The following is a 57671-nucleotide window of genomic DNA, read 5'->3' as shown; positions in this document are numbered from 1 at the left end:
GACGGCACCGGCGCGGCGCCGGGACCGGCCGACCGGACCCGCTACCGGCTCAGCGAGGTCGAGGGCGCGCTGGCCGCCGGACTGCTCACCGTGGACGCCGCCACCGGCGACCCGGTCTTCCGGCACCCGCTGGTCCGCTCGGCGCTGTTGCAGTCCGCCACCCCGAACGAGCGGCGCGCCGCCCACACGGAGCTGGCCCGGCTGCACCACGCGGACGTCGAACGCCACGCCGCCCATCTCGCGGCCGCCACCGTCGACCCCGACGAGGCGGTCGCCGCCGTCCTGGAGCGGGCCGCCCGTTCCGCCACGGCACGGGGCGGGGCTGCGTCCGCCGTCGCGCTGCTGACCCGTGCCGCCGAACTGAGCCCCGGCTCCGCACCGCGCTCCCGCCGCCTCGGCGACGCGGCCTTCGTGGCGGCGCAGTCCGCGCTCCTCGACCAGGCGCAGGAGCTGCGGGAGGTCTCCGACCGGCTGGCCGGCGCCCACCAGTCGCCCACCGCGGTGATCACCTCGGCCTACGCGGCGCTCTACCGGGACGGCGACGTCCGGTCCGCGCACCGCCGGGTCGCCGCCGCGCTCGGGTCACTGCCCTCGGACGGCGACCCGGAGATCCGGACCCGGCTGCTCAACCTGCTGCTCGCCATCAGCCTGTTCGCCGCCGATCCGACCCTCTGGACGGTCACCGACGCCCTGGTGGACGCCGGCCCGGCCGCGTCGGCCACCTCGCTCTACCGTGACGCGTTCGGTGATCTCGCCCGGCGCGGGGCGGGCGCGCGCGAACAGGTCCAGGACGCGTTCGCCCGGCTCGGCGAGGAACAGCCGTGGGACGTCATGCGGCTCGGGGTCGCGGCGTACTACCTCGACGCGCTCGGCGACCAGCGTCTGCTGGTGCGCAGGGTCGCCGACCGGGAGGCGGACAGCGGGGCGGTCACCAACGCGATGACCTTGCTGCAACTGGTCATGCTCGACCAGATCAACAGCGGCGAATGGGACGCCGCGGAGCGCACCGGCAAGCGCGGCCTGGATCTCACCGCCACCCACGGCTACGCCCTGTTCGCGCACCAGTACCACGGCTTCCTCGGACTGATCGCCGCCTGGCGGGGCGACACCGAGGGCGCCGCGGCGGCGTTGAACCGCCTCGACCGGTGGGCCCGGCCGCGCGGTGTCGGCCACCTCACCCAGCTCGCCGAGGCCATCGGCGCCGCCGCGCACCTCACCGCCGGCGACTTCGAAGGGGCGTACGCCTATGCGGGCGGCCTCACCGCGCCCGGCACGTTCACGCCCTACTCGCAGCAGGCCCTGCGGACCCTGCTGGACCTGGTGGAGTCGGCCGTGCACACCGGCCGCACCGAACAGGCGCGCGAGCATGCCACGGCCGCCCGCGACCAGGGACTGCCCGCGATCTCGCCGCACCTCGGCTTTCTCACCGCCGCCGCCCTGGCGATGACCGAGGACGACACGCGGGCACGGGAGGCGTTCGAGCGGGCGGTGGCCCACCCGGCCGGGGCGGAGTTCCCCTTCGAGCTGGCCAGGGTGCGGCTCGCCCAGGGCATGTGGCTGCGCCGGGCCCGGGAGCGGGCGGCAGCCCGCACCTGTTTCGAACAGGCGGCCGAGATCTTCGACCGGCTCGGCGCGGCGCCCTGGGCCCGGCGGACCCGGGGCGAACTGCGCGCAGCCGGAGCCGCCACGGGCCGCGGCGCGCACGGCGCGGCCACGGCGCTCACCGCGCAGGAGCGGCAGATCGCCGAACTCGCCGCGAGCGGACTGAGCAACAAGGAGATCGGCGCGCGGCTCTTCCTCTCGCCGCGCACGGTCGGGGCACACCTCTACCGGGTGTTCCCGAAGCTCGGGATCTCCTCCCGGGCCTCGCTGCGGGATGCCCTGGCGGGGAACTCCGCAGAGGCTGAATGAGTCCCGGCCGGGACACTCGCCCCCGGGCTCCACAATCACTCACCGATCACGGCGACGCGTCGGCCGGTCACCGCGTTCGCCGGTCGGCCACCGCTTCGGCGGGCGACCGTGCCGGCCGGTCGGTGACCGCCGCGGTCGTCAGCCGGTCACCACAGTCATTCGACCGATGCGGCGCCCATGACCGCCGAGGGAGTCTGGATCCGTCGCTCCGCCCCCGGACGCGGCCCCGAGGAGTCCAGGAGATGGCCATGTCCGACTCGCGCACCCCCGTCGTTCTCATCCACGGCCTCTGGCTGCACGCCACCTCGTGGCAGCCCTGGGCCGACCTGGCCGAGGAGCACGGATACGCGCCGCTGGCCCCCGGCTGGCCCGGTGAGGCCGCCACGGTCGCCGAGGCCCGGCGTCACCCCGAGGCCGTCGCGGGACTCGGCATCGACGAGGTGACCGAGCACTACGTCGGGATCATCCGCGCCCTGGACCGTCCGCCGGTGCTCGTCGGGCACTCCTTCGGGGGCCTGATCGCGCAGAAGCTGCTCGGCGCGGGCCTGGGCCGAGCAGCGATCGCCATCGATCCCGCCCAGATCAGGGGCGTCAGGGTGCTGCCCCCGGCGCAGCTGCGCGCGGGCTTCCCCGTCCTGGGCAACCCCGCCAACCGGCGCCGCGCGGTCTCCCTGACCGCCGGGCAGTTCCGCTACGGCTTCGGCAACGCGCTGGAGCGGAGCGAGTCCGACGACCTCTACGAGCGCCTCACCATCCCCTCGCCGGGACGACCGCTGTTCCAGGCGGCGTTCGCCAACTTCGCGCGACGCTCCCCGGCGGCGGTGGCCACCGGCAACGCGGACCGCGGACCGCTGCTGCTGATCTCCGGCCAGGCCGACCACACCGTCCCGGACGTGGTGACCCGCTCGGCGTACAAGCTGTACGGCGACTCGTCGGCGGTCACCGAGCTCAAGCAGTTCCCCGACCGCGGCCACTCCCTGGTCGTCGACCACGGCTGGCGCACGGTGGCCGACCACGCCCTGCGGTGGCTGGCCTGCCGGGGGATCCCGGGCCGGGACACCTTCCACCTCTGACCACTCCGGGGCGGCCCACAGGCCGCCCCGGCACGAGAACCCCCGTCCCACACCCACAGCACGTCGGAAGCCCCTTGAACCGGGCGTCACAGCACAGGAGTTGAAGAGAATGAGCACGGAACTTCAGGGCCGCACCGCCATCGTCACCGGTGCCAGCAAGGGCATCGGGCTGGCCGTCGTGCAAGCGCTGGCCGGGGCCGGCGCGAGGGTCATCGCCGGTTCGCGTACCACGACGGAGGCGCTGGACACGCTGGTCAAGGAGGGCTCGGTCACCTGGGTGCCCGTCGATCTCGCCGAACCCGGGGCGGCGGAACAGCTGGTCGCGGCCGCCGGTGACCGGGTGGACATCCTCGTCAACAACGTCGGTGCCGCCCCCGCCCGCACCGGCGGCTTCCTCTCGGTCACCGATGAGGACTGGCGGCGCACCGTCGACCTGAACCTGCTGACCGCCGTACGGGTGACCCGGGCCGCCCTGCCGGTGATGCTGGCCGCCGGCCACGGCTCCGTGGTGACGGTCGCGTCGGTCAACGCCACCCTGCCCGACCCGTTGGTGATCGACTACAGCGCGGGCAAGGCGGCGCTGGTCGCCTTCTCCAAGGCGCTGTCGAAGGAGGTCGGCCCGAAGGGCGTCCGGGTCAACACCGTCAGCCCGGGTCCGGTGGAGACCGAGCTGTGGCTCGGCGGCGGGGGAGTGGCCGAGACCGTCTCGGCCGCCGCCGGGATCACGCCGGACGACGTGATCGCCCAGGTGTCCGGTGCCACCGTCACCGGCCGCTTCTCCCGGTCGTCCGAGGTCGCCGAAGTGGTGCTCTTCCTCGCCGGTGACCGCGCCCCCAACATCACGGGCAGCGACTTCGTGATCGACGGCGGCTTCATCCCCACGCGCTGACCCCGCGCCCCTGTCTCCACTGAGTAAGGCCCACGACGCCCTGACCCGCGGGTCAGGGCGCCCGGCCGTGGCGGTGGAGGCGACCGGCTCCGACGGCACGCACACAGCCACGGCCACCGCGACGCGCGGCGGGGCCCCTGGGCGGCGGTCCCAGCCACCTGGGCGGCGGCTCCGGCCACCTGGGTGGCGGCTCCGGCCGCCCCGGCGACGCACCCGCCGCCCGACGGGCTCAGCGTTCCAGCAGCATCCGCTGCAGTTCCCTGGCGGCCCGCGGCGGCGCCACGTCGCTGCGGTGCGCGAGCGCGATCGTCCGGTGCAGTCCGGGCGGGGCCAGCGGGGTGACCCGCAGGCCCCGCCCGGACCGCGTCGCGACCATGCGCGGGACGACGGCCAGGCCGAGACCCGAGCGGACGAATCCCAGTACGGCGTCCATCTCGCCGCCCTCCACCGCGAAGTCCGGCTCGAAGCCCTCGGCGCGGCAGGCGGCCACCGTCAGCTCCCGCAGGTCGTAGCCGTGCCGGAACATGACCATGCGGGCGCCCTCCAGGTCGGGGATCCGGACCGTACGGCCCCCGCCGGGCGCGGGTGACTCCGGCGAGGACACCACCACCAGATCCTCGCGCAGCAGCTCCACCGTGGTCAGCGCGGGCGAAGGAGTGGGCAGCGGGAGCACGACCAGGGCGAGGTCGAGGGCACCGCGGGCCAGCTCCCGGACGAGGTCGTGGGAGCCGCCCTCCTCGATCAGCAGCCGGATGCCGGGATAGCGGTCGTGGAAGGCGCGCAGCACGTCGGGCAGCAGACCGGTGCACACGCTCGGGGTGGCGCCCAGACGGACCCGCCCGCTGCGCAACTGCGCCAGCTCCTGCACCTCGTGCCGGGCCGTGTCCGCGTCGGCGAGGATGCGGCGGGCCAGCGGCAACAGTGCCTCGCCCGCGTCGGTCAGCGTGATGTTGCCGCGCGCCCGCAGGAAGAGGTCCGCCCCCAACTCCCTTTCCAGCGACCTGATCTGCTGGGAAAGGGACGGCTGGGCGACGTGGACCAGCTCGGCGGCCCGGGTGAAGTGCCGGGTCTCGGCGACCGCCACGAAGTACTGGAGCTGCTGGAACTGCACCCCACCACGATAGGCCACCCCTATCGAAACGAGCCACACCATGTCTTGGACCGATCGGCTCCTCACGGCCTAGCGTGCTGGGTCATGGCACTGGCAACGCGGACGGACCGACGACCGTCCATGACCCGCACCGTGTGGGACAGCTCTCTCGGCAAGAAGACCGTGATGGCGGTGAGCGGCCTGATCATGCTGCTCTACCTGGTCGTCCACATGCTCGGCAACCTGAAGATCTTCTTCGGCTCGGGCGACTTCAACCACTACGCGCACTGGCTGCGCACCATCGGCGAGCCCTTCCTGCACTACGAGTGGGCCCTGTGGATCATCCGCGTGGTCCTGGTCGTCGCCGTCGTCGCGCACGCCACCGCCGCCTACCAGCTGAGCCGCCGCGACATCAGGGCACGCCCCAGCCGGTACGTCCACAGCAAGCCCCGGTCGAGCTACGCCACGCGCACCATGCGCTGGGGCGGGATCATCCTCGGCCTCTTCATCGTCTGGCACCTCCTCGACCTGACGACCGGCACCGTGCACTCCGGCGGGTTCCAGTCCGGACACCCATACCAGAACGTCGTCGACACCTTCTCGACCTGGTACGGCGACGTGATCTACATCGTCGCCATGCTCGCGCTCGGCCTGCACATCCGGCACGGCTTCTGGAGCGCGGCACAGACCCTGGGCGCCGGCAGCCGCACCCGCGACCGCGCCCTCAAGACCATCGCCAACGTCCTCGCGCTGGTGCTGACCGCGGGCTTCATCACCGTACCCGTGGCCGTGATGACCGGAGTGGTGAGCTGAACATGACCCCATCGTCCGCATACGCCGACTACACGACCGGTGAGCCGGTCGCCGACGGCAAGGCCCCGCAAGGTCCGGTCAACGAGCGCTGGGACACCCGCCGCTTCGAGGCCAGGCTGGTCAACCCCGCCAACCGCCGCAAGCACCGGGTGATCGTCGTCGGCACCGGCCTCGCCGGCGGCGCCGCCGGCGCCACGCTCGCCGAACAGGGCTACCACGTCGTCCAGTTCTGCTACCAGGACTCACCCCGCCGGGCCCACTCGATCGCCGCCCAGGGCGGCATCAACGCGGCCAAGAACTACCGCAACGACGGCGACTCCGTGCACCGGCTGTTCTACGACACCGTCAAGGGCGGGGACTTCAGGGCCCGGGAGTCCAACGTCCACCGGCTCGCGCAGATCTCCGTCGAGATCATCGACCAGTGCGTCGCCCAGGGCGTGCCCTTCGCCCGTGAGTACGGCGGCCTCCTCGACACCCGCTCCTTCGGTGGCGTCCAGGTCTCCCGCACCTTCTACGCCCGCGGCCAGACCGGCCAGCAACTGCTGCTCGGCGCCTACCAGGCACTGTCCCGCCAGATCGCCGCGGGCACCGTCGAGATGCACCCGCGCACCGAGATGCTCGACCTGATCGTGGTCGACGGCCGCGCGCGCGGGATCGTGGCCCGCGACCTGGTCACGGGCCGTGTCGACACGTACTACGCGGACGCGGTGGTCCTGGCCAGCGGCGGATACGGGAACGTCTTCTACCTCTCGACGAACGCCATGAACTCCAACGCCACCGCGATCTGGCGGGCCCACCGGCGCGGTGCCTACTTCGCCAACCCCTGTTTCACCCAGATCCACCCCACCTGCATCCCGCGCACCGGCGAGCACCAGTCCAAGCTGACGCTGATGAGCGAGTCGCTCCGCAACGACGGCCGCATCTGGGTCCCGAAGGCGGCCGGCGACACCCGCCCGCCGAACGAGATCCCCGAGGACGAGCGCGACTACTACCTGGAGCGCATCTACCCCTCCTTCGGCAACCTGGTGCCCCGCGACATCGCCTCCCGCGCCGCGAAGAACGTGTGCGACGAGGGCAGGGGAGTGGGCCCCGGCGGCCAGGGCGTCTACCTGGACTTCGCCGACGCCATCCGGCGCATGGGCAAGGCGAAGGTCGAGGAGAAGTACGGCAACCTCTTCGACATGTACGCCCGGATCACCGCCGAGGACCCGTACACCGTCCCGATGCGGATCTACCCGGCCGTGCACTACACGATGGGCGGACTCTGGGTCGACTACGACCTCCAGACCACCGTCCCCGGGCTGTTCGCGATCGGCGAGGCCAACTTCTCCGACCACGGAGCCAACCGCCTCGGCGCCTCGGCGCTGATGCAGGGCCTGGCCGACGGCTACTTCGTCCTGCCGTCCACGATCAACGACTACCTCGCCCGCAACCCGCACCACGAGGAGGTCACCGACGAACACCCCGCCGTGCAGGAGGTGCTGGCGGAGACCGAGGACCGGCTGCGGCTGCTCCTCGCCGTCGACGGCGACCGCACCCCCGACTCCTTCCATCGCGAACTCGGCGAACTCATGTGGGAGTTCTGCGGCATGGCCCGTACCGAGACCGGACTGCGCAAGGCCCTGGAACGCATCCCGCAGATCCGCGAGGAGTTCTGGCGGCGCATCAAGGTTCCCGGCACGGGCGAGGAGTTCAACCAGTCGCTGGAGAAGGCCAATCGCATCGTCGACTACCTGGAGCTCGCCGAGCTCATGTGCCTCGACGCACTGCACCGGGCGGAGTCCTGCGGCGGCCACTTCCGCGAGGAGTCCCAGACCCCGGACGGCGAGGCGGAGCGGCGGGACGAGGAGTTCTCGTACGCGGCCGCCTGGGAGTTCACCGACACCGGTGCCGCACCCGTCCTGCACAAGGAAGACCTCGTCTTCGAGTACGTCCACCCCACCCAGCGGAGCTACGCATGAAGCTCACCCTGCGCGTCTGGCGCCAGCAGAACGCCGACGCCGACGGAGCGATGTCCACGTACGAGGTGGACGACATCTCGGCCGACATGTCCTTCCTGGAGATGCTCGACACCCTCAACGAGGAACTCATCCTCAAGGGCGAGGACCCCGTCGCCTTCGACCACGACTGCCGCGAGGGCATCTGCGGCGCGTGCTCGCTCGTCATCAACGGTGACGCGCACGGCCCCGAACGCACCACGTCCTGCCAACTGCACATGCGCTCCTTCCAGGACGGCGACACGATCGACGTAGAGCCGTGGCGCGCCGCCGCCTTCCCCGTCGTCAAGGACCTGGTGGTCGACCGGTCAGCCTTCGACCGGATCATCCAGGCCGGCGGATACATCACCGCCCCGACCGGGGCCGCGCCCGAGGCCCACGCCACGCCCGTGCCGAAGCCGGACGCCGACTTCGCCTTCGAGCACGCCGAGTGCATCGGCTGCGGGGCGTGCGTGGCGGCCTGCCCGAACGGCGCGGCGATGCTGTTCACGTCCGCGAAGATCAACCACCTGAACGTCCTGCCGCAGGGCGCACCCGAACGCGAGACACGGGTGCTCGACATGGTGGCGCAGATGGACGAGGAGGGCTTCGGCGGGTGCACCCTGGCCGGGGAGTGCGCCACCGCCTGCCCCAAGGGCATCCCGCTGGTCTCCATCACCAGCATGAACAAGGAGTGGCTGCGCGCCACCCGCAAGACCGGACGGCGCTGACACCGGGGCCACTTGTTCACAGAGCGTTCGCCGTAACGGTGCGGACGGGCGGGGCCGGGAGTGGTGCTCATCCCCGGCCCCGTCTCGCACCCGGGGGCAGCCCCTGGCATTCAACATCCCCACATCCCGGCTCCTGGCACAGGTCACGCGCACGCCAACCGGTATCGGAAGAACAGGAGCGCGCGGACCGCACCGAAACGGTCCGCCGCCGCACCGCCGAACCGGCCCGTGACCAGGAGAGTGCCATGACCGGCGTTTCCACCCTCGACAGCCCCCCGCAGCCGCTGGCCCCCACCCGCTACACCGTCTCCCTCGCCCGCTCCGAGGAGGACGTCCGGGCCGCCCAGCGGCTGCGCCACGACGTCTTCGCGGGCGAGATGGGCGCCCTGCTGACCACTTCGCAGCCGGGCCTCGACATCGACTCCTTCGACGCCTACTGCGACCACCTGCTGGTCCGCGACACGCAGACGGACCAGGTCGTCGGCACCTACCGGCTGCTGCCGCCGGACCGGGCCGCGGTCGCCGGCCGCCTCTACTCGGAGAGCGAGTTCGACCTCGGCCCGCTCGACGCGATCCGCCCCGGACTCGTCGAGGTCGGTCGTTCCTGTGTGCATCCCGACCACCGCGACGGCGCGGTCATCGGCCTCATCTGGGCCGGCATCGCCCGGTACATGGTCGACGGCGGCCACGAGTGGCTCGCGGGCTGCTGCTCGATCCCGCTCGCCGACGGCGGCGCGCTCGCGGCGGGCACCTGGGACCGGGTGCGGGCCAAGTACCTCGCACCCCAGGAGTACCGGGTGCGGCCGCGGCTGCCCTGGTCCGCCGAGGGCGTCGCCCGACCGTCCCGCACCGAGCTGCCCCCGCTGCTGCGGGGCTATCTCCGGCTCGGCGCCTGGGTCTGCGCCGAACCCGCGCACGACCCGGACTTCGGGGTCGCGGACCTGTACGTGCTGCTGTCGATGCGGCGGGTCGACCCGCGCTATCTGCGGCACTTCCTCTCGCTCGTACCGGCCTGATGACGCTCACCGACGCCGGGGTGCGGAGCGTCTGGCTGCCCAGTGCGCCCTGCACCCCGGGGACCTGCGTGGAACGCACCGGATCCGTCGCGGCCGTACCACGGGCAGTGCTGCGGCTCACCGCGGTCGTCGCCCTGCTCGTCGTCGGCGTCGCGTTCTGCCCGGTCGGCGGACGGATCCCGTCCCGGGTGGTGCGGACCTGGGCCCGCGGTGTCGCCAGGGCGGCGGGCGTCCGGGTCCGGATCACCGGCGCCGCCGCACCCAGCGGCGGTCTGCTGATGGTCGCCAACCACATCTCGTGGCTGGACATCCCCCTGCTCGCCGCCGTCCGGCCGGCCAGGATGCTCGCCAAGTCCGAGATCCGGCAGTGGCCGGTCGCGGGTCCCCTGGCCGCGCGCGGTGGTGTCCTGTTCATCGAACGCGACCGGTTGCGCGCCCTGCCCGGCACGGTCGCGCACATCGCCGGGCTGCTGCGCGACGGTGCCGCCGTCGTGGCCTTCCCCGAGGGCAGCACCTGGTGCGGCAGGGCGCAGGGGCCCTTCAGGCGGGCCGTCTTCCAGGCCGCGCTGGACGCCGGGGTCCCGGTCCAGCCGGTGCGTCTGCACTACCGGTTCGCCCGGGGGGCGGCGAGCACCGCGCCCGCCTTCGTCGGGGACGACTCGCTGCTCGCCTCGCTGTGGCGGGTGGTCTCGGCGCGCGGGCTCGTCGCTGACGTCGAGGTGCGGCCCGCGCTCACACCGGGCAGCCATGCCGACCGGCGGGAACTGGCCAGGGCGGCACAGGGGGACCCGCGCCCCGGAGCGGCCCTCGCCCCGACGCCGCTCCATGTCTGACGCACCGTCATGGACCAGGGTGAGCGCCCCGGCAGGCACCAGGGGGCGTGCGGTCGGGCAAGGAACCCCGGGGACGGGCCCCTGAGCGATGCGCCCGTCCCCCGCGAGGTGGTCGCCCCCCGCCGGCTGAGCCGTCCGGGGCCGCCGCCGTCCCGTACGGCCGGAAGGGGCGGGAGCCTCGCGCGGTGCCCGGCCGTGGGCCGGGCCGGCGGCGGGTCAGGGGATCCGCACGGTCACGGACTTCCCGGGTTCCAGGGCGATCTGGCGACGGAACCCGCCGGCGCGCAGTTCGGTGCGTGTGCCGCCGACGCTGCGGATCGTGGCCGTCGTCGCCTTGCCGTTCCGCCAGGAGAAGTCCACCTCGAAGCCGCCCCGGACACCGATTCCGCGGACCGAACCCTTCTTCGACCATGCCTGCGGCAACGCCGGCAGCAGCTCGACGACTCCCGGCCGTGAGTAGAGGACCATCTCCAAGGCCGCGGTGGGGCCACCGAGGTTCGCGTCGATCTGGAAGATCGTGTAGCTGCCCTGGCTGTACATGTCGAACCAGTTGGCCGAGGTGCCGTTGCCGTTGTTCATCGACGGCCGCAGGACGGTGAGATAGAGCTGGTACGCCTTCTCGGCGTCCTTCAGCCGCGACCAGCACAGCGACCGCCAGGCGCAGGCCCAGCCGAAGCTGTCCATGCCTCGCGCGGTGAGCAGCTCGCGTACGCCGTCGATGAGTTCGGGAGGGCTGGTGTCGGCGGCGATCCGGTCGCCGGGGTAGAACCCGATGAGGGGCGACAGATGGCGGTGTGTGGTCTCACCCAGGTTGTCCGGGCTCATCCACTCCTCGAGCCAGCCGCTCTTCGGGCTGACCCGGGGGAGGTAGAGCTTGTCCCGCATCCCGTCGAGTTCTGAGGCGAGCTGCCCGTCGCGGTCCAGGACGCGGGCCGCGGTGGTGAACTCGCCGAAGAGCTCCCACGCCAGTTCCTGCGCGTACGTGTTGCCCTTGCCGTCCGGTCCGTGCTCCGGCGACCATGCGGTGTCGTCGACGAGGACCTCGCGCGAGGAACCGTCCGGGTCGGTGACCGTGGTCGTGAGGAGCCGTGACCTCCAGAACTCCGCGGCTCCCTTGAGCACGGGGTAGATGGTCTCCAGGTACGCGCGGTCCTGGGTGTACTCGTAGTGGCGCCACAGTGAGTTGCAGAGCCAGGCGTTGCCGGAGGGGTGCCAGGCCCAGCCGCTGCCGCCGTGGACGTTGGTCGAGAAGGCGATGGCCCAGCCCGCGATCTTCCCGGTGCTGTTGCGGAATCGATTGTCGGGGTTGTTGTAGAGCCGGTGGGTGACGTCCGTCCAGACGGGCAGTTGGGACCGGCAGTACCGGGCGAGGGCCTGGGCGTTCTCGCCCAGCCCGGCCGGGTCGGCCAGCCAGTAGTTCATCTGGACGTTGATGTCCGTGTGGTAATCGGCGTACCAGTCCGGGTTGTTGTTGTGGATCCACAGACCCTGGAGGTTCATGGGCAGCCAGTCCCTGGAACCGGTGATGGTCAGGTAGCGGCCGTACTGGACGTAGGCCGCCTCCAGTTCCGGGTCCGGGGTGGAGGCGTCGGTGTGTCTGACGGCGATGCGTGACCAGGAGTCCAGCGACCGTTGCACCACGGAGGATGTGCCCAGGTCGAGGGAGAAGCGGTCGTAGAGGCGCCGGTAGTCGGCCACGTGAGTGGCGAGCAGGGTGGTGCCGGGGACCTTCGCCGCGGCGGAGACCTTGCCGCGGGCCACGGCGAGCGGGTCGGTGGCCGGCGCGCGGAAGTCCTTGCCGGCGTCGGGCGAGTAGTCGGTGCCCGCGCACACGACGATCAGAAGCTCACGGCACCCGGAGAAGGACAGCTTGTCGCCGTCCGCGCGGATGGTGCCCGTGGTGCTGACCGCGCTCACCGAAGCCGCGTACCGCAGACCGTTCTTGAGGGTGCCGGCGAACGAGAGCTGGCGGTCGCCGTACGAGGTGGACTCGCCGTGGGTGCCCGCCAGGGAAACGGAGCCGGTGTGGGTCCCGCCTCCGGTGAGTCTGATGACGACGACATCGTCCGGATGGCTGGCGTATGCCTCCCGGCGGTAGGAGACGCCCTGGTGTCGGTAGGTCGCGGACACGACACCGTTGCTCAGGTCCAGTCTGCGTCTGTAGTCGCTGGTCGTCCGGGCCGTGTGGTCCGGCAGCGTGACGCGGAGCTTGGCCAGCAGGCCGAAGCTGCCGAAGTCGTCGGGCCCATAGGGCAGTTGGCCGTCGTCGGTGGGCGTGTCATTGCGTCCGCCGGTCCAGAACGAGCCGTCGGTGAGGTAGAGGAAGTCGTCCGCCGGGTCGCAGCCGACCAGGGCGCCCAGCCGGCCGTTGCCCAGGGGCAGGGCCTCCTGGATGATGCGTGACTCGGCGGCGGGGGTGCGGTACCAGAGGGTGGTCGCCTCGGCTTCCGGAACGAGCGTCACCCGGTCCGGGCGCTCGGGAGCGGCGTGCGCGGCGAACGGCGGCAGGCCGCCGAAGACCGCGAGACCGCCGCCGGCGGCCCCGGTGAGGCGAAGGAAGTCACGACGAGAGGAAGAGGGCACGGCACAGGGTCCCTTCAGCGGGAGGCGCGCAATATTAATTCATAAAATATGAGCCACGCCTTTGCTGCGTCAACGGGTGTGCGCGCCATTGCTCCTATCTATCAGTGAGGATTCGGGTTCAGAGGGGGAACTTATCCGCGTATAGCGCGACCACTCATCCGATGAAAGTGGTCGACCAGAGCACTACTGACTCCGACCGGGGCGGCCCAAGTGGTGTCCCCCGCGCTCGGACGGGACGGTGAGCGCGCGGGCGAGGTACGGAGCCGTCGTGCTCCCCGCCGCTCTCGCGACCTCGGCGGGCGGCCCCACCGCCACGATCCGGCCGCCTGCCTCCCCACCGCCCGGCCCCAGGTCGATCACCCAGTCCGCGCCCGCGACCACCGCCATGGTGTGTTCGACGACCACGACGGTGTGCCCCGCGTCGACCAGTCCGTGCAACTGGCGCATCAGCACCTCGACATCGGCCGGATGCAGCCCGGCCGTCGGTTCGTCGAGGAGATAGAGCGTGTGCCCCCGCCGGACCCGCTGCAGTTCGCCGGCCAGTTTGATGCGCTGGGCCTCGCCGCCGGACAGCTCCGTGGCGGGCTGGCCGAGCCGGAGGTAGCCGAGCCCCACGTCGAGGAGCGTGGTGAGGCTGCGGACCACGGCGGGGGTGCCCTCGAAGAACTCCGCCGCGGTCTCCACCGTCATGTCCAGAACCTGCGCGATGTTCCGCCCGCGGTGGGTCACTTCGAGCGTCTCGGGGTTGTAGCGCGCCCCGCCGCAGTCCGGGCACGGCGCGTAGGTGCTGGGCAGGAAGAGCAGTTCGACACTCACGAACCCCTCGCCCTGGCAGGTCTCACAGCGACCGCCGGTGACGTTGAAGGAGAAGCGCCCGACCCCGTAGTTCCGCTCGCGCGCCGCCCCGGTCCCGGCGAACACCTTGCGTACGACGTCGAAGAGGCCCGTGTACGTGGCCAGATTGGAGCGCGGGGTGCGCCCGATGGGCCGCTGGTCGACCGAGACGAGCCGTCCGACCCCCTCCAGTTCCTCCGTCACCTCGCCGATGAGCGTGGACTTGCCGGAGCCGGACACGCCCGTGACGGCGGTGAACACGCCGAGCGGGATCTCGGCGGTCACTCCCCGCAGGTTGTGCCGGTGCACCGGCCCCACCTTCAACTGGCCCTGCGGTGTGCGCACTTCACGCTCCGGTGGGGGCGAGTGGCTGAACAGGAAGCGGGCGGTGGCCGACTCCTCGACCCCGGCGAGCTCCGCCACCGGACCGCTGTGCAGCACCAGGCCGCCGTGCTCACCCGCCCGCGGACCGACGTCGACGAGCCAGTCCGCGGCGCGCACGACATCGAGGTGGTGTTCCACCACGAACACCGAGTTGCCGGCCGACTTCAGCCGCTCCAGGACCGTGAGCAGGGCCTCCGTGTCGGCCGGGTGCAGACCGGCGGACGGCTCGTCGAGGACGTAGACGACACCGAACAGTCCGGACCGCAACTGCGTTGCCAGCCGCAGCCGTTGTAGCTCTCCGGCGGAGAGGGTGGGGGTGGCACGGTCGAGGCTGAGATATCCGAGGCCGAGCTCGGCGACGGGGGCGATACGCGCCCTGAGGTCGTCCGTGAGCACCCGGGCCGTCTCCCCCTCCGGGCGTAGCGTTCCCGCCAGCTCGGTCAGCGGCAGCGCGGCCAGTTCGGCGATCGTCCGCCCGGCGAAGGTCACCGCGAGCGCCTCGGGGCGCAGTCGGCCGCCACCGCACACCGGGCACGGGGCGCTCCTGAGGAACCGCTCGGCCCTGGCCCGCAGCGTCGCGCTCTTCGAGTCGGAGAAGGTCTTCATGACATAGCGCCGGGCACTCATGTACGTGCCCTGATAAGGGCGTTGGATGCGCTCCGCCTCCCGCACCGGATGCACGGTGACGACCGGCTGCTCGTCCGTGAACAGGATCCATTCCCGCTCAGCGGCGGGCAGTTCGCGCCACGGACGGTCCACGTCGTGACCCAGTGCGTCGAGCACGTCGCGCAGGTTCTTGCCCTGCCACGCGCCGGGCCACGCGGCGATCGCGCCCTCGCGGATCGACAGCGAGGGATCCGGTACCAGCGACTCCTCGCTCGTGCCGTGGACCCGGCCGAGGCCGTGGCACTCAGGGCAGGCTCCGGCCGCCGTGTTCGGCGAGAAGGCGTCCGAGTCGAGACGTTCCGCGCCGGCCGGATAGTCCCCGGCGCGTGAGAACAGCATCCGCAGGGAGTTGGAGAGGTGGGTGACCGTGCCGACGGACGAGCGAGAGGTGGGCGCCGAACGCCGCTGCTGGAGCGAGACCGCGGGCGGCAGTCCGGTGATGTCCCCCACCTTCGGCGCCCCGACCTGGTGGATCAGCCGCCGCGCGTACGGCGCGACCGACTCGAAGTAGCGCCGCTGGGCCTCCGCGTAGATCGTCCCGAACGCCAGCGAGGACTTGCCGGAACCCGAGACGCCGGTGAAGACGGCGAGGACGTCCCGCGGAATGTCGACGTCCACACCGCGCAGGTTGTGCTCACGGGCGTTGCGCACACGGACGTACGGATCGTGGGGGCCGTGCGGATCGGACATCGACGGGACTCCTGAGGCGGTCTGCGACCTGGGCGCGAAGGGGGAGTGGTGAACGGACAGGGTGAACGGACGGAGGCGAAGGGCAGGGGGCAAATCACACCATTCTAGGCCGGGGTGAGTCCCGCGACCCGGGCGAGCCCGCGGAAGGAGTCCAGCAGGGCCCGCCGGTCGTAGGTGCTCGTCGTGACGAGCACCTCCTGCGCGCCCGTCTCCCTGATCACCGTCGCCAGCTCCTCGGCCACCTGCTCCTCGGTTCCCGCGAGCTGACCGGTGAGGCCGGACTCGTAGAGGTCCCGCTCCTTGCCGGTCATCACCCTGCCCTCGACGCGCTCGGCGGGCGGAAGCGGCGGGAAGGTGCCGTGCGTGCGGGAGTGCGCCATCGACCAGGCCTCGGGGATCAGCAGCCTGTGCGCGTCCTGCGACGTCGCCGCGACCGCGACCGTGCCGGAGACGACGACGTACGGCTCGCGCGCCCAGTCGGAGGGACGGAACGCCGCACGGTAGCGATCGATGCCGCGCCGCATCCTGTCCCGGTTCCTGAGGTCGCCGATGACGAGCGGGAGGCCCGCCCGTGCCGCGATGTCCGCGCCCTCGCCCAGGGCGAGCACGAAGGGCGGGACCGTCAGGCCCTCCGTGGGGCGCGCGTGCACCCCGGTCGGGGACGTGCCGCGGAACCAGCCCAGCAACTCGTCGAGCTGAGCCGCGAAATCGGCCGACTCGGCGGCGTCCTTGTCCCGCCCAAGCGCCCTGCGCACCCCGGCCGTGAACCCGACGGAGCGGCCGAGACCCATGTCGATCCGGCCGGGGAAGAGAGCCTCCAGGACACCGAACTGCTCGGCCACGACCAGGGGCTGGTGATTCGGCAGCATCACTCCGCCGGTGCCGACCCGGATGGTCCTGGTGGCGGCGGCGACCGCGGCGGCCAGCACCGTCGGGGCGGACCCGGCGACGCCGGGCACACCGTGATGCTCCGAGACCCAGAACCGGTGGTAGCCGAGCCGCTCGAGCTCCTGGGCCAGGCGCACGGTGTCGCGCAGCGCTTCGGCGGCGTCGTGCCCCTCGCGGGTGCGGGAGCGGTCGAGGACGGAGAAGCGCACGCCCGCCCCCGTGGGACCCTCCGCCCCCGAGGCGCGGCGCGGCGCCGCTCCGGGCCGTGCGCCACCACCCCGGAGGGGACGGGCCCCGCCCCGGTCCGGGTCTCGCTCTTCTCGGTCGTCACTGTGCCCACTCTCCACTGCGGTTTCCATGATCCGCCCGCTCTCCGTGACGGGCAAGGCAAGGGTGATCTCCGCGAGGCGCCCGGGGGCGTGAACCCTCGCGGCTTCTGGTCCAACACCGGGGCCGCCGCGGTGTTTCCGGGGCCTTACCGACGGTAACAACACGGGTGTCGCAGAACACCAGCGGCGTCTCCCGCACCTCACGTACCCCCTACGGAAGGCAGCCCATGGAGAATTCAGTGTCCCCCACCGTGATCAGCAGACGCCGGGCCCTGACGGCGGCCGGCGGTGTCCTGGCCGGTGCCGCCCTCGCGGCGCACACGGCGCCCGCCTTCGCGGCGGGGTCGTCGGACGCGGACGCGATCGTCGTCGGCGGCGGGCTCGCCGGTCTGGTCGCGACGGCCGAACTCGCCGCCGCGGGGCGCAAGGTACTGCTGCTGGACCAGGAACCCGAGACCAACCTCGGCGGACAGGCTTTCTGGTCCTTCGGGGGTCTCTTCCTGGTCGACTCCGACGAACAGCGTCTGATGGGCGTCAAGGACTCCCGGGAGCTGGCCTGGCAGGACTGGCTGGGAGCGGCCGGTTTCGACCGCGGCGTCGGGGATCCGGCCGGCCAGGACCACTGGGCCCGCAAATGGGCCGAGGCCTACGTGGACTTCGCCGCGGGGGAGAAGCGGTCCTGGCTGTACGGGCTGGGCGTGCGGTGGTTCCCGATCGTGGGCTGGGCCGAGCGCGGCGGCGGGCTCGCGGACGGGCACGGGAACTCGGTACCGCGCTTCCATGTCACCTGGGGAACGGGTCCGGCCGTGGTCGAGCCGTTCGAGAAGCGGGTACGGGCGGCGGTCGCGGACGGGAAGGTGACCTTCAGGTTCCGGCACCGCGTGGACGAGATCGTGCGCACCGGCGGCGTCGTGACGGGTGTCCGGGGCGCGGTCCTCGAACCGAGCACCGCTGCGCGCGGCAAGGCCAGTTCGCGCACGGTGGTCGGGGACTTCGAACTCCGCGCGCCGGTCGTGATCGTCACCTCGGGAGGTATCGGCGCCAACCACGACCTCGTGCGGCAGAACTGGCCGGCCAGGCTCGGCACCCCGCCCAAGTTCATGGTCACCGGTGTGCCGGCCCATGTCGACGGCCGGATGCTCGGGATCACCGAGGCGGCGGGCGGGCGCATCGTCAACCCCGACCGGATGTGGCACTACACGGAGGGTCTCAGGAACTACGACCCGATCTGGGCCAACCACGGCATCCGCATCCTGCCGGGACCGTCGTCGATGTGGTTCGACGCCACCGGCAAGCGCTTCTCCGCCCCCGACCTCCCCGGATACGACACCCTCCACACCCTCAAGTCGATCACCGACACGGGCTACGACTACTCCTGGTTCGTGACGACCCAGAAGATCATCGCCAAGGAGTTCGCGCTCTCCGGCTCGGAGCAGAACCCGGACCTCACCAACAAGGACATCTGGATGCTGCTCTCGCGCATCTGGCAGACCCCCGAGCCGATCGAGAAGTTCAAGAAGAACGGGGTCGACTTCGTCGTCGCCCCCACGCTCTCCGAACTGGTCACCGGCATGAACAAGCTGACCGGCGACGGACTGATCGATCTCGCCGACCTCAAGCGGCAGATCGACGCCCGTGACCGGGAGATCGACAATCCGTACACCAAGGACGTCCAGGTCATGGGGATCCGCAACGCGCTCGCCTACACCGGGGACTCGCTCAGCCGCACCGCGCCGATCCACAAGATCCTGGACGCCGGCGCCGGACCGCTGATCGCCGTCCGGCTCAACATCCTCACCCGCAAGACTTTGGGCGGTCTGCAGACGGACCTCTCCGGCCGCGTCCTGGACGCCACCGGTACCGCGATCCCGGGTCTCTACGCGGCCGGAGAGGTCGCGGGCTTCGGCGGCGGGGGAGTGCACGGATACCGGTCGCTGGAAGGCACGTTCCTGGGTGGCTGCCTGTTCTCCGGGCGACAGGCGGGACGGGCCGCGGCCGCCGCGATCTGACCCCGGCGTACGGACCGTCGGCGCCGACCCGCCGCCGGTCCGTACGCCGACCCGCTTCCGGTCCGTACGCCGACCCGCCGCCGGTCCGTACGTCGACCCGCCGCCGGTCCGTCCGTCGGTCCGTGCGCCGGTTCGGCACGGGCCTGTTCGGCGGTCTCTACGCCACTCGGCACCTGGGTCCCGTCCGGTGGTCGCTACGGCGCTGTGTACGTGGGTGCGTCCGGTGGTCACTGCGGCGGTCTGCACGTGGGTCCGTCACGTGGTCGCTGCGGCGGTCCGTGGGCGGGGGTCGTCCGGCGGTCTGCACGCCGGTCTGCGCCGGACTGTCCGGTGATCCCTACGCCGGTCCGCAAACGGTCCGGTCCGCTCCGGCGACCTCGTGACCGGGGGCGCGGGGGCGCCGGGGTTTGCGCGGAGCGCGAGTCGCTGCGTCCATGCGGCCGATCCGCGATGGGTCTGCGACTAAGCGAACCGCGATCGGGAAATGGGATTCCGGAGCCCTTGCCGCCGGCTCGCACGGACGCGGAGGCAGGAACGGCTCCAACCCCACGAAACGCAGGAGTGCGCATGCAGTACGTGAAGCTCGGTTCGACGGGCCTGGACGTGTCCCGGATCTGCCTCGGCTGCATGAGCTTCGGGGTGCCCGGCAGGGGAACCCACGAGTGGACCCTCGACGACGAGGCGTCCCGCCCCCTGATCCGCCGGGCGCTGGAGGCCGGCATCACCTTCTTCGACACGGCGAACGTCTACTCCGACGGCACCAGCGAGGAGATCGTCGGCCGCGCGCTGGCGGAGTTCGCCCGACGCGACGAGATCGTCATCGCCACCAAGGTCAACGGCGCGATGCACGACGGCCCCAACGCGCGCGGCCTGTCCCGCAAGGCCGTCATGACGGAGATCGACAACAGCCTCCGCAGGCTGGGCACCGACTACGTGGACCTCTACCAGATCCACCGCTTCGACCCCGCCACGCCCGTCGAGGAGACGATGGAGGCCCTGCACGACGTCGTGAAGGCGGGCAAGGCCCGCTACATCGGGGCGAGTTCGATGTACGCATGGGAGTTCTCCAAGGCGCAGTACACGGCCCTGCTGCACGGCTGGACCCGGTTCGTGTCCATGCAGAACCACTACAACCTCCTCTATCGCGAGGAGGAGCGCGAGATGCTGCCGCTCTGCGCGGACCAGGGCGTCGGCGTGCTGCCCTGGAGCCCGCTCGCGCGTGGCCGTCTCACCCGCGCCTGGGACGTCACCACCGAGCGCAGCAGGACCGACGACTTCGGCAGGAAGCTCTACCAGGAGGGTGACCGGGACATCGTCGACGCCGTCGGCCGGATCGCCGCCGAGCGCGATGTCCCGCGCGCCCGGATCGCCCTCGCCTGGCTGTTGCGCGGCAGCACTGTGACCGCTCCCGTCATCGGCGCCACCAGGGCGGGTCACGTCGACGACGCGGTGGCCGCCCTCGACGTGGAACTCACCGAGAAGGAGGTCGGGGAACTGGAGCAGCCGTACACGCCCCGGGCGATCAGCGGTCACTGATCCACTGGCCCGATCCGTTCGCCACGCCCAATCTCTCATCGGGCAAAAGCAATGCGCACATGAGCGGCCGCCGGAGGCCGGTGAATCCGGTGCCGACGTCGCAAGAGGCGGGCCAAGGAAATTGGGAGCGCTCCCAATAGTGGTCGCCGCATGGGTGTGCCGCGCGGTCAGTGGCCTGGTGAGTGCCCATTCCGCCGGGGGGTTCTCGGAGAGGTGGGTGTGGCGCAAGGCCCCCGGTGCAGGGCCGGAGGATTTCTGATTTCTTTTTGGATGGGCTTCTATTGACGTTTCGTCAATCTCCCTCGTGCCCGGCGGAATGGGGAAAACCAGGGGATGGCTTGTTTCGGCAAGGTCCGCTGTGCAAAGGTGTGCCTTGTTGGCGTGCAGACAATATTTACTTCCTTCTGTGCGTGCACGGTGTGGCCGCCCGCCCCGCTTCCGAAGAGCCGTCGAAGCGGGTGCTCGCGACGACACGGTCCCTCATGGGCAGCCCCTCGCCCGACCGGGCGGGCTGCCTGTCCATTGGTGTGGACCACTTCATGCGTTGCCTTTGGGAGGAAAGCGGACGTGAACGACCCCGCCCTGTCTCAGTCCCCGGAATCCGCTCGCTTGTTCGAGATATCGGATGAGCGGCTGGCGGCCGAACTGAAGAAGAGCTCGGGGAACACGCCCGCGCACCACCCCGTCGGAGAACTCCTCGACCGCCACTGGGAAGCGGTCTTCGGCTACGCGCGGCTGTGCACCAACGGCGTGCGTCCCGCCGGAATGCTCACCACGGCCGCATTCACCCGGTTGTTCGGCGAATCCCTGCGGCAGACCGGACCGACGGCCGCCTGGCGGCCGCAGTTGCTGGTCACCGTGCGCCGCATGACCGCCGAATGGCTCGCGGACCAGCGGCGGGAATCGCTCCACCCCGAACTCCTGGCCGGTCCGGACGGTGAGGCGGGGGTCGTGGCCCGGATCCTTCCGCCGGACGGCAGGCGACTGCTGTCCCGCGCGTTCCAGCGGCTTCCGGAGCCCGCCCGCTGCCTGCTCTGGCACGCCGAGGTCGAGGCTGAGCAACTGGCCCTTCCCGCAGCTCTGTTGGGAATCCGCGAGGACGCCGCCCTCATCGAGCTGCGGCGGGCCCGTGAACGTCTGCGCGAGGGCTGCCTGGAGATCCACCGCGAACTGGCCCCCGAGGAGGAGTGCCGCCAGTACCACCGCATGCTGGACGTGTCCCTGCGGCGCGGCGGTGACGACCTCGACCCCGATCTGCGCCGGCACATGGGCCGCTGCCGCCACTGCCGCGACACCGCCGAGCAGTTGAACCACTTCAACGGCGAACTCGCCCTGCCACTGGCCGAGTCCGTACTCGGCTGGGGCGCCGAGGCATATCTCGCCTCCCGTCCCGGACGCGCCGTCGCGATCGTGGAGGTGACGGACGACGCGCCCGGCATCCAGGCGGCCCCTCCCCTCCCGGCCGACGCCCCCCTCCCGCCCAGTCGGCTCCCACGGGCGGCGCCGCGCGGCCAGTCGCCCGCCGACTCCCGTCCGGCGTCACACAAGGCACCCCGGCGCGTGCCGGGCCGCCGCAACATCGCGCTGGCCGCACTGACCGCGAGCGGTCTGATCCTGGTCCCGCTGGCCCTGTGGGCGGCCCAGGGCTCGGACGGCACCACCGAGGGCGCCGGCCCTTCGGGCAGGCCGAGTTCGGGCCCCGCCAAGGCACCCGGTGCGAAGCCGTCCTGGATAGGCGACGCTTCGAACGGCACCGTGCGGGGCCGGTTGCGCAACCTCAAGACCGGACTGTGTGTCGGCATCGTCGACGGGAAGCTCGTGAAGGGGGCCGAGACGGCACTCACCTCGTGCTCCTCGGACGCGGCACAGGAATGGTCGTACGAGGCGGACGGGGTGCTGCGCGATGTCGCCGACCCGGGCCTGTGTCTCGACTCCCACCTCGGCTACTCTGTCCAACTGGCCTCCTGCACCGGCGAGTCCGGCTCGACCGGCAAGAACGTGCGCTACGACTTCACCCTTCAGGGGGAGCTGGTGCCACGGGGCAACCAGGACCTGGCCCTCACCCCCGCCGCCACCAACGGCGCGGGAGCCCTGGTCCTCAAGCTCCGCAAGGACCAGGCCGTCCAGCACTGGACCCTGGACACCTCGTCGCCCTCGCTCCAGATGGCGGCGGTGAACTGGGACGCCGACGGAGCGGCCGGCGAGCCCGCGACCCAGCAGCCCTCCGGGTCCGCTCGGCCGGGTTCGCCGAACGGCGCGTACCGTGCCTCGCCCGAACCCTCGGCCGGGCCGTCGACGCCCGCGGCGGATCCCGGCGCCCCGGGCCCCACGTCGTCCTGCTCCCCGTACGACTGCCCGCCGGGGAACGGCCAGTACGGCACCCCGGGGTCCGGCGACGGCGGCTCCTGGGGCAACGGTGGTGGTTATGGAGACGGCGGTTACGGCGGCTACGGATCCGGCGGTGGCCGGGGCGGCCACCGCTGACGCCTACCCTGTCGTCCCGCCCACGGGGATCGCACCGCCCGGCCCCCGGGGCGGACCGCCTCCGCCGAGAGGTGTCACGACGTGGCGGTGGCCGACCCGGCCGTGGCCGACACGGAGGCGCCCGTGCCCAGGAACTCCGCCCAGCCGCCGAGGGGGGACTGTCCGGGACCGAGGGTGCGCAGCTTGCGCAGTACGGCGGGGTCCTGGACCTCCAGCCACTCCACGAGCTGGCGGAACGAGACCAGGCGCACGTCGTCGTGTCCCGCTATCTGCTCGATGGCCTGTTCCACGGCGTCCATGTATATGCCCCCGTTCCACCGTTCGAAGTGGTTGCCGACGAAGAAGGGGGCACGGTTGCTCTCGTAGGCCCGGCGGAATCCGGCGAGGTAGCTGTCGCGGGCCTGCACGCGCCAGGTGTCGTACTGGGAGCGGTCACCGAGCGGGTTGGCGTTCGACTGGTTGGCCATCAGGTTGTAGTCCATGGACAGGACCTGGAAGGTGTGGCCGGGGAAGGGGATGGACTGCAGCGGGAAGTCCCAGACGCGGCCGTTCTGGACCTTGCCCGGCCACATCTGCAGGCCGCCGGAGGAACTGGCGTCGTACTTCCAGCCGAGGGCGGCGGCCGTCGGCAGCAGGTTGGACTGGCCCTCCAGACACGGGGTGCGACCGCCGATCAGCTCCTTGTCGTAGTCGAAGGGGAGGGGTTCGAGATCGGTGAAGCCGGTGTTGGTCTTCCACTCGGTCACGAACTTCTTCGCCTGGTCGATCTCGCTGCGCCACTCGGCGGGGGACCATCGGCGCACCCCGTCCGAGCCGCAGAAGTGACCGTTGAAGTGGGTGCCGATCTCGTGCCCCTCCAGCCAGGCGCCCCGGATCTGCTGGAGCGTCGAGTGGATGTGTCGGTCGGAGAGGTAACCGATCGCGGAGGCGCCCACCGGGTGCTGCGGCGGGCTGTAGAGATGCTTCTTCGACTCGGGCAGCGTGTAGATGCCGCTGAGGAAGAACGTCATCGACGCGCCGTGGTCGGCGGCGACCTTGCGGAACCGCGAGAACAGCTTGTTGCTGAGCTCGCCCGCGCCGTCCCAGGAGAACACCACGAACTGCGGCGGACGCTCGCCGGGCTTCAGCCGCTCGGCCTTCGGCTGCCCCGGCTGGGCCCCCGTGTCGGCGGTGGACCCGTCGCCGATGAGCCGGGGCCGCGGGGTCGTGTCCTGCACCGTCCCCTTGCCGTCGCCGCCCACGGACCAGTCGTTCGCCGAACAGGCGGAGAGCGCGCCGAGCGCTCCCGCCGCGGCCGTCGCGGTCAGCAGACGCCTGCGTGAGATGCCGGTCATGATGAACCCCCGATGTCCTCGATACCGCTCCCGCGCCGGGCCGGAGCTTCCGTCACTGCGACGCGCCGCTCCGCGGAGGGTGTGTCGAACGGTGTGATGCGCGCAGGTCCGGGAAAGGTCGCCGGTGGCGGCACGTGTTGCCGTTCCGTGACAAACCCCGCCGTCCGTGGGGCGGACGGCGGGGCGGCGGGGTGCAGGACGGACAGCGGGGAGCGGCGGGGCGGCGGTGTGCGGGACGGACAGCGGGGGAGCGGCGGGGCCGGCGAGGTCAGGCGCCGGTGCCGGCCCGGACGACCGTGAGGGAGACCGACGAGGAGTTCCCCGACACCGGGACCTTGCCGCCCTTCCAGGCGACCTTGAGCGGGTCCCGCTCGTCGGGGGGCGTGACGACCAGCGACGCCGGCGTGGCCGTGCGGGCCCCGCTGATCTCCGGGTTGGAGAACGTCAGGCCCGCCCACGCGCTTCGGCCCGGGGCCAGGGTGACCGTGACCGGCGAACCGGGGGAGCGCTTCGGATCGGGCCCGAGCTGCTTGCCCGACGCGTCGACGAAGGCCGCCCCGGGGTAGCCGCGCAGGGTGCAGGTGCGGTGGGAGGCGTTGGTGAGGACGACGGGGAAGTTCTCCTGGCCCGCTCCCGGGTCGTTGCCGCCGACCGTCGCGCGCAGCTCGGAGGTGTGGCAGCGGGTGCTCGCGGCGCCGCTTCCCGTCGAGGCCGTGGCGGTGGCCGAGGACGAGCCCGACGCCGGTGCCGACGTCCTGTCGCCTCCGGCCGAAGGGGTGCCGGTGCCGGAGCCGTCCGGGGTCGTGTCGCCGGAGGCCGGCTGGGCCGTGCCGGGGAGCTTCTGCGGGGTGCCGCTCGTACCGCTGTCGGTGCCGCAGGCCGAGAGCGTGCCCAGCAGCGCGATGCCCGCGACCACCGCCGCCCAGTGCGCGGGGGAGGACGTACGGCGTACGGGAATCTCGTCGCCGTGCCGGAAGGTCGCCATGTCAAACTCCTTCGAATTCAGCGCACGCCGTGACTCGTGCGTACGGCGCTCCGTGCTCCGTCATCAGTGTCCGATGCGCGCCGGCCGGAAAAAGTTCGCGAGTACGGGGCACGCGTTCTCGTCAGGTGCCTACCCGTACGGAACCGAGCACACGGTCGGTGGCGTCGCTGTCGCTCTTCTGGCGGATCTGCACATAGAGCTGCGGCTGTGCGGCGCCGCCCGCGGGGGCGAGCCCCGCCTCCGTGAGCGAGCCGTGACCGTCCGGGCAGTCGCTCCAGGTCCTCACCAGCCCGTGCCAGTGCGCGCCCGTGTACGTGCGGCTGCCGTCGTAGTGGCATCCGGTGTGGGCGAGCGAGGCGACCTCGGCCCGTACGTCCCCGCGTTCGCTCAGACCGACGAAAGCCCCGTCGACGCCCGAGCGCAGGTCCTGCCACTTCGCCAGGTCGTCGGCGACGGCCAGCCCCGGTTCGCGGGTGTCCGACAGGCCCACGGTCCGCGGATTCCACCCGGAGTCGCGCAGTTGGCGGCTCCAGGCGCGCGGCACCTCCACCGTGAGCCGTCCCGAGGCGTCCGCGACCCGCACGGACCCGCCGGAGGAGTGCCGGGTCACCAGGGCGGCGGTGACGCCGCCGGCGGCGACCACGACCGCGACGGCCACCGCGGCGATCACGGTCCCTCGACGGCGCCGGGCCGGTCGGGGGGCCGGAGCCGGCGCCGCTCCGGCCAGCCGCTCCAGCTCCTCGGCCAGATCCAGCGCCGTCGGCCAGCGCCGCTCCCGGTCAGGCTCCATGGCACGGAGCAACGCCCGCTGGACGGCCGGCGCGAGGCCGGTACGGAGCCGGTCGGGGCGTACGACCTTGCCGGGCGGCCCGGGTACCGTGCCCGTGAGCAGGTGATAGCCGAGGGCTCCCAGGCTGTACACATCGGCCCGCGCGTCGATCCCCGACCCGGGCTGGGCCTGCTCCGGCGGGGTGTAGCCCGCGGAACCCGCGGCCATCGTCAGCCCCGAGGCGTGTGCCAGGCTCTTGGCGAGACCGAGGTCCGCCAGCAGCACCCGCTCGCCCGCTCCGGGCGCCGTGCGCAGCAGCACGTTGGACGGCTTGATGTCGCGGTGCACGATCCCCGCCTGGTGCAGCGCGGCCGCGCCGCGGGCCGCCAGGGCGGTCAGTCGCAGGGCCTCGGACACCGGCAGCGGTTCACCGCCGACCCGGTCCGCGAGGGTGCCCCCGTCCGCGTACTCCATGACGAAGTAGGGCCTGCCGTCCGGGAGTTCACCGATGTCGTAGACCTGGACGACCCGGTTCGAGTCGGCCTTGCGCAGCAGCCGGGCCTCGGCGAGGAAGCGCTCCCGGACATCCAAGTGATCGACCCAGTTGTCGGACAGCACCTTCACGGCGACGACCGCGTCCAGCACCTCGTCGTGGGCGAGCCAGACCACGCCGAAGCCGCCGGCGCCCAGGCGTCGGTCCAGACGGTAGCGGCCGATCCGCTGCGGAGGGTGCATGCGACTATCATGCCTGGCCTCTGATCGACACCGAGGGGAGCACCCAGTGCAGGACGCGGCGGGAACCGAGGAGCTCGCGCTGCGCGCGGCCGCGGGCGATCCGGACGCCCTGGATCTGCTGCTCCAGCGGCTGGGGCCGGAGGTCATGCGGCGCTGCGGGCGCTTCCTGCCGTGCCGCGAGGACGCCGAGGAGGCGGCGCAGGACGTCCTCCTCCAGGTGGCGCGGAAGATCACCGGCTTCGAGGGTCGCAGCCGCTTCAGCACCTGGCTCTACACGGTCGTCGCCAACTGCTCCCGCCAGAAGTACCGCGAACTGAAGCGGCGGGCCGCCGAGCAGCCGGACGTCATCGACGCCTCACAGCATGTCGACCCCCGCACCACGAGTGTCATCGCCGGTTCCCGCATCGACCTCCTGGAGGCGCTGGAGCGGCTGGAGCGCGAACACCCGCACCTGGTGGCCCCGCTGGTCTACCGGGACATCTGCCAACTGGAATACGCCGAGGTCGCGGAACGGGTCGGCATCCCGCTCGGCACGCTCAAGTCCCGTCTGCACGAGGCCCGTAAGCAGGTCAGGCCCTGGCTGGCGGACGCCTCGTGACATCGCCGAGCGTCCCGCAGAAGAGCAGCAGGCCGGTCGCCGTGTTCGACCTCGACGGCACACTCGCCGACAGCGCGCACCGGCAGCGGTTCCTGGAGCGCACCCCGCGCGACTGGGACGCGTTCTTCGCGGCCGCGCCGCAGGATCCGCCGCTGGCCGAGGGCGTGGCCCTGGCGATGGAGAGCGCGCGGGAGTGCGATGTGGTCTACCTCACCGGCCGCCCCGAACGCTGCCGCCGTGACACCGTCGCGTGGCTGGCCGCCCAGGGGCTGCCCGAGGGGCCGGTCTGGATGCGGCGCGACGACGACCGCAGGCCGGCCCGCCGCACCAAGCCGGAGGTCCTGCGCCGACTCGCCCGTGACCGTGAGATCCGTACCCTCGTGGACGACGACGAACTGGTCTGCGACGAGGCCGAGCGGGCCGGTTTCACGGTCGTACGGGCGCGCTGGGCGACCGCGTCGGCGACGCTGAAGAACGCGCAGGAGCGCGAGGGGCGGACCTGACCGGGCCGACGTCTCCGGGTCGACGTGAGCGGGCCGACGGGGGCGGCCGGGCTCGGTCCGTCGCCGGTCCGGGCCGCGATCGGCGGTGCCGGTCCCGGCCGGTGTGCGGCGGTCGGCGTACGACCGGCCGGGGCGAACGACGTGGGCGCCCGTCCGAGGCGCCGTGAAGGCCGCCGGTCGGCCGTTCGGGGGGTCCGCTCGCGATCCCGCTCCCGGGCGGGGCGCGAGCGGTGACCGCGGTGACGGGTCCGCGCCGCATGTCCATGGGGTCCGGCGTGCGGCCTCGCGGCGGCCCGCGGCGGATCGGCGTACGGCTCGGCGGGGGAGCGGTATGAGGCCCCGGGGGTGGGGCCACATACCGGGGTGAGCGGCGCCCGGTGGCGTCAGGCGCCGTCCTCCAGACGGAAGCCGACCTTCAGACCCACCTGGTAGTGCTCGACCTCCCCGTCCACGATCTGCCCCCTGACCTGGGTGATCTCGAACCAGTCCAGGTTGCGCAGGGTCTGCGAGGCGCGGGCGATCCCATTGCGGACGGCCTGGTCGATCCCCTCGGGGGAGGTGCCGACGATCTCGGTGACCCGGTACGTGTGGTCGGTCATGCGGGTGCTCCTCTCCGCCGTGGCGGGTGTGCCACGCGTCATTCCACGGTGCCTCACGGCGCCGCGGTACGCGAGATGTCGGCGGTGTCCTGACCGGCCGCCCTTGACGGGCCTGATTGGTCCATACCAAAATCAGAACACCCGTACGAGCATGGAGCTCGTCCCCCACGCCGGGTTCCCATTCCGCTGTCCGCAAGACAGAACAGGATCCCCTTCGTGACGCGTCGTCTGCTCGCCCTCGCCTGTGTGACCGCCTCCCTGCTGACCGCGTGCGGAGCTCTGCCGGGGGAAGGCGGTGGACGGCACACCGTGACGGTGTGGCTGATGAAGGACAGCGCGTCCGAGGAGTTCCTCGAGCGGTTCACCGAGGACTTCGAACGGACCCACCGGGACATCGCCCTGGACATCCGCATCCAGCAGTGGACCGGGATCGTGCAGAAGGTCCAGGGGGCGCTGAAGGGTGAGGGAGGCGGCGGACCGGACGTCATCGAGGTGGGCAACACCCAAGTGGCGCAGTACGTGGACAGGGGCGGCCTGAGCGACCTGACGCTCGAGTCGGTGCGCGACTGGGGCATGGACGACTGGCTCCCGGGCCTCGCCCAGCCGGGCCGGTTCAGCACCCGCCAGTACGGCATCCCTTGGTACGCGGCGAACCGCGTCGTCATCTACCGCAAGGACCTCTTCGACCGGGCCGGGATCAAGAAGCCGCCGAAGACCCGTGAGCAGTGGATCGAGGACACGGGACGGCTCAACTCGGCCGGAAACCAAGGGATCTACCTGGCCGGCCAGGACTGGTACACCTTCGCCGGGTTCGTCTGGGACGAGGGCGGAGAGCTCGCGACGGATTCCGGCGGAACCTGGGAGGGCTCCCTGGCGACGGCCGCGGCCCTGCGCGGCATGGACTTCTACCGGCGGCTCCAGGCACTCGGCTCCGGACCCGCCGGGGCCGACGAGGAACACCCGCCGCAGGCCGGGGTGTTCGCCGGTGGCCATGTGGCACAGATCGTGGCCGTACCCGGGCTCGCCCAGGCGATCGTGGAGCAGAACCCGGCGCTGCGGAGGAGACTCGGGTTCTTCCCCGTCCCCGGCAAGGCGGCCGCCGAGCCCGGCGCCGTCTTCACCGGCGGTTCCGACCTCGTGGTGCCCAAGAACACCGACGACCGGCGGGCGGCCACGGCCGTCGTCTCGGCCCTCGTCGGCGCCAAGTGGCAGACCCAACTGGCCCGGACGATGAACTACGTGCCCAACAAGACCACTCTCGCGGGCGCGGTGGCCGGGGAGGAGGGCGCCGCGGCCATGGCGGTGGGCGCCGCGCGGGGCCGGGCGACCCCCGCCTCGCCCCGGTGGGCCGCCGTCGAGGCCGACAACCCGATCAAGTCCTATATGACCAAGGTCCTGACCGGGGCCGACCCCGCGACCGAGGCCGGGCGCGCCTCCCGGCTGATCACGGATCGGCTGGCGGAGACCGGGGGATGAGTCCCGGGCCGCCGTCCCCCGGAGGGTGTCACCGGAGGAAGCCCGTGTAGTTCTGCTGCTCGATCTGGCTGTTGATCTGCTTCACGGTCTCCAGGCCCACGCTCACGATGATCAGAATGCTCGTACCGGTGAGCTGGTTGGCGCCGCCGAAGCTCGCGAACGCGACGGTGGGGACGAGAGCGATCAGGCCCAGATAGAGGGCGCCCGGCCAGGTGAGTCTGTTGAGGACGTAGCCCAGGTATTCGGCCGTGGGCCGGCCGGCCCGCAGGCCCGGGATGAACCCGCCGCTCTGTTTGATGTTCCCCGCCACCTCCTCCGGATTGAATGTGATCGCCACATAGAAGAAGGCGAAGAACACGATCAGGAGGAAGTACGCGAGGACGTAGTACGGATGGTTCCCCCGGACGAAGTTCTGTGTGACCCATGTGGCCCAGCCCGCGTGCGAGTTGGAGAACTGTGCGATCAGCGCGGGAATGTAGAGGAGCGAGGAGGCGAAGATGACCGGAACCACACCGGCCTGGTTGACCTTCAGCGGGATGTAGGTCGCCGTTCCGCCGTACGACTTACGGCCGATCATCCGTTTCGCGTACTGCACCGGAATACGGCGCTGCGCCTGTTCCACGAAGACGACTAGGGCCACCATCGCGAACCCGACGAGAATGACGACGCCGAAGCCGAACCATCCGTCGGCGATCTGCCCCTCCTCTTTGACCGTCCACAACGCGCCGGGGAACGTGGAGGCGATGGAGATGAAGATGAGCATCGACATTCCGTTGCCGATACCGCGTTCGGTGACGAGCTCTCCGAGCCACATCACGCAGGCCGTTCCCGCGGTGATCGTGAGCACCATCACCAGCGTGGTGAGGATCGAACGGTCCGGGACGATGCCCGCGGCGGTCGGGCAGCTGGGGAACAGCGCACCACTGCGGGCGGTCGCGACCAGGCCCGTACCCTGCAGGACGGCCAGGGCCACCGTCAGGTAGCGGGTGTACTGGGTGATCTTCCCCTGCCCGGCGGCGCCCTCCTTCTTCAGTGCCTCCAGTTTCGGGATGACCACCGTCAGCAGTTGAAGAATGATGCTGGCCGTGATGTACGGCAGAATTCCCAGCGCGAACACGGTGATCTGGAGCAGGGCGCCGCCACTGAACAGGTTGACCAGACCCAGCAGACCGCCGTTCTTCGTCGCCGCGTCCACGCACGCCTGGACGTTCCGGTAGTTCACACCGGGGAGCGGCACATGCGACCCCACGCGGTAGAGCACGATGATGCCGAGCGTGAACAACAGCTTCTTGCGCAGGTCCGGGGTTCTGAAGACCTTGGCGAATGCGCTCAGCAAGGGTTCCTCCTTCGCCCCCGCGCCAGCACGCCAGAGGTGAACAGAAGCAGATTCTCCGAGCTCGGGAACACGCTCGGGAGAGCGAGTCGAAGCAATGCCTCGCGAGGCGGGGAAATTCAAGCACCATCATCGAATGGGACATCAGGGTCGGCAACCGGAAAGGCCCTGGCGGACACCACCGGCAGCGGCGCCTTCCGCCGGGGCCGGCGTACCCGCGGCGCTCCTTCGACGGGCGGAACTCCACGCCGGGCGCCGGTACCGGGCGCCGGTACCGGGCGCGGGAACGGGCGCCGGGAACGGGCGCCGGGAACGGGGACGGGCGCCGGGAACGGGAACGGGGACGGGAACGGGGACGGGGACGGGCACTGGCACGGGCAACGGGCGCCGACGGTGTACACCGCCGACGCCCGTTGCCCGTGCTTGTTCCGGCGCCCGGGTTCGCCACCCGGGCGTGCTCTCACCCCGCTTGGGACGTCACCTGACCACGCTCAACGACAGCGCGAACCGGCCCTCCCGGTCCGTCCACCAATGGGTCAGGTCGAGTCCCGCGGCGCCGAGTTCGCGCCGCACCCCCTCCTCACGGAACTTCGCCGAGATCTCGGTGCGCATCTCCTCACCGTCGGCGAAGTCGACGGCGAGGCCGAGGGCCGGGATCTTCACGGTCTGCTCGGTCCGCGAACGCAGCCGCATCTCGATCCACTCGTGCTCGGCGTCCCAGAGGGCGACATGGGTGAACGCGTCCGGATCGAAGTCGGCGCCGAGCTCGCGGTTGACGACCGTCAGCACGTTCTTGTCGAACTCGGCCGTCACTCCGGCCGCGTCGTCGTACGCGGCGACGAGCACCGACTCGTCCTTGACCAGGTCCGTGCCGAGCAGCAGGGCGTCACCGGGGGAGAGCAGGGCCCGTACGGAGGCCAGGAACGCGGCGCGCTCGGCGGGCAGCAGGTTGCCGATGGTGCCGCCGAGGAACGCCACCAGCCGTGGTCCGGGTGTGCCCGGAAGCGCGAGACCGCCCGTGAAATCGGCGATCAGCGCGTGCACGCCGAGCTCCGGTCGCTCGGCGATCAGCGCGTGCCCGGCCTGGGTCAGGGCGCTCTCGCTGACGTCGACCGGCACGTAGGTGTGCAGTCCGGGCAGCGCGTCGAGCAGATGACGGGTCTTCTCCGACGAGCCCGAGCCGAGCTCGACGAGGGTGCGTGCGCCGGTCGCCCGCGCGATCTCGGGGGCCCGCGCGGCCAGGATCTCGCGCTCCGCCCGGGTGGGGTAGTACTCGGGCAGTTCGGTGATCTTGTCGAAGAGCTCGCTGCCGTGCGCGTCGTAGAACCACTTCGGCGGCAGCGTCTTGGGCGTGTGGGACAGGCCGTGCAGGACGTCGGCGCGCAGCGCGGCGTCCGTGGCGTCCTCGGGCAGGGTGCGGGTGAGAAGGAACGGACTCACGTGCTGGGCTCCTTCGGACGTGCGGATGCCATGGAGTGGTGGGGGTCCTCGTGGTCGGGCACGCCTTGGCGGTCGTGCGGGTCCTTGAGCGGGGTGAGCAGGACGTCGGTGCGGGTCGCCACGAGCAGCGTGCGGTCCGGCACCTCCTGCCACCGTGGGTCGTCGTCGTACGGCTCGGAGGCCACGACGGTGCCGCGGCCGGGTTCGGCGAGGTACCACAGGGTGTCGCCCCAGGCCGTCGCGGTGATGGTGCCGCCGTCGGTGAGCAGCAGGTTGAGCCGGGAGCCCGGGGCGGCCTCCGCGACCTCCAGGACCGTGTCGGCCAGGGCCCGGCTCCCGTCGTCCCCGGTGCGCAGCCGCTGCAGGACCAGCGCCCAGACGAGCGCCGAGTCGCAACGGGCCTCCAGGGACAGCAACTCCGCGGCGGGCAGGCCGCGGGTCAGCGGGGCGAGGGAGTGGGGCCAGCCGAGGACGGCGCCGTTGTGGCTGAACAGCCAGGTGCCCGCGGCGAACGGTGCCGCCGCGGCCTCTCCGTCCGCTCCCGCCCGGGTGGCGTCCCGGACGGCGCCGAGCAGTGCCCCGGTCCGTACGACACGGGCCAGGTCCGCGAAGGACTGGTCGCCCCAGATGGGTCCGGCGCGCCGGTACCGGGCGGGCACCGGATCCCCCTCGGCGTACCAGCCGATCCCGAAACCGTCGGCGTTGACCGTCCCGTACCGCTGCCGCCGGGGTGCCCAGGACTGCCGGAACAGGCTGTGCGGCGGGTCCGTCAGCAGCCGGCCGATCGGTGTTCCGGGGCCCACGTAGGCCAGATGGCGGCACATCAGGCTTGTCCGTCGCGGGCCGTGCGGAACCCGGAGAAGATCTGCCGCCGGATCGGGTAGTCCCAGTTGCGGAAGGTGCCCCGGCAGGCGACCTTGTCCACGGCGAACGAGCCACCGCGCAGAATTTTGTGCTCCGGCCCGAAGAAGACCTCCGAGTACTCCTTGTACGGGAAGGCCGCGAAGCCGGGGTAGGGCTGCAGGTCGCTCGACGTCCACTCCCACACGTCACCGATCAACTGCCGTACACCGAGCGGTGATTCACCGGCCGGATAGCTTCCGGCCGGGGCCGGGCGCAGATGGCGCTGGCCGAGGTTGGCGTGCTCGGGGGTGGGGTCGGCGTCGCCCCAGGGGTAGCGGGTGGAGCGGCCGGTGGCCGGGTCGTGACGGGCGGCCTTCTCCCACTCGGCCTCGGTGGGCAGCCGGCGCCCCGCCCAGCGGGCGTAGGCGTCGGCCTCGTACCAGCACACGTGCAGCACGGGCTCGTCCGGCGGGACGAGTTCGGTGGCGCCGAAGCGGCGCCGCAGCCACTGTCCGCCCTCCCGGCGCCAGAACAGCGGCGCCTCGATGCCGTGGGCGCGGATGTGGGCCCAGCCCTGCGGGCTCCACCAGCGTTCGGTGTCGTAGCCGCCGTCCGCGACGAAGGCCTGGTACGCGGCGTTGGTCACCGGGGTGGTGTCGATGAAGAACGCCGGGACCTCGCGCCGGTGCGCCGGCCGCTCGTTGTCCAGTGCCCACGGCTCGGTGGACGTGCCCATCGTGAACGGGCCGCCGGGGACGAGGACTTCGGCCGGTCCCGTGAACGGCGGGGCGGGATCGGGGTCCGGCGCGGTGAGGGCCGCCGGTCCCCTGCGCAGCTGATGGGTGATGAGCATCGTCTCGTCGTGCTGCTGTTCGTGCTGCGCGATCATGCCGAAGGCGAAGCCCGCCTCGGTCAGCGGAGTGCCCCGGAAGGCGGTGCCCTCCAGGACGTCCAGGGCGCGGCCGCGTACCTCGGCGGCGTACTGCCGGGCCTCGGCGGGCGGAAGCAGCGGCAGTGAGGGCCGCTCGGCGCGCGGATGCTCGAACGCGTCGTACAGCCCGTCTATCTCGGGCCGCATGGCGTCACGTCCGGCGACCGCGCGCAGCAGCCACAGCTCCTCCTGGTTGCCGATGTGCGCGAGGTCCCAGACCAGCGGGGACATCAACGGCGAGTGCTGCGCGGTCAGCTCGGGCTCCTCCACGCAGGACGTGAGGAGCGCGGTGCGCTCACGGGCCGTGGTCAGTGCGTCGAGCGCGCGCTCCCTGAGCGACTCGGGGTCCGTGGGTGAGGTGGGGGCGGTCATGTGCGGATGTCCTTCCCGTGGGACCGGTTCTGGGACCGGTCGTCGGACCGATCCTGGGGCCGGTCGTGGGACTGGTCGTGGGACTGGTCGTGGAGCCGACCGTGGAATTGGCTGTGGAACTGGCTCAGCAGATCGTCTGCGGGGCAACGCCCCCGGGCCACATAGCGGTCCGTGAACTCCGCGACGGCCTCCCGCACCTCGGCGGTGGCACCGAGGCGGGGCAGCGCCTCGGCGGCGGCCGCGAAGCAGATGACGGCGGCCTCGCGCAGCTCGGGGTCGGTCAGGCCGTGCCGGGCGGCGCCGATCCACAGCGGATTGGACGGAGCCGGCAGTCCTTCCGCCCGCTCCGCGAGGGGCTTGACGGTCCGGTAGGCGATCTCCGCCGCCTCCGGGTCGTCGAACAGCGCCGCCGTCACCGCCAGTGGCACGATCCACCCGTCCTCGCCCGGCTGCGCGTCGATCATGCGCAGTTCCAGATGGCCGCGTGGACGGACCGGCGGGAACAGGGTCGTGAGGTGGTAGTCCAGGTCCGCCCGGGTCGGGGGTGTGGCGGACCGGGTCCACTCCCGGAAGGTCAGGCCCTCGGGTACCTCCCAGGGGCCCTCCGGCGCACGGACGCACATCACCGGCGCGTCCAGGACGTGCCGGGCCCAGGCCGCGCGCGGATCACCGCCCAGCGGAGGCGCGGCGGACCGGCCCGGGTCCATCGCCGTCCACAGCGACTGCCGCGTGGAGCGCCAGCCGGTGTAGTGGCCCCGGGCGAGCGGGGAGTGCGCGAACGCGGCCACCAGGACCGCGCCCAACTGGTTCGCCAGCCACCAGCGGCGCCCGTGGCCGAGCGGGCCGGGCTCCTCGTACCCGGCGTCCAGACACACCTGGACCGAGGCCGAGGAGCACATCATCGCCCGGCCCTCGGGGCCCGTGCGGTCCAGGTAGCGCTCCATGGCGTCGTAGCGCGGCTCACGGAGGTAGCGGCTCGGGGGGTTCCAGGGTTCGTGGCCGTTGCCACTGAGGCCCAGACCGGCCTCGCGCAGTACCGCGCGCACCGCGTCGAGATCGGCGGACACGGACCCGATGCACTCCATCAGGGAGCCGGCGGGTGCGGAGCTGAGCTCCAGCTGGCCGCCCGGTTCGACGGTGAGCGCCGAACGCAGGGACAGGGTCCGCAGAGCGGCGTACGCCGCTTCGAGCTGTTCTGGTGTTGCGGGGAGCTGCGGACGCCGCAGCTCGTGGACGAGCCATTCCACTTCGACACCGAGGGTGCGGGGAGGTCCGGTCTTGAAGCATATGCCTCGGACCAGCGCTTCCACCTCGGCCTCGGTGACGGCGGAGCGTCGCTCCGTACAGTCACTCACCGAATCGGACATGTAGGGATCCTCCTGAGATTCCACCATGCCGCCGGCCCGACGTCTGTGGTGCCGGACCGGCATTGCTCGTCCCACCCAAGACCCTCTCGCCGGTTCGCACAAGGGTGCAAATCCGTCGTGCCCAGGGTCCGGGGGCACCGCCGGGGCGGCTCGCGCGCCGCTGGGCGCGGGGCCGCGAAAACCTGTTGCGCCGCACGACCAGCATCGCTCACGATGCGTCCGTGGGCACGACGGGGGAGATCGCGCGGGGCGTTCGCATGGCGTGTACGGGGGTGACGCCATGAGCGCACGCCTGCGCGCGATCGCGCGGCAGACCGAGGAGGCCGTGGCGGCGGGTTCGTACCGCGGACCGCACGGACGGGTGGTGTCGATCGCCGCGGCGGTCGAGGCCGCGCGGGCGGGGACGCGGATGTACGGGCCGGGTCCGATCGGGGTGCCGGCCAGTGGTCCCGCGGCCTTCGCCACAGGCTTCGCCGGCACGTCGTTCGAGGTCACGGGCGAGAGCAGCACGCAGGCCGCGGCACGGCTGACGGGCGAGGGGGCCCAGGGACCGTCGGGGCCCGTCGCCGTACTGAACTTCGCCTCGGCGCGTAACCCCGGCGGTGGCTATCTGAGGGGCGCGCAGGCCCAAGAGGAGGACCTGTGCCGGGCGTCGGCGCTCTACGCCTGCCTGCTGCGGGTCCGCGAGTTCTACGACCACCACCGCGCCCACCCGGACCCGTTCTACTCCGACCGGGTCATCCATTCGCCCGCCGTGCCCGTCTTCCGCGGCGGCCGGGGTGAGCTGCTCGACGTGCCGTACACCGCCGGATTCCTGACCGCGGCGGCCCCGAACGCCTCGGTCGTGCTGCGCACCGCACCGGAGCGCGCGGACGAGCTGCCGCGCGCCCTGGCCGTCCGGGCCGAGCGGGTCCTGGAGACCGCCGCGGCCGAGGGGTACCGGCGCCTGGTCCTGGGAGCCTGGGGCTGCGGCGTCTTCCGCAACGACCCGGCTCAGGTCGCCGCGGCCTTCCGTGACCTGCTGGTCGGGGGCCGCTTCGAGGGCTACTTCGACCAGGTGGTGTTCGGTGTCCTGGACCGCACCCGGGGCGCGGCGACCCGGACGGTGTTCGAACGGACGTTCGCGACCGCGGTGTAGGGACACGGACGCTCCGCCGATCGGGTGAGGAACCGCGTGGCCACTCACCCGACGGCCCGCCCGGACGTCCCGCACGGCTCGCCCGGACGTCCCGCACGGCTCGCCCGGACGTCCCGTACAGCTCGCCCGGACGTGCCGCACGGCCCGCCCAGGCGTCCCGGGCGGTCAGTTCCAGCCGTAGCGCTCCCGCAGGCGGTGCACCACGAGGTTGAACCGCATCCGGTCCAACGCGCAGGCCTCGCGTCGCATGCCGTCCTCGTGCAGCCGCAGCACCCGGTCCACGGCCACCCACGAGTCCCGGCCCGTGCGGTCCCACGGACCGCTGCCTATCGGTACCCACTCCCGGTCGCCGTCGTGCCGCTTGCTCGACAACTGGACGGCGAGCAGAGTGCCCGCGCTCTCGCGTGCGACGACGAGCACCGGGCGGTCCTTGCCCCGTCCGTCGTTCTCCTCGAAGGGCACCCAGGTCCAGACGATCTCGCCGGGATCGGGGTCGCCGTCGTGCGCGGGCGAGTACTCCGTGCGCACCCGGCCCACCGCGCGGGGTTCGGCCTCCGTGGTGGCCGAAGGGCCGTAGCGGCCGGGGACATGCTCGTCGGTGTCATCGGTAAAGGCATTCACGCGGGCCACGTTAGAGCCCGCGTGTGCGCGGCTCGTCGACGGGGCCCGCCGCGGGACCCCGGCGCGCAACACCCGGCCCTCCGCGCCGACAGCTTCGGGCGCCCGGGAGGCAACTCCCGGACGCCCGAAGCTTCATGCGGTCACTTGCCGTCCCCCTCCACCGGCACCTTCTCCGCGCGCGGCGGCACGAATCCGTTGACCGCGGCTCCGTTGCCCGTGCCAGCCCCGTCCTGGTTCATCGACGAGAGCAACTGCCGGGCCAGACCCAGGCCCGTGCCGCCCATGGTGAGCGCCTTGGCGAACATGTCCGACATGCCGTCGGCGCCGTTGAGCAGCACCATGTGGTCGACGTTGCCGAACGCGCTCGCGCCCGCCCGGACGATCTCCGGCCAGTTCTCGGCGAGTTGCTGGGCGACCACGGCCTCCTGGTTCTCGGCGAGAGCCGCGGCCCTCGCCTTGATGGTCTCCGCCTCCGCGAGACCCTGCGCACGGGTCGCCTCGGCGGTCGCGAGGCCCTTGGCCTGGGCCGCGGCCGCCTCGGCCTCACCGGTGGCCCTGGTCGCCATGGCGGCCGCGGCACCCCGCGCCTTCGTCGCCTCGGCCTCGGCGTTCGCGGCGGTCTTCACCCGGTTCGCCTCGGCCGCCGCGGCGAGTTCGGTCTCCTTGGCCTTGGCCTGCGCGGCGGAGATCCGCGCGTCGCGTTCCGCCTCGGCCCGCGCACGGGTCTCGTACGCCTGAGCGTCCGCCGGCTTGCGGACGTCCGCCTGGAGCTGCTGCTCCCGGCGCTGCGCCTCGAGTTCGGCGATCCGGGTCTCCTGCACGACGACATCCTGCCGGGCGGCGGCCGCGGCGAGCGGTCCCGCCTGCTGTGCCTTCGCCCCGGCCTTGTCGCGCTCGGCCTGGTAACCGGCCTGCAGGATCTCGCTGTCCCGGGTCGCCTCCGACATCCGGGCCGCGGCCTTCTGTTCGGCCTCGGTGGCGAGTCGGTTCGCCTCCGCCTGCGCGATGCGCGCGTCGCGCTGTACGGCGGCGGCGTGCGGCATCGCGAGGTTCTTGATGTAACCGGTCGGGTCCTCGATCTCGTGGATCTGCAGCGAGTCGACGATCAGACCCAGCTTCTCCATCTCGGTACCGCACGCGGCCCGTGTCTGACCGGTCAGCTTCTCCCGGTCGCGGATCATCTCCTCGACGGTCAACCCGCCGACGATGGACCGCAGATGACCGGCGAACACGTTGTGCACCCGCTCCGACATCATCTTCTGCTGGTCGAGGAACCGGCGCCCCGCGTTGGCGATCGACACGAAGTCGTCGCCCACCTTGAAGATGACCACACCCCGCACCTTCAGCGGAATGCCCTGAGTGGTCACGCAGTCCACGTGCAGTTCGGTCTCGTTGAGGTCCAGCGAGATCTTCCGTACCGCCTGCACACCCGGCATCACCAGCGTGCCGCGCCCCGTCACGATACGGAAACCCATGCCCTCTTCGAGGCCCTCGGTCCGATGCTTCGAACCGGAGATGATCAGCGCCTCGTTGGGCTCCGCCACCCGCCACATGAGCTTGAAGACCACGATCACGAAAATCAGCGCGAGGACAGCTGTCCCCGCCACGACGCCGATGACCATCGGCATACGCCCCCTTTTGATGGTGCCCTGTCGGCACCGAACGAAGGGAGTGTGCTCCTGTGCGCGACCCGGGTGAAGACGCTGACGGTTCCTTGTTGCAATCTTGACGCACACCGCTCTCACCTGGGGCGGAACGCGCACAGACGAGCTGTCAACTGTCGTACGCGGCCGAGACGTAGACCGTGCGCGGCGCCAGGTACTCGACGACCATCACGACGGTGCCGCGCTCGATCCGCTCCTGCGCGACGGAGGGGTAGGCGAGGAAGTGCTCGGCGCCGCCGCGCACGCGGACGATCACCTCACCGACGAGCCCGGGGCCGACCGTCCCGGTCACCCGCCCCATCAATCCGACCATCGACGCATCGTCCATGGCCCCAGCGTACGGCGCGAAGCCGGTTACACAGCAGGGGAATCCGCCGGGGCCTCGTGCGGCGGCCACCGTTCGTGCCAACGCTGGTCGTCCTCCAGCTGGGAGGCCAGCGAGACGAGCAACGGCTCGCTGTGCGCGGGGCCGAGGAGCTGGGCACCGACCGGCAGTCCCTCGCCGACGAAACCGGCGGGTACGTTCACACCCGGCCACCCCAGGATGTTCCACGGCCAGGCGTACGGGCAGGCCGCGATCATGGCCCGATCGGTGTCCAGCCCGCTCAGGTTGGCCATCGAGCCGACGCGTGGCGGGGGAGCGGCCGTGGTGGGCGCGAGCAGCACGTCGTAGGTGTCGAAGAGCGCGCCGATCCGGCGGTGCAGGGTCGCCTCGGCACGCCGGGCCACCCGCAGGGGCGCGCCCCCGAGCAGCCGGCCGAGGCGGGCCGCCTCACGGGTGCGCGGGTCCAGGAGGTGCGGGTGGGGCGCGTCGCGGACCCGTTCGGCGATACCCGCCGTCGCGCGCGGGACGAACGTGAGCCCGATCCGCCCGTAGCGGGGCTCGGCCTCCTCCACGGTGTGCCCGAGCGCCGCGATCCGCTCCGCGAGGGCCACCACCTTCGCCCGTACGACCGGGTCGAGCCGTGCGGGCACCGCCGTGAACGGCGGCTTCAGTGACAGGGCGATCCGCAGCCGGCCCGGCTCGCGGCCCACGGCCTCGGACACCCGCAGCACGGGCGGGCGGTGCAGATCGCCGTCGTGGTTGCCGCTCGCAGCGTCCAGGAGCAGCGCCGCGTCCGCCACCGAGCGGGCGAGGGTGCCGTTGACCGTGATGCCCTGGAAGGACTCGGGTCGCGGCCAGGTGGAGATCCGGCCGCGTTGCGGCTTGATCCCGATCAGATGGGTCCACGAGGCCGGGATACGGACGGAGCCCGCGCCGTCCGAGCCCAGCGCCGCCGGGACCAGACCCGCCGCGACCGCCGCCGCGGAGCCGCCGGAGGAGCCGCCGGGGGTGTGGTCGGCGTGCCACGGATTGCGGGTGGCGCCGAAGGCCGGGCCCTCCGTGAACGGCCACTGGCCGAGTTCGCAGGTGTTGGTCTTGCCGATGACGATCGCCCCGGCGGCGCGCAGCCGGCGCACCGCCTCCCCGTCCTGGGCCACGGGCGGGAAGACCCCCCGGCAGCCGAACGCGGTCGGCTCCCCGGCCACGTCCATGTCGTCCTTCACCGCGACCGGCACCCCCAGCAAGGGCCGGCGGTGTCCCGCGGCGAGTTCCCGGTCCGCCGCGTCCGCCTCGGCGAGCGCGGCCTCGGCGCGCACCAGACGGAAGGCGTTCAAAGAGGGCTGGGTCGCGTTGATGCGGGCCAGCGCCCGTTCGACCAGCTCACGCGAGCTCACCTCGCCCGCGGCCAGGGCGCGGGCACACTCCGCCAGACCTGCGGCACGGTCGTCAGCCATACGGGACACCTCCGAAGGCACGTCGTCCACCGCACGGTAACCGCCCGAGGAGGTATCCCGCACGAGGGGCGGAAGTTCCTTCGTGCAAGCGGGTGTTCCGGGACCCGTGGGCCCCGGGGTGCGCCCCGGCGCCGAGCGGGGCGCGGGGCTTCTGCAAGGATGCGGGGCGTCATGGTGCAGATACCGAATCAGCCCGTCCCGCCGTCGCCCGCGCAACGGCCCGTGCCGACGAGCGCCGATGTGGCCCGCCTGGCGGGCGTCTCCCGGGCCACCGTCTCGTACGTTCTGAACAACACCAGCGCCGTCCGGATCAGCGAGCCCACCCGCCGCCGGGTCCACGAGGCGGCCAAGGACCTCGGGTACGTTCCGCACGCGGCGGCCCGCAGTCTGCGGGCCGGGCACAGCCGGATGGTCCTGATGCCCGCCCCGACCGTGCCCGTTGGCCCGCTCTACGGCCAGTTCTTCAACGAGCTGCAGTGGGCGCTGGGCCGTTTGGACTACACCGTCGTCCAGTACGGCAGCGTCGGTCTGCACGGGGACGAGGCGGCCCGTGCCTGGGCGGAGCTGCGGCCGGTCGCCGTGCTGGTGCCCGGAAGCGGTCTCGGCCCGGAGGGTGTGGCCGTCCTCAAGCGATCCGGGGCCCGTGCCGTGGTCACGCTGGGCCCCGAGCGGGTCGAGGGCGCGCACGCGCTCCTCATGGACCACGAGCGGGTCGGCCACAGCGCGGGGGCCCATCTGGCGGCCCGCGGCCGGCACCGCGTCGGAGTGGTGGTGCCCGAGGAACCCGGCCTGGAGATCTTCTCCAGGCCCCGCCTCGAAGGCGTACGCCGTGCCCTGCGGGGCTCCGGCGCCACGACGACCGAGTTGCCGCTGGCGTACGAGGAGGAGGCCGCGGCCCGGCTCGCCGCCCGCTGGCGAGCGCTCGGCCTGGACGGTGTGTTCGCCTACAACGACGAGTACGCCATGCTGCTGATGAGGGCGCTCCAGGACGCGGGCATCGCGGTCCCGGACGAGACGGCCGTCATCGGCGCGGACGACCTGATGCTCGGGCGGCTGCTGCGGCCCCGGCTCAGCACCGTCCACATCGAACTGCCGTCCGGTCGGGACCTCGCGGAGCTGGTCGACCGCGCGGTGCGCGAACCCGGCGCACCGCCCGAGACCCACGAGGTGCTGGGAGCGCGGGTCGTGCACCGCGACTCGAGCTGAGAGAGGCTGTAGCTGGTCGCCGCCCGCAGCGAAGCGGACCGGACCGGAGACGGGAGGCGCGTCATGCGGACCACGGTCGGCATCGTGGGCGGCGGCCCCGCCGGGCTCCTGCTGGCCCGGCTGCTGCACCGCGCGGGCATCGCCTGTGTCGTCCTGGAGGGCAGGTCACGGGCCTACGCCGAACGCCGCCAGCGCGCCGGGATGCTGGAGCAGGGCACGGTCGACGCGCTGCGGGAATGCGGCGCCGGGGACCGTCTCGATGTCGAGGGTCTGCCCCACCGCGGCATCGAGCTGCGCTTCGAGCGAGAGCGCCACCACATCGACTTCCCCGATCTCACCGGCGGCCGCGGCGTCATGATCTACCCGCAGACGGAGATCGTGAAAGACCTGATCGCTCTCCAACTGGCGGGCGGACCAACGTTGTTGTTCGAGGCCGAGGCGCTCGCCGTCGAGAACCCGCTGAGCGAATCGCCCGTCGTGCGTTATGTGCACGAGGGCCGCGAACAGACCCTGGACTGCGAGTACGTGGTGGGCTGCGACGGCGATCACGGCGTCTCCCGCGCGGCGTTCCCGGCCGGCACGTACCGCACCTACGCCCACGACTACCCGTACTCCTGGCTCGGGATCCTCGCCGATGTGCCGCCCTCCGGGGGTGAGTTGGTCTACGCGCGCGGTGCGACCGGCTTCGCCCTGCACAGCATGCGCTCGACCACGGTCTCGCGGCTCTACTTACAGGTCCCCAACGGCACCGACCCCGACGACTGGTCCGACGAGCGCATCTGGGACGAGCTCGCCGCGCGCTTCGCGGTCGACGGGGACTGGCGGCTGAACCGCGGCACCATCACGGCCAAGTCCGTGACGTCGTTGCGCAGTCGCGTCCACGAGCCGATGCGCCACGGCCGGCTCCTCCTCGCCGGCGACGCCGCCCACATCGTGCCGCCCACCGGGGCCAAGGGGCTCAACCTCGCCGTCTCCGACGTACGGGTCCTGGCCCGCGGCCTCATCGAGCGGCACCGTACGGGGTCCACCCAACTCCTCGACCGCTACTCACAGTTGTGTCTCGACCGGGTCTGGCAGGCCATGCGTTTCTCGTACGACATGACTAGGATGTTGCATGCTCAACCAGACGGGGATGCCTTCGACCACCGGATCCAGCTCGCCCGGCTCCGCCGGATCGCGACATCCCGCCCGGCGGCCGCGGAACTGGCCGCGAACTACATGGGACTGCCGTTGGGACGGTGAGTCCCGCGTGCTGATCAGCGAACGATCGGAGCCCCGACATGCCGCTGCTCGACCCCAGGACCTGGCAGTCCCGCACTCTGGCGGGCGGTGAGCACGCCGTCACCGAGCCCGCCACCGGCGAGAGGCTCGCCACCGTCACCCTCGCCGCCGCCGAGGACGTCACGACGGCCGCGCGGGAGGCCCACGCGGCCCGGTCCGCGTGGGCCGGCACACCGCACTTCGTCCGCGCCGCGGTCCTGCGCAGGGCCGGCGACCTGTTCGCCGCGCACGCCGACGAACTGCGCGAATGGATCGTGCGTGAGTCCGGATCCGTTCCCGGCAAGGCCGACTTCGAACTGCACGTCGCCGCCCAGGAGTGCTACGAGGCCGCCGCCCTCGCCTCCCGCCCCACGGGCCAGATCCTGCCCTCGGAGGCGCCGCGCCTTTCGTACACCCGGCGCGTCCCGGTCGGCGTCGTGGGCGTGATCGCCCCCTTCAACGCCCCGCTCATCCTCTCCATCCGCTCGGTGGCCCCGGCGCTCGCGCTCGGCAACGCCGTGGTGCTGAAGCCGGACCCGCGCACCGCGGTCTGCGGGGGCCTCGCGCTCGCGGCCGTCCTCGCCGAGGCGGGCCTCCCGGAAGGACTGCTGCACATCCTGCCCGGCGGCGTCGAGGTGGGCCGGGCGCTGGTGGACGATCCGCTGGTGCCGGTGATCTCCTTCACCGGCTCGACGGCCGCCGGACGCGCGGTGGGTGAGGCGGCCGGCCGGCTCCTCAAGCGCGCGCACCTGGAACTGGGCGGCAACTCGGCCCTCGTCGTGCTGGAGGACGCCGACATCGACGCGGTCATCTCCACGGCTGCCTGGGGCTCGTTCTTCCACCAGGGCCAGATCTGCATGACGACAGGCCGCCATCTCGTCCACGCGTCGCTGTACGAGGAGTACGTCGAGCGGCTCGCCGCCAAGGCAGACTCGCTCGCCGTGGGCGACCCGCACCGCGAACAGGTGCACCTCGGGCCCGTCATCGACAGCGCCCAACTCGCCAAGATCCAGGGGCTGGTGGATTCCAGTACGGCGCGCGGGGCGAAGCTCGCGGCGGGCGGCACGCACGAGAGGCTGTTCTACCGGCCGACCGTGCTCGCCGGCGTCGACGACACGACCCCCGCGTACACCGAAGAGGTCTTCGGCCCGGTCGCGCCGGTCCGGTCCTTCGCGGACACCGACGAGGCCGTGGCCCTCGCCTCGGCGGGTCCGTACGGCCTCTCGCTGGGCATCGTCACCCGGGACACCGCGCGCGGCCTGGACCTGGCCGAGCGCATCCCCACCGGGATCGCGCACATCAACGACCAGACCGTCAACGACGAGGCGGTCGCCCCGTTCGGCGGCACGGGCGCCTCCGGCACGGGCGCCCGCTTCGGCGGCGAGGCCAACCTGGAGGCCTTCACCGAGGTGCGCTGGACGACCGTGCGCGGGGACGTGGCACCGTACCCGTTCTGATCCGTGCGCGAGCCCCGCTGATCCGTACGCGGGCCCCGGTCGAAACCCTGCCGACCGGGGCCCACGGGGTTTCCCCCGAGATCACTCGCCCTGCTGGGCCTGCTGCTGGGCGACGGACTTGCGGACCTCGTCCATGTCCAGCTTCCGGGCCTGACCGATGACGTCATCCAGAGCGGCCTCGGGCAGTGCGCCGGGCTGGGAGAAGATCGCGACCTGGTCGCGGACGATCATCAGGGTCGGGATGGACTGGATCTCGAAGGCCGCGGCCAGCTCCGGCTGCGCCTCCGTGTCCACCTTGGCGAAGACCAGGTCGGGGTTGGCCTCGGCGGCCTTCTCGTAGACCGGGGCGAACTGGCGGCACGGGCCGCACCACGAGGCCCAGAAGTCGATCAGGACGAACTCGTTGTCCGTGACCGTCTGGTCGAAGTTCTCCTTGGTCAGCTCCATCGTCCTGCTCATGGCGTGACTACCTCTCCGTGCTCTCGGGCCTCGGGGCGAAGCCGGTGTCGACAACACCGTCCCCCAGCGGCGTATTCCGCGCACGTAACCGTGTGGCCACGGCGCACACCAACAACCAGACTGGGCGCATGACGGAAACGGAATCCATCGCCTACGACGTAGTGGTGCTCGGCGCCGGCCCCGTGGGGGAGAACGTCGCCGACCGCGCCCGCGCGGCCGGCCTCTCCGCCGCGATCGTGGAGAACGAGCTGGTCGGAGGCGAGTGCTCGTACTGGGCCTGCATGCCCAGCAAGGCCCTCCTGCGCCCGGCCATCGCCCGCGCCGACGCCCGCCGCGTGCCCGGCCTGAGCGGGGCCGTGCAGGGCCCGCTCGACGCCTCCGCGGTCCTCGCCCACCGTGACTACTACACCTCCCACTGGAAGGACGACGGACAGGTCGCCTGGCTCGACGGCATCGGAGCCGATCTCCACCGCGGACACGGGCGTCTCGCCGGGCCGCGCCGGGTGAGCGTCGAGGGCCCCGACGGCGAGCTGCGGTTCCTCACCGCGCGGCACGCGGTCGCCGTGTGCACCGGCACCCGCGCGCTGCTGCCCGGCCTGCCCGGACTGGCCGAGGTCAAGCCCTGGACCAGCCGCGAGGCCACCAGCGCCCACGAGGTGCCGGACCGGCTCATCGTGGTCGGCGGCGGTGTGGTCGCCGTCGAGATGGCCACGGCCTGGCAGGCGCTCGGCTCCCGGGTCACCGTCCTCGTCCGCGGTCACGCGCTGCTGCCCAGGATGGAGCCCTTCGCCGGTGAGCTGGTCGCCGACGCGCTCAAGGAGGCGGGCGCCGACGTCCGCACCGGTACCGCGGTGACCGGGGTGACGCGTGAGGGCTCGACCGTGGTGGCCCTGACGGACACCGGCGACCGCATCGAGGCGGACGAGATCCTCTTCGCCACCGGGCGGGTGCCCCACACCGAGGACATCGGGCTCGACACGGTCGGCCTGGAGCCGGGCTCGTGGCTCGACGTCGACGACAGCCTGCGGGTGACCGGCAGCGAGTGGCTGTACGCCGTCGGAGACGTCAACCACCGTGCGCTCCTCACCCACCAGGGCAAATATCAGGCGAGGATCGCGGGCGCCGCCATCGCCGCCCGCGCCGCCGGCGTCCCGCTCCTGGAGACCGACCTCTGGGGCGCGCACGCCGCGACCGCCGACCACGCCGCCGTCCCCCAGGTCGTCTTCACCGACCCGGAGGCCGCCGCCGTGGGCCTCTCCCTCGCCGAGGCCGAGAGCGCCGGCCTGCCGGTCCGCGCCGTCGACGTCGACATGTCCTCCGTGGCGGGCGCCGGGCTGTACGCCGACGGCTACCGCGGCAAGGCCCGCATGGTCGTCGACACCGACCGCGAGATCGTGGTCGGCCTCACCCTCGTCGGGCCCGGCGTGGGCGAACTCATCCACTCGGCCACGGTCGCGATCGCCGGCGAGGTCCCGGTCAGCCGCCTGTGGCACGCCGTGCCCTCCTATCCGACGGTGAGCGAGGTGTGGCTGCGGCTGCTGGAGGCGTACCGGGACATGTGACGGCGTCACGCCAGTGCCACCAGCTCCAGGTACTCCTCGCTCCACAGGTCCTCGTCCGCGTCCGGGAGCAGCAGCACCCGGTCCGGGCGCAGGGCCCGGAGCGCGCCCTCGTCGTGGGTCACCATGACGATCGCGCCGGGGTACGTGCCCACCGCGGTCAGCACCTCGGCCCGGGACACCGGGTCCAGGTTGTTGGTGGGCTCGTCCAGCAGCAGGACGTTGGCGCCGGAGTGGACCAGCCCCGCCAGGGCGAGGCGGGTCTTCTCGCCGCCGGACAGGACGTCGACGCGTTTGCCGGCGTCGTCCCCGGTGAACAGGAACGCGCCGAGCACGCGCCGCACCTCCCCGTCGGTGAGGTGCGGCGCGGCCGCGGCCAGATGACCGCGGACCGTGTCGGCGCCGTCGAGGGTGTCGTGCTCCTGCGCGAAGTAGCCGATCCGCAGCCCGTGACCGTGGACCACGCGGCCGTCGTCCGGGGCCTCCCGCCCGGCGAGCAGCCGCAGCAGTGTCGTCTTGCCCGCGCCGTTGGGGCCGAGGACCACCAGACGGCTGCCCCGGTCGACGGCCAGGTCGACGCCGCCCAGGACGCGGTGGCCGCCGTACGACTTGCCGACGGCGACCGTGCCGAGCGGCGTCCGCCCGCAGGGGGCGGGCTCCGGCAGCCGGATCCGGGCGACCTTGTCCCGCCGCCTGACCGGTTCGAGCCCGGCCAGCAGACGGTCGGCGCGCCGGGCCATGTTCTTCGCCGCCACGGCCGTCGCGACGTTCGCGCGCATCCGGTCCGCCTGGGCGTGCAGGGCCGACGCCTTGCGCTCGGCGCCGGCCCGCTCCCGCGCCCGGCGCCGCTCCTCGGCCTCCCGCTGGGCGAGATAGGCGTGCCAGCCCGTGTTGTGGACGTCGAGCGTGGCGCGGTGCGGGTCGAGGTGGAAGACACGGTTGACCACGGCGGCCAGCAGCGAGGTGTCGTGACTGATCAGCACGAGACCCGCCTGATGGTTCGTCAGGAAGCCGCGCAGCCACCCGATCGAGCCGGCGTCCAGGTGGTTCGTCGGCTCGTCCAGGAGCAGTGTGCCGTGGTCCGCGAAGAGGATGCGGGCCAGCTCGACCCGGCGGCGCTGCCCACCGGACAGGGCACCGAGCGGCTGGTCCATCACCCTGGTCGGCAGCCCGAGGCCCGCGGCGACCCGGGCCGCTTCCGCCTCGGCCGCGTAGCCTCCGCGTGCCTGGAACTCCGCCTCGGCGCGCGCGTAGGCGTTCATCGCACGCTCGGTCCCGTCCGCCATCGCGGTCTCCGCGGCGCGCAGCACGTGGACGGCACGGTCGAGGCCGCGCGCCGAAAGGATCCGGTCGGTGACGGTGACCTCCGGGTCGGCCGCCCGGGAGTCCTGGGCGAGGAGACGGGGGCGCCCGGTGACCGCGACGGACCCGGCCGCGGGGTGTACCCGTCCCGCGAGGGTGTTCAGAAGGGTGGTCTTGCCCGCGCCGTTGCGGCCGACCAGGCCGACGCGGTCGCCGGGGGAGATGTGGAAGGAGAGGTCGGACAGCAGCAGTCGTGCGCCGACGCGCACGTCGGCACCGCGCACGGTGATCATGGGAAACGCTCCGGGAATCAATCGGCAGAAGGACACACGTGTGACGTGGAAGTGGGTCCTGGAGCTAAGAGATTCGGGGCGTGGACATGTGGTCAGGGTAGCGGGGGCGTTCGGGTCGGCGCCTCTGAGTTTCCGGGCGGGCGACGGACTTTGGGGGCGGGTGACAGGCCTTCGGTGCGGGCGACGGACTTTCGGCCGGATCGGGGTACCCGGCGGACTCGAGCACGAGGAGGGCGGGTCGGACGGAGGTGAACTCCGGGGCGTTCGAGCCCCGGCGGGCTCGAACCCCGCAGGACCCGCCGGAAAACCGCGGAGCCTCAGTCCGGCAGTGTGAAGCCCAGGGCCGCGGCCGCCTCCGCCGGGGTCGGCTGTGTCCAGCGGTCCGCCATCGCCTGGTTCGAGGACAGTGAGCGCACCTCCGCGCGGTCGAGGTACAGCACACCGTCCAGATGGTCCGTCTCGTGCTGCACGATCCGCGCGGGCCAACCCGTGAAGACCTCGTCGACCGTACGGCCCAGCTCGTCCAGCGCCGTCAGCCGCACCTCGGCGTGCCGGCCCACCACGGCCTGCCACCCGGGCATGCTCAGGCACCCCTCGAAGAACGCCGCCCGACCCGCGCCGACCCCCTCGTACACCGGATTCACCAGCACCCGGAACGGCTGCGGGACCCGTCCGCGTACGACCCGCACTTCCTCGGACACCGGCGCCGGATCCTCGACGACCGCGATCCGCAGCGGCACGCCGACCTGGGGCGCCGCGAGGCCGACCCCCGGGGCCGCGTGCATGGTCGCGCGCAACGCGGCGACGAATCGGCTCAGCGGTCCCGGATCCAGCTGACCGTCGAACGGTTCGGCGGGGCGGCGCAGCACCGGGTCCCCGGCGGCCACGATGGGCAACGGTCCTTCCTTGTCCAGCAGTTCCTCGACCAGGTCGTTGAGCGGACGGGCGGCGCGGTCACGTTCGGATGCCATCGCGCCAGCATGCCAAGAGGGGGCGCGCCGTGCGAGGCGGCGCAACCCGTACCCCACGGATCCTCGTCCGTGATCCACGCCACACCGTCGTCCGGGAACTCGGCGGCCTCCCGTCCCGACTTCTGGACCACCACCGGCCGGGAATCCCAACTCCCCGGCCCACCGACCGAGTCCGTCCCCAGCCCCACCGGAGAAGCCCGCCGATGCCCACCGCTCCCACCCTCTCGACGGACGGCACCCCGCGACCCGTCGCCCCGGCCTCCGCCCGAAAAGCTCCCCTGCGCCCCCTCATACTGCGCCTGCACTTCTACGCCGGAGTGCTCGTCGCCCCGTTCCTCCTGGTCGCCGCCGTGACCGGCCTGCTCTACGCCGCCTCGTTCCAGGCCGAGAAGATCGTGTACGCGCACGAACTGACCGTCCCGGTGGGCGACCGCGAACTCCCGCTCTCCGAACAGGTGGCCGCCGCCCGCAAGGCCCATCCGCGGGGCACGGTCTCCGCCGTACGGCCCGCGCCCACGGCGGACGCGACGACGCGGGTGCTGCTCTCCGGCGTGCCGGGCGTCGACCCCGACCACACCGTCGCGGTGTTCGTCGACCCGTACACCGCCAAGGTGCGCGGAGCCCTCGAACAGTACGGCGCCACCGGCGCGCTCCCGCTGCGCACCTGGATCGACGGACTCCACGCCAACCTCCAGCTCGGCGAGACCGGGCGTCTGTACAGCGAACTCGCGGCCAGCTGGCTGTGGGTGATCTCGGGCGGCGGCCTCGTGCTGTGGTTCGGACGCAGGCGCGCCCGGCGCAAGGTGCGGGGCACGTCCGGGCGCCGCCGCACACTGGGTCTGCACGGCACGCTCGGCGCCTGGGCGGCCGCCGGGTTCTTCTTCCTCTCCGCGACCGGGCTGACCTGGTCGACGTACGCCGGCGCGCACATCGACGAACTGCGGACCTCCCTCGGGCAGGCGACGCCGTCCGTGTCGGCGGCCGGTGGCGGTGAGCACGCGGGCCACGGCGGCACGGGGGCCGACGGGAGCGTCCCGCACCGGCCCGCCGACGTCGACAGGATCCTCGGGGCCGCGCGATCGAAGGGCCTCGGAGACCCCGTCGAGATCGTCCCGCCCGCCGACGCATCCTCCGCGTACGTGGTGCGGCAGATCCAGCGCGGCTGGCCGGAGAAACAGGACGCGGTCGCGGTGGACCCGGCGACCGGGGAGGTCACCGACGTGCTCCGGTTCGCCGACCACCCGGTGCTCGCCAAGCTGACCCGCTGGGGAATCGACGCCCACACCGGTGTCCTCTTCGGCCTCGCCAACCAGATCGCCCTCATGGTGCTCGCGCTCTGCCTGATCCTGCTGATCGTGTGGGGCTACCGCATGTGGTGGCAGCGCGGCCGCGCCTCCGCGTTCGGCCGGCCCGTCCCGCGCGGAGCCTGGCAGCAGGTTCCGCCCACGGTGCTCGTCCCGCTGATGGCGGCCGTCGCCGTTCTCGGCTACTTCGTTCCGCTGCTCGGTATCCCACTGGTGGCGTTCGTCGCCGTCGACGTCCTGCTCGGCGAGATCGCCCACCGGCGGGGCCGGGGCACGCCCGTCGCCAGGTAGCGTGATCGTGGACGCGAACGCCGGAGGGAGACGGACATGGCGCAGCGCAACCGCGAGGTCCCGGACCGGCCTTCCCGGCGCCGCGGGCAGGGCGAGCTGGAGGGCCAGGTCCTCGGCGCGCTGCGCGAGGCGGACGCCCCGGTGACCGCCGCCTGGGTGCAGGAGAGCCTCGGCGGCGACCTCGCCTACACGACCGTCGTCACCATCCTGACCCGGTTGCTCGCGAAGGACGCGGTGGCCCGCGAACGGCGGGGACGCTCCTTCGTCTGGCGTCCCACCGCCGACGTCGCGAGTCTGGCCGCGCTCAAGATGCGCCGGCTCCTCGACGGCGAGAGCGACCGTGAGGCCGTCCTCGCCAGCTTCGTCACCGCGCTGCCGCCGGACGACGAACAGGTGCTGCGCGCCCTCCTGGAGTCGGCACACGCCCCCGACGCGGCAGGAGCGGCCGGCGGTACGGAAGACTGACGCCTCATGGGGGTCTTCGTCTTTCTGCCGCTGGTCCTGCCGCTCAGCGCCTGGCCGGTCGCACGCCTCGCCGAACTGCATCTGCACCCGCGCACGGCCACCCGCCTGCTGACGGCCTTCGCCACCGTGATGGCCCTGTGCAGCACGCTCTGCCTGGCCCTGCTGATGGTCGTCGGCACCGCGCAACTGCCCGGCAACCCGCTGCCGGACGGCTGGTCGGACCCCGAGGTGCGTGCGGCCGTGCCGTACGACGAGATCGCGGGCAAGGCGGCGATCCCGGCCCTGACACTCGTCCTGGCGGTCTGTGCGCGGACCCTGTGGCGTCACCACCGGATCGCCCGCCGCGCCCGCCGGGCGCTCGCCGGACTGCCCTCCTCGACGGTGGTCGTGCTCCCCGAGGAGAAGCCCTACGCCTACGCCCTGCCCGGCGGATCCCGCGGTCGGGTCGTGGTCACCACCGCCCTGCTCCGGGGCCTGCTCCCGCCCGAGCGCCGCGCCCTGTTCGCCCACGAGCGGGCCCATCTGACCGCCGGTCACCACCGGTATCTGCTCGCCGTACGACTCGCGGCACGCGCCAACCCCTTCCTGCGCCCGCTGCGTACGGCCGTCACCTACACCACGGAGCGGTGGGCGGACGAGGACGCGGCACGGTCGGTGGGGAGCCGCAGGGCGGTGGCGCGGGCCATCGGCAAGGCCGCGCTGCTGTCCGGCACGGGCGCGCCGCCCGCTTTCGCCGGGTTCTCGGCGTTCGCGGGGTTCTCCGCATCCTCGGGGTTCCCGGGGTTCGCGTCCGCGGGTCCCGTGCCGCGCAGGGTCGCCGCCCTGCTGGGGCCCGCACCCGTGGCCCGCAACTGGCCGCCGGTGTTCACCTCGGTGGGGCTGGCCGCCTGGGGTGCCGCGGTCGGCACGCTGGTCTCCGCGATGTCCTCCGCGAACTCGGCGGTGACGATGTTCCTGATCCTGCACGCGGCCACGCCCCTCTAGCCGTGCCGTCCGGGCTGCCGCGGGACGGAGGCCGGGCACCACGCCATCCTGCACGCGGCCACGCCCCTCTAGCCGTGCCGTCCGGGCTGCCGCGGGACGGAGGCCGGGCACCACGCCGAGGGCCGGACACCGCGGTGTCCGGCCCGTGTGCTTGGGCATCGGCCTCTTCCCTGCGCGACGGCGGAGGGCGATTCCCGACAGAACTCCGCGCGGGTCCCGGGAGAGGGGGGCGATCCTCACGGAGAACCGCAAGGGACCACCGCGGTGTTCCGTTGCGTCAGACGCCGCTCATACCTGCTCGAAGTCGCCCGCGAGTGCCGAGGCGATCCGCAGATGCGACTCGGCCTCGTCCTGGCGTCCCTGGCGCTGGAGCGTGCGCCCCAGCATCAGCCGGGCATAGTGCTCCACCGGGTCGAGCTCCACGAGCGTGCGCAACTCCGTCTCCGCGCGGCGCAGTTGGGCGGAGTGGTAGTACGAACGTGCCAGCAGCAGCCGGGGACCCACCTGCTCCGGCACCTCCTCCACCAGCCCGGCCAGGACCCGCGCAGCCCCGGCGTAGTCCTTGGCGTCGAAGAACAACCGCGCCCTTTCCCAGCGCTCCGCGGCCGTTCCGTGGTCGTAGTACTCCATGTCCACTGCTGACCTCCTTCGAGCGCCTCAACCGAGCGGATTGGTTGAATATTCCACGAACGTGGCCGCGGTCGGGCGTCCGTGTCCTGTGTCCGGATCCGTGGCCGGACTCGTGCCCGGCCTCGGGTCCGGCGTCCTAGGCGCCCGCGAGTTCCGCGTCGGCCCGTTCCGTGACCAGGGTCAGCACCCGGCCCGCGGTCGCCAGATCCTCGGCCGGGATGCCGGCGTAGAGCCGGGACGCGATCGCGTTCCCGGCGGTGCGGATCCGCTCGAACAGCTCGGCGCCGTGCTCGGTCAGCGACACGTGGTCGGCGGTCGGCTCCGCCAGCAGCCCGAGAGCCGTCATCTCGTCGACGGTCCGGCGGGCTGCCGATTCCTCGATCTTCAGTGCCGCGGACAGGCGGGCCACGAGCCGTGCGCGCTCGGCGGTTCCGTCCTGTTCCGAGACGACGCGCAGGGCCACCGACTGGTTGAAGGTGGTTCCGGTGCGGGCGAGCACGGTCTCCAGGACCGCGCGGCTCGCGTAGTGGGCCAGGCCTATGACCTGGCCGTTGACCGGGGGAGTGGTGGTGGTCATGACTACTCCTCGTCAGAACGTCGCTGATCGGAATGCTTCTGAGTGGAACGCGTCTGGTCGGCGTCGGTGCCGGTGGGCTGATCGACGTGAGGATCGAGCGAGACGCCGAGCAGGGTCGCCAGCTCGTCGCTGAACGCTCGCGTGCGTTCTCCGTCGAACCCGCCGAGGGGATCGAGGAGCTGGTCGAGCAGTCCGTGGACCACCCCGATCGCACGGCGGGCGACCGTCTGCCCGTCCTGTGTGAGGGACAGCCGGACGGCCCGGGGGTCGGCCGGATCCCGCGTGCGGTCGACGATGCCCGCCGTCTCCAGGGCGCGGGCCAGCTTCGAGACGTAGAGCGGTTCGAGTCCGGTGTGGTCGGCGAGCTGCCGCTGACTGGGCCGCAGCCCGGCGTGGTGCATGCCGTACAGCGACGCCACCAGCGAGTACTGGGCGTGGGTCAGGCCCAGCGGCGCGACCGCCCGGTCGACGGCCACCCGCCACTTCATCGACAGGCGCCAGACGAGGAAACCGGGGGTCGCGTGCTCGAACACCGAACTCATGCAAGAAACCGTACATGGCTACTATGTCCATGGCTACTGTTTTCGGGAGGGCCGGACCAATGTCGTAGCCACCTCGGACCGTGGTCGTAGGACCGCCAGGCGCGCGCATCGGTTCCGAGCCACCCGCCGGTCCCGGCGGGGGGACGATGACCTGACGGACGGTCCTCGACGGGGCTAGGTTGTCCGCCATGAGCAATCTTGATCGCGACGCAGTTCCCGCCCTGTGCGGTGGCCGCGGGTTCGTGGTGGCCGAGCCGGTGCGTGAACTCCTCAGTCCCCGCCGGGTCAAGCTCGGCGAGTCCACCGAAGTCCGGCGCCTGCTGCCCAACCTGGGCCGCCGCATGATCGGTGCCTGGTGCTTCGTCGATCACTACGGCCCCGACGACATCGCCGACGAGCCGGGCATGCAGGTCCCGCCGCACCCGCACATGGGACTGCAGACCGTCAGCTGGCTGCACGAGGGCGAGGTCCTGCACCGCGACTCCACGGGCAGCCTGCAGACGATCCGCCCGCGTGAACTGGGTCTCATGACCTCCGGCCGCGCCATCAGTCACTCCGAGGAGAGCCCCAAGGCGCACGCCCGCCTCCTGCACGGAGCGCAGCTGTGGGTCGCCCTTCCCGACGGTCACCGGCACACGGACCCGCACTTCGAGCACCACGCCGAACTGCCCCTCGTCACGGCGCCCGGCGTCGAGGCCACGCTCATCCTGGGAACCGTCGACGGGACGACGTCGCCCGGTACGACGTACAGCCCGATCGTCGGTGCCGACCTGGCCCTGGCGGACGGCGCCGACGTACGCCTGCCGCTGGACCCCGACTTCGAGTACGCCGTGCTGTCCATGTCGGGCGAGGCCCACGTCGACGGCGTACCGGTCCTCCCGGGCTCGATGCTCTACCTCGGCTGCGGCCGCACCGAACTGCCCCTGCGCGCCGCGTCGGACGCGTCCCTCATGCTCCTCGGCGGCGAGCCGTTCGAGGAGGAGCTGGTCATGTGGTGGAACTTCATCGGGCGCTCCCAGCAGGAGATCGAGGAGGGCCGGAAGGACTGGATGGAGGGGTCCCGTTTCGGCGAAGTGCACGGCTACGACGGCGACCGGCTGTCCGCTCCCGAACTCCCGCCGGTGCCGCTGAAGCCCCGAGGACGAGTGCGCTGACCTGCGGTCACGCTCGTCGAGCAGGTATTCGCGACACGCGGCCGGCGTGCTGGGGCCGGTGGTGTGCGGCGGTCGTCGCCCGCGTGGGCCGGGCCTGCCGGCCCTGGGCGGCGCTCCTTCGTGGACGGGGCGGCACGCCCTAGGAAGTGACCCGGTCGGAGGTCGGCCAGACGTACGGCAGATCGTCGGGAACATCCGGGAAGAACAGCGTGTAGATATCCGGGGCCTTGCGCACCAGCGCCGACTGGTGGCTGCGGTGGAAAGCGGGGTCTCCCAGCCAGGGCGGCAGCTCGTCGTCGGCGGCGAGCCGCTCCTGGACACGCACGGTGGCGCCGGGACGGTACCGGGCGAAGTCGGTGGTGAGGGTGGAGGCACACGTGTCGGCGCGCGCTTCCGCCGTCCACATGGCGCACACGTCCAGGCCGTAGCGGACCAGGGCCTCCTCGTAGCCGACCCACATGCGTACCGCGGGATGGTGGCGCCATCCGTAGCCGGGGACGGTCAGGCCACGCAGCACCTGGAGGGCCTCGACCCGCTGTTTGCCCAGACGCGCCTGGTCCAGCACCGCGGCGGACTGCATGAAGTCGGGATACGGGAGAAAGGTCTGCACGCAGGATCCCTACCGCGGCCGCCCGGTTCCCAGACGGTCGATTCGGGTGCAACCGCCCGCGATGCCAGGCGCGGGCGCGGTGGACCGGACGCTCGTCACGGCGCCGGACCCTCTCTGGCTCGTGCTCCGGTCACGCGGTGGCGAGGCTGACATCGGCTGTGATGCGTTTGCCGACGGAGGTCTGTTCCACGGTGATGGCACGGGCGAGGGCCGCGACGATCTCCAGTCCGTGCCGGCGGACGCGTGACGGATCGGGGGCTTCGGCCGCCGGCAGCACGGGGTTGCTGTCCCAGAGCTCGACCCGCAGTACGGGGCCGGTGGTGCGCAGGCGGAGCAGGGCCGGTCCGGGGGCGTACTTGCGGGCATTGGTGACGAGTTCACTGACGATCAGCTGAACGATCTGCACCGTGTCCGCCGCCACCGGGGTGCCGCACTCGGCCCTCACCTTCGTGAGGAAGGCGGCCGCGAGGTGGCGGGCCTGGGCGATGCGCGAGCCGTCGCCGTCCAAGGTGAGCGAGGTCTCCAGTGCCGGGGCGGCGCCGGGCCGTCCCAGGCCCTGGTCGCCGGATGATTCGTCCATGCGTGCCCGCTTCCGTCTCCCGTCGCATACCCCTCCAGGCACGGCGTACCCCAGCCGGGCACGTCGACTCCGGCGAGCCACTCACGGGCGGCCCGTCGGGACGGTGCGCTTCCGGTGTGGACGGCGTGTCGCCGAGATCGGCCGCCGCCCCTTCGCGGCCGGTGTCGATCGGCCACGGTGACGACCGATTCGATCAGTTGCCGGGCGGCCGCATCGGTACCGGCCGTGTCCTGGGTGATCAGGCGGTCCTGGCACAGTCCGCGCAGGCCGGACACGAGCGGCGTGGCACCGGCTTGGCCCTGCTGTGGCTGACGGCCCAGTCGGAGGAAGGCGGCTTCGATCGGGTTCACCAGGGCTTCGACGGATTCGACGGATTCGGTGGCGAGGCTGCCGTACTGGTTCGGGTCGGTGGGATCCACTTTCGGGTGATGGGTTGGTGGGGGGTGGGGTGGTGGGGTGTGGCGGGTTGGGGGTGGGGGCGGGTGTTGGCAAGGGGTGTGGGTGTGTGGGTGCGTCAACTTGGTGCGTTCATGGGGTGAATGGACGGTACATGTGAGTGTTACGGCGATATGGATGATCCGTAACGCACCTCCGTGTATCGCCCACATCGGGGTGGTGTGGGGGCATGGTGTGGGTGTCGGCCCGGTAGGGGCCGGCTGTATCACTCGCACACGCAACTCCGCCTGTGCGGCTCGTTCCTCGGGCCGTGCGGGGTGGGGGTGCCGGCACCATGTAGGGGGACTTCATGTCCGCATCTGTGACTGTCCGTCGTCTTGCCGCTGCCGCGGTGACCGTGGCCGCGGTG

At 72.2% G+C, this 57671-nt stretch carries 49 protein-coding genes (1 of these 49 running past the window's edge); 24 read left to right on the top strand and 25 right to left on the bottom strand.

Annotated elements, in window-relative coordinates; genetic code table 11:
- From ACFVTC_RS10985 to ACFVTC_RS10975, 3 genes are all read left to right on the top strand, one after another.
- Positions 1–1911, top strand: the 3' portion of a protein-coding gene (locus ACFVTC_RS10985; protein WP_390126270.1) for an AAA family ATPase. The gene continues 816 nt to the left of window position 1, outside the view; the window shows 1911 of its 2727 coding nt (coding positions 817–2727); the start codon falls outside the window, past its left edge; its stop codon occupies positions 1909–1911.
- 248 nt (positions 1912–2159) lie between these two features.
- On the top strand, positions 2160–2984 hold the full coding sequence (locus ACFVTC_RS10980) for an alpha/beta hydrolase (protein WP_390126269.1): 825 nt from the start codon (positions 2160–2162) through the stop codon (positions 2982–2984).
- A 109-nt stretch (positions 2985–3093) separates the two neighbouring features.
- Positions 3094–3873, top strand: a complete 780-nt coding sequence (locus ACFVTC_RS10975) for an oxidoreductase (RefSeq protein WP_390126267.1) — start codon at positions 3094–3096, stop codon at positions 3871–3873.
- A 229-nt stretch (positions 3874–4102) separates the two neighbouring features.
- Here ACFVTC_RS10975 and ACFVTC_RS10970 read toward each other — a convergent pair whose 3' ends face one another.
- A complete protein-coding gene (locus tag ACFVTC_RS10970; RefSeq protein WP_168531345.1) occupies positions 4103–4984 on the bottom strand; it encodes a LysR family transcriptional regulator in 882 nt (293 codons plus the stop codon).
- Between the two features lie 120 nt (positions 4985–5104).
- Here ACFVTC_RS10970 and ACFVTC_RS10965 point away from each other — a divergent pair, with 120 nt between their 5' ends.
- From ACFVTC_RS10965 to ACFVTC_RS10945, 5 genes are all read left to right on the top strand, one after another.
- On the top strand, positions 5105–5776 hold the full coding sequence (locus ACFVTC_RS10965) for a succinate dehydrogenase (protein WP_390126266.1): 672 nt from the start codon (positions 5105–5107) through the stop codon (positions 5774–5776).
- A 2-nt stretch (positions 5777–5778) separates the two neighbouring features.
- On the top strand, positions 5779–7737 hold the full coding sequence (locus ACFVTC_RS10960; protein ID WP_390126264.1) for a fumarate reductase/succinate dehydrogenase flavoprotein subunit: 1959 nt from the start codon (positions 5779–5781) through the stop codon (positions 7735–7737).
- Complete coding sequence (locus tag ACFVTC_RS10955) at positions 7734–8483, top strand: succinate dehydrogenase/fumarate reductase iron-sulfur subunit (protein WP_390126263.1); 750 nt, start codon at positions 7734–7736, stop codon at positions 8481–8483. Before ACFVTC_RS10960 ends, ACFVTC_RS10955 begins: the two co-directional genes overlap by 4 nt.
- Before the next feature lie 245 nt (positions 8484–8728).
- The gene (locus ACFVTC_RS10950) at positions 8729–9499 is read left to right on the top strand and encodes a GNAT family N-acetyltransferase (protein WP_390126262.1); all 771 of its coding nucleotides are present in this window, start codon (positions 8729–8731) and stop codon (positions 9497–9499) included.
- On the top strand, positions 9499–10332 hold the full coding sequence (locus ACFVTC_RS10945; RefSeq protein WP_390126261.1) for a lysophospholipid acyltransferase family protein: 834 nt from the start codon (positions 9499–9501) through the stop codon (positions 10330–10332). Before ACFVTC_RS10950 ends, ACFVTC_RS10945 begins: the two co-directional genes overlap by 1 nt.
- Before the next feature lie 216 nt (positions 10333–10548).
- On the opposite strand, the gene ACFVTC_RS10940 is transcribed toward ACFVTC_RS10945, so the two are convergent.
- The 3 genes from ACFVTC_RS10940 to ACFVTC_RS10930 form a co-directional block, all read right to left on the bottom strand.
- Positions 10549–12915: a glycoside hydrolase N-terminal domain-containing protein gene (locus ACFVTC_RS10940; protein WP_390126259.1), complete on the bottom strand. Its 2367-nt coding sequence runs from the start codon at positions 12913–12915 to the stop codon at positions 10549–10551.
- 183 nt (positions 12916–13098) lie between these two features.
- Complete coding sequence (locus ACFVTC_RS10935; RefSeq protein ID WP_390126258.1) at positions 13099–15489, bottom strand: ATP-binding cassette domain-containing protein; 2391 nt, start codon at positions 15487–15489, stop codon at positions 13099–13101.
- Between the two features lie 104 nt (positions 15490–15593).
- Positions 15594–16586 carry an LLM class flavin-dependent oxidoreductase gene (locus tag ACFVTC_RS10930; protein WP_390126257.1) on the bottom strand — a complete coding sequence of 331 codons (993 nt, stop codon included), beginning with the start codon at positions 16584–16586 and terminating at the stop codon, positions 15594–15596.
- A 347-nt stretch (positions 16587–16933) separates the two neighbouring features.
- Between ACFVTC_RS10930 and ACFVTC_RS10925 the strand changes: the two genes are divergently transcribed.
- From ACFVTC_RS10925 to ACFVTC_RS10915, 3 genes are all read left to right on the top strand, one after another.
- Positions 16934–18715 (top strand): FAD-binding dehydrogenase, encoded by a 1782-nt coding sequence (locus ACFVTC_RS10925; RefSeq protein ID WP_390126256.1) that lies wholly within the window; start codon positions 16934–16936, stop codon positions 18713–18715.
- 567 nt (positions 18716–19282) lie between these two features.
- A complete protein-coding gene (locus ACFVTC_RS10920) occupies positions 19283–20251 on the top strand; it encodes an aldo/keto reductase (protein ID WP_390126255.1) in 969 nt (322 codons plus the stop codon).
- A 609-nt stretch (positions 20252–20860) separates the two neighbouring features.
- Entirely contained in the window at positions 20861–22735 is a 1875-nt protein-coding gene (locus tag ACFVTC_RS10915) for a ricin-type beta-trefoil lectin domain protein (RefSeq protein WP_390126254.1), read from the top strand.
- A 74-nt stretch (positions 22736–22809) separates the two neighbouring features.
- On the opposite strand, the gene ACFVTC_RS10910 is transcribed toward ACFVTC_RS10915, so the two are convergent.
- The 3 genes from ACFVTC_RS10910 to ACFVTC_RS10900 all read right to left on the bottom strand — a co-directional run bounded on the left by ACFVTC_RS10910 (position 22810) and on the right by ACFVTC_RS10900 (position 26558).
- Positions 22810–24069 (bottom strand): hypothetical protein, encoded by a 1260-nt coding sequence (locus ACFVTC_RS10910; protein ID WP_390126253.1) that lies wholly within the window; start codon positions 24067–24069, stop codon positions 22810–22812.
- Between the two features lie 268 nt (positions 24070–24337).
- Positions 24338–25054: a DUF4232 domain-containing protein gene (locus tag ACFVTC_RS10905; RefSeq protein ID WP_390126252.1), complete on the bottom strand. Its 717-nt coding sequence runs from the start codon at positions 25052–25054 to the stop codon at positions 24338–24340.
- A 121-nt stretch (positions 25055–25175) separates the two neighbouring features.
- A complete protein-coding gene (locus ACFVTC_RS10900) occupies positions 25176–26558 on the bottom strand; it encodes a serine/threonine-protein kinase (protein ID WP_390126251.1) in 1383 nt (460 codons plus the stop codon).
- A 46-nt stretch (positions 26559–26604) separates the two neighbouring features.
- Here ACFVTC_RS10900 and ACFVTC_RS10895 point away from each other — a divergent pair, with 46 nt between their 5' ends.
- Positions 26605–27156 (top strand): RNA polymerase sigma factor, encoded by a 552-nt coding sequence (locus ACFVTC_RS10895; protein ID WP_390126250.1) that lies wholly within the window; start codon positions 26605–26607, stop codon positions 27154–27156.
- Positions 27153–27659: a hypothetical protein gene (locus tag ACFVTC_RS10890; protein ID WP_390126249.1), complete on the top strand. Its 507-nt coding sequence runs from the start codon at positions 27153–27155 to the stop codon at positions 27657–27659. The genes ACFVTC_RS10895 and ACFVTC_RS10890 overlap by 4 nt, the downstream gene beginning before the upstream one ends.
- Positions 27660–28042: 383 nt before the next feature.
- Here ACFVTC_RS10890 and ACFVTC_RS10885 read toward each other — a convergent pair whose 3' ends face one another.
- Positions 28043–28258, bottom strand: a complete 216-nt coding sequence (locus ACFVTC_RS10885) for a dodecin (RefSeq protein WP_356798239.1) — start codon at positions 28256–28258, stop codon at positions 28043–28045.
- Positions 28259–28474: 216 nt separating this feature from the next.
- Between ACFVTC_RS10885 and ACFVTC_RS10880 the strand changes: the two genes are divergently transcribed.
- Entirely contained in the window at positions 28475–29734 is a 1260-nt protein-coding gene (locus tag ACFVTC_RS10880; RefSeq protein WP_390126248.1) for an extracellular solute-binding protein, read from the top strand.
- A gap of 28 nt (positions 29735–29762) precedes the next feature.
- Here the strand turns inward: ACFVTC_RS10880 and secY are convergent, their stop codons facing one another.
- The 5 genes from secY to egtA form a co-directional block, all read right to left on the bottom strand.
- Positions 29763–31070, bottom strand: a complete 1308-nt coding sequence (gene secY / locus ACFVTC_RS10875) for a preprotein translocase subunit SecY (protein ID WP_390126247.1) — start codon at positions 31068–31070, stop codon at positions 29763–29765.
- A 474-nt stretch (positions 31071–31544) separates the two neighbouring features.
- On the bottom strand, positions 31545–32507 hold the full coding sequence (gene egtD, locus ACFVTC_RS10870; RefSeq protein ID WP_390126246.1) for an L-histidine N(alpha)-methyltransferase: 963 nt from the start codon (positions 32505–32507) through the stop codon (positions 31545–31547).
- On the bottom strand, positions 32504–33331 hold the full coding sequence (egtC, locus tag ACFVTC_RS10865) for an ergothioneine biosynthesis protein EgtC (protein ID WP_390126245.1): 828 nt from the start codon (positions 33329–33331) through the stop codon (positions 32504–32506). Before egtC ends, egtD begins: the two co-directional genes overlap by 4 nt.
- Entirely contained in the window at positions 33331–34653 is a 1323-nt protein-coding gene (gene egtB / locus ACFVTC_RS10860; protein WP_390126244.1) for an ergothioneine biosynthesis protein EgtB, read from the bottom strand. Before egtB ends, egtC begins: the two co-directional genes overlap by 1 nt.
- Positions 34650–36020, bottom strand: a complete 1371-nt coding sequence (gene egtA, locus ACFVTC_RS10855; protein ID WP_390126243.1) for an ergothioneine biosynthesis glutamate--cysteine ligase EgtA — start codon at positions 36018–36020, stop codon at positions 34650–34652. The genes egtB and egtA overlap by 4 nt, the downstream gene beginning before the upstream one ends.
- Before the next feature lie 280 nt (positions 36021–36300).
- Here egtA and ACFVTC_RS10850 point away from each other — a divergent pair, with 280 nt between their 5' ends.
- Positions 36301–37158 (top strand): TIGR02452 family protein, encoded by an 858-nt coding sequence (locus ACFVTC_RS10850; protein ID WP_390126242.1) that lies wholly within the window; start codon positions 36301–36303, stop codon positions 37156–37158.
- Positions 37159–37323: 165 nt separating this feature from the next.
- Here the strand turns inward: ACFVTC_RS10850 and ACFVTC_RS10845 are convergent, their stop codons facing one another.
- From ACFVTC_RS10845 to ACFVTC_RS10830, 4 genes are all read right to left on the bottom strand, one after another.
- Positions 37324–37779 carry a type II toxin-antitoxin system PemK/MazF family toxin gene (locus ACFVTC_RS10845; RefSeq protein WP_390126241.1) on the bottom strand — a complete coding sequence of 152 codons (456 nt, stop codon included), beginning with the start codon at positions 37777–37779 and terminating at the stop codon, positions 37324–37326.
- A 140-nt stretch (positions 37780–37919) separates the two neighbouring features.
- The gene (locus ACFVTC_RS10840) at positions 37920–39407 is read right to left on the bottom strand and encodes a flotillin family protein (protein ID WP_390126240.1); all 1488 of its coding nucleotides are present in this window, start codon (positions 39405–39407) and stop codon (positions 37920–37922) included.
- A gap of 145 nt (positions 39408–39552) precedes the next feature.
- Positions 39553–39771, bottom strand: coding sequence for a hypothetical protein (locus ACFVTC_RS10835; RefSeq protein WP_390126239.1), 219 nt, complete (start codon positions 39769–39771; stop codon positions 39553–39555).
- Between the two features lie 26 nt (positions 39772–39797).
- On the bottom strand, positions 39798–41222 hold the full coding sequence (locus ACFVTC_RS10830) for an amidase (RefSeq protein WP_390126238.1): 1425 nt from the start codon (positions 41220–41222) through the stop codon (positions 39798–39800).
- Positions 41223–41393: 171 nt separating this feature from the next.
- On the opposite strand from ACFVTC_RS10830, the gene ACFVTC_RS10825 reads away from it, so the two are divergent.
- From ACFVTC_RS10825 to ACFVTC_RS10815, 3 genes are all read left to right on the top strand, one after another.
- Positions 41394–42428, top strand: a complete 1035-nt coding sequence (locus ACFVTC_RS10825; protein ID WP_390126237.1) for a LacI family DNA-binding transcriptional regulator — start codon at positions 41394–41396, stop codon at positions 42426–42428.
- A gap of 63 nt (positions 42429–42491) precedes the next feature.
- Positions 42492–43670, top strand: coding sequence for a 4-hydroxybenzoate 3-monooxygenase (locus ACFVTC_RS10820; protein WP_390126236.1), 1179 nt, complete (start codon positions 42492–42494; stop codon positions 43668–43670).
- A gap of 38 nt (positions 43671–43708) precedes the next feature.
- On the top strand, positions 43709–45145 hold the full coding sequence (locus ACFVTC_RS10815; RefSeq protein ID WP_390126235.1) for an aldehyde dehydrogenase family protein: 1437 nt from the start codon (positions 43709–43711) through the stop codon (positions 45143–45145).
- Positions 45146–45226: 81 nt separating this feature from the next.
- On the opposite strand, the gene trxA is transcribed toward ACFVTC_RS10815, so the two are convergent.
- Positions 45227–45604, bottom strand: coding sequence for a thioredoxin (trxA, locus tag ACFVTC_RS10810; RefSeq protein ID WP_390126233.1), 378 nt, complete (start codon positions 45602–45604; stop codon positions 45227–45229).
- 128 nt (positions 45605–45732) lie between these two features.
- Between trxA and ACFVTC_RS10805 the strand changes: the two genes are divergently transcribed.
- Positions 45733–47166, top strand: coding sequence for a dihydrolipoyl dehydrogenase family protein (locus tag ACFVTC_RS10805; protein WP_390126232.1), 1434 nt, complete (start codon positions 45733–45735; stop codon positions 47164–47166).
- 5 nt (positions 47167–47171) lie between these two features.
- On the opposite strand, the gene ACFVTC_RS10800 is transcribed toward ACFVTC_RS10805, so the two are convergent.
- Entirely contained in the window at positions 47172–48758 is a 1587-nt protein-coding gene (locus ACFVTC_RS10800; protein ID WP_390126231.1) for an ABC-F family ATP-binding cassette domain-containing protein, read from the bottom strand.
- A 317-nt stretch (positions 48759–49075) separates the two neighbouring features.
- A complete protein-coding gene (locus ACFVTC_RS10795) occupies positions 49076–49729 on the bottom strand; it encodes a peptide deformylase (protein WP_390126230.1) in 654 nt (217 codons plus the stop codon).
- A gap of 203 nt (positions 49730–49932) precedes the next feature.
- Between ACFVTC_RS10795 and ACFVTC_RS10790 the strand changes: the two genes are divergently transcribed.
- From ACFVTC_RS10790 to ACFVTC_RS10780, 3 genes are read left to right on the top strand one after another with little or no spacing between them, the layout of a single operon-like run.
- The gene (locus ACFVTC_RS10790) at positions 49933–51324 is read left to right on the top strand and encodes a PepSY-associated TM helix domain-containing protein (protein WP_390126229.1); all 1392 of its coding nucleotides are present in this window, start codon (positions 49933–49935) and stop codon (positions 51322–51324) included.
- A 36-nt stretch (positions 51325–51360) separates the two neighbouring features.
- A complete protein-coding gene (locus tag ACFVTC_RS10785) occupies positions 51361–51789 on the top strand; it encodes a BlaI/MecI/CopY family transcriptional regulator (RefSeq protein ID WP_390126228.1) in 429 nt (142 codons plus the stop codon).
- Between the two features lie 6 nt (positions 51790–51795).
- On the top strand, positions 51796–52773 hold the full coding sequence (locus ACFVTC_RS10780; protein WP_390126227.1) for a M56 family metallopeptidase: 978 nt from the start codon (positions 51796–51798) through the stop codon (positions 52771–52773).
- A 288-nt stretch (positions 52774–53061) separates the two neighbouring features.
- On the opposite strand, the gene ACFVTC_RS10775 is transcribed toward ACFVTC_RS10780, so the two are convergent.
- From ACFVTC_RS10775 to ACFVTC_RS10765, 3 genes are all read right to left on the bottom strand, one after another.
- Positions 53062–53409: a tetratricopeptide repeat protein gene (locus tag ACFVTC_RS10775; protein ID WP_168531383.1), complete on the bottom strand. Its 348-nt coding sequence runs from the start codon at positions 53407–53409 to the stop codon at positions 53062–53064.
- A gap of 130 nt (positions 53410–53539) precedes the next feature.
- Entirely contained in the window at positions 53540–53980 is a 441-nt protein-coding gene (locus ACFVTC_RS10770; RefSeq protein ID WP_390126226.1) for a MarR family winged helix-turn-helix transcriptional regulator, read from the bottom strand.
- A 2-nt stretch (positions 53981–53982) separates the two neighbouring features.
- The gene (locus ACFVTC_RS10765) at positions 53983–54522 is read right to left on the bottom strand and encodes a MarR family winged helix-turn-helix transcriptional regulator (protein WP_390126224.1); all 540 of its coding nucleotides are present in this window, start codon (positions 54520–54522) and stop codon (positions 53983–53985) included.
- 188 nt (positions 54523–54710) lie between these two features.
- On the opposite strand from ACFVTC_RS10765, the gene ACFVTC_RS10760 reads away from it, so the two are divergent.
- On the top strand, positions 54711–55676 hold the full coding sequence (locus ACFVTC_RS10760) for a pirin family protein (protein ID WP_390126223.1): 966 nt from the start codon (positions 54711–54713) through the stop codon (positions 55674–55676).
- Between the two features lie 139 nt (positions 55677–55815).
- Here the strand turns inward: ACFVTC_RS10760 and ACFVTC_RS10755 are convergent, their stop codons facing one another.
- Both ACFVTC_RS10755 and ACFVTC_RS10750 read right to left on the bottom strand, forming a co-directional pair.
- The gene (locus tag ACFVTC_RS10755) at positions 55816–56286 is read right to left on the bottom strand and encodes an MSMEG_6728 family protein (RefSeq protein WP_390126222.1); all 471 of its coding nucleotides are present in this window, start codon (positions 56284–56286) and stop codon (positions 55816–55818) included.
- Between the two features lie 130 nt (positions 56287–56416).
- A complete protein-coding gene (locus ACFVTC_RS10750) occupies positions 56417–56866 on the bottom strand; it encodes an ATP-binding protein (protein WP_390126221.1) in 450 nt (149 codons plus the stop codon).
- Between the two features lie 116 nt (positions 56867–56982).
- Here ACFVTC_RS10750 and ACFVTC_RS10745 point away from each other — a divergent pair, with 116 nt between their 5' ends.
- Complete coding sequence (locus ACFVTC_RS10745; protein WP_390126220.1) at positions 56983–57405, top strand: hypothetical protein; 423 nt, start codon at positions 56983–56985, stop codon at positions 57403–57405.
- Positions 57406–57671: the final 266 nt, after the last annotated feature.

Source organism: Streptomyces sp. NPDC057950, from assembly GCF_042887295.1.
Lineage (GTDB): Bacteria > Actinomycetota > Actinomycetes > Streptomycetales > Streptomycetaceae > Streptomyces > Streptomyces kaempferi.
This window is presented reverse-complemented; position numbering and strand designations above follow the sequence as displayed.

Coding starts and splice junctions, on each gene's coding strand:
- ACFVTC_RS10980 (WP_390126269.1), top strand. CDS start 2,160: ATGTCCGACTCGCGCACCCCCGTCGTTCTCATCCACGGCCTCTGGCTG.
- ACFVTC_RS10975 (WP_390126267.1), top strand. CDS start 3,094: ATGAGCACGGAACTTCAGGGCCGCACCGCCATCGTCACCGGTGCCAGC.
- ACFVTC_RS10965 (WP_390126266.1), top strand. CDS start 5,105: ATGACCCGCACCGTGTGGGACAGCTCTCTCGGCAAGAAGACCGTGATG.
- ACFVTC_RS10960 (WP_390126264.1), top strand. CDS start 5,779: ATGACCCCATCGTCCGCATACGCCGACTACACGACCGGTGAGCCGGTC.
- ACFVTC_RS10955 (WP_390126263.1), top strand. CDS start 7,734: ATGAAGCTCACCCTGCGCGTCTGGCGCCAGCAGAACGCCGACGCCGAC.
- ACFVTC_RS10950 (WP_390126262.1), top strand. CDS start 8,729: ATGACCGGCGTTTCCACCCTCGACAGCCCCCCGCAGCCGCTGGCCCCC.
- ACFVTC_RS10945 (WP_390126261.1), top strand. CDS start 9,499: ATGACGCTCACCGACGCCGGGGTGCGGAGCGTCTGGCTGCCCAGTGCG.
- ACFVTC_RS10935 (WP_390126258.1), bottom strand. CDS start 15,489: ATGTCCGATCCGCACGGCCCCCACGATCCGTACGTCCGTGTGCGCAAC.
- ACFVTC_RS10925 (WP_390126256.1), top strand. CDS start 16,934: ATGGAGAATTCAGTGTCCCCCACCGTGATCAGCAGACGCCGGGCCCTG.
- ACFVTC_RS10920 (WP_390126255.1), top strand. CDS start 19,283: ATGCAGTACGTGAAGCTCGGTTCGACGGGCCTGGACGTGTCCCGGATC.
- ACFVTC_RS10910 (WP_390126253.1), bottom strand. CDS start 24,069: ATGACCGGCATCTCACGCAGGCGTCTGCTGACCGCGACGGCCGCGGCG.
- ACFVTC_RS10905 (WP_390126252.1), bottom strand. CDS start 25,054: ATGGCGACCTTCCGGCACGGCGACGAGATTCCCGTACGCCGTACGTCC.
- ACFVTC_RS10900 (WP_390126251.1), bottom strand. CDS start 26,558: ATGCACCCTCCGCAGCGGATCGGCCGCTACCGTCTGGACCGACGCCTG.
- ACFVTC_RS10885 (WP_356798239.1), bottom strand. CDS start 28,258: ATGACCGACCACACGTACCGGGTCACCGAGATCGTCGGCACCTCCCCC.
- egtC (WP_390126245.1), bottom strand. CDS start 33,331: ATGTGCCGCCATCTGGCCTACGTGGGCCCCGGAACACCGATCGGCCGG.
- egtB (WP_390126244.1), bottom strand. CDS start 34,653: ATGACCGCCCCCACCTCACCCACGGACCCCGAGTCGCTCAGGGAGCGC.
- egtA (WP_390126243.1), bottom strand. CDS start 36,020: ATGTCCGATTCGGTGAGTGACTGTACGGAGCGACGCTCCGCCGTCACC.
- ACFVTC_RS10850 (WP_390126242.1), top strand. CDS start 36,301: ATGAGCGCACGCCTGCGCGCGATCGCGCGGCAGACCGAGGAGGCCGTG.
- ACFVTC_RS10840 (WP_390126240.1), bottom strand. CDS start 39,407: ATGCCGATGGTCATCGGCGTCGTGGCGGGGACAGCTGTCCTCGCGCTG.
- ACFVTC_RS10835 (WP_390126239.1), bottom strand. CDS start 39,771: ATGGACGATGCGTCGATGGTCGGATTGATGGGGCGGGTGACCGGGACG.
- ACFVTC_RS10830 (WP_390126238.1), bottom strand. CDS start 41,222: ATGGCTGACGACCGTGCCGCAGGTCTGGCGGAGTGTGCCCGCGCCCTG.
- ACFVTC_RS10825 (WP_390126237.1), top strand. CDS start 41,394: ATGGTGCAGATACCGAATCAGCCCGTCCCGCCGTCGCCCGCGCAACGG.
- ACFVTC_RS10820 (WP_390126236.1), top strand. CDS start 42,492: ATGCGGACCACGGTCGGCATCGTGGGCGGCGGCCCCGCCGGGCTCCTG.
- ACFVTC_RS10815 (WP_390126235.1), top strand. CDS start 43,709: ATGCCGCTGCTCGACCCCAGGACCTGGCAGTCCCGCACTCTGGCGGGC.
- trxA (WP_390126233.1), bottom strand. CDS start 45,604: ATGAGCAGGACGATGGAGCTGACCAAGGAGAACTTCGACCAGACGGTC.
- ACFVTC_RS10805 (WP_390126232.1), top strand. CDS start 45,733: ATGACGGAAACGGAATCCATCGCCTACGACGTAGTGGTGCTCGGCGCC.
- ACFVTC_RS10800 (WP_390126231.1), bottom strand. CDS start 48,758: ATGATCACCGTGCGCGGTGCCGACGTGCGCGTCGGCGCACGACTGCTG.
- ACFVTC_RS10795 (WP_390126230.1), bottom strand. CDS start 49,729: ATGGCATCCGAACGTGACCGCGCCGCCCGTCCGCTCAACGACCTGGTC.
- ACFVTC_RS10790 (WP_390126229.1), top strand. CDS start 49,933: ATGCCCACCGCTCCCACCCTCTCGACGGACGGCACCCCGCGACCCGTC.
- ACFVTC_RS10785 (WP_390126228.1), top strand. CDS start 51,361: ATGGCGCAGCGCAACCGCGAGGTCCCGGACCGGCCTTCCCGGCGCCGC.
- ACFVTC_RS10780 (WP_390126227.1), top strand. CDS start 51,796: ATGGGGGTCTTCGTCTTTCTGCCGCTGGTCCTGCCGCTCAGCGCCTGG.
- ACFVTC_RS10770 (WP_390126226.1), bottom strand. CDS start 53,980: ATGACCACCACCACTCCCCCGGTCAACGGCCAGGTCATAGGCCTGGCC.
- ACFVTC_RS10765 (WP_390126224.1), bottom strand. CDS start 54,522: ATGAGTTCGGTGTTCGAGCACGCGACCCCCGGTTTCCTCGTCTGGCGC.
- ACFVTC_RS10760 (WP_390126223.1), top strand. CDS start 54,711: ATGAGCAATCTTGATCGCGACGCAGTTCCCGCCCTGTGCGGTGGCCGC.
- ACFVTC_RS10750 (WP_390126221.1), bottom strand. CDS start 56,866: ATGGACGAATCATCCGGCGACCAGGGCCTGGGACGGCCCGGCGCCGCC.